General features: G+C 66.4%; 61 protein-coding genes and 1 pseudogene (1 of these 62 cut by a window edge). 27 read left to right on the forward strand and 35 right to left on the reverse strand.

Annotation, left to right across the window (positions count from 1 at the left end; translation table 11 throughout):
* Window positions 1–107: 107 nt before the first annotated feature.
* From QOL79_RS17405 to QOL79_RS17435, 7 genes are all read right to left on the reverse strand, one after another.
* The gene (locus QOL79_RS17405) at window positions 108–716 is read right to left on the reverse strand and encodes a hypothetical protein (protein ID WP_283420271.1); all 609 of its coding nucleotides are present in this window, start codon (window positions 714–716) and stop codon (window positions 108–110) included.
* Window positions 717–765: 49 nt separating this feature from the next.
* A complete protein-coding gene (locus QOL79_RS17410; RefSeq protein WP_283420272.1) occupies window positions 766–1542 on the reverse strand; it encodes an arginine deiminase family protein in 777 nt (258 codons plus the stop codon).
* A 76-nt stretch (window positions 1543–1618) separates the two neighbouring features.
* Entirely contained in the window at window positions 1619–2644 is a 1026-nt protein-coding gene (locus QOL79_RS17415; RefSeq protein WP_283420273.1) for an aspartate-semialdehyde dehydrogenase, read from the reverse strand.
* A gap of 46 nt (window positions 2645–2690) precedes the next feature.
* Window positions 2691–3284, reverse strand: a complete 594-nt coding sequence (locus tag QOL79_RS17420; RefSeq protein ID WP_283420274.1) for a DUF1287 domain-containing protein — start codon at window positions 3282–3284, stop codon at window positions 2691–2693.
* Window positions 3285–3397: 113 nt separating this feature from the next.
* Window positions 3398–3775 (reverse strand): 50S ribosomal protein L19, encoded by a 378-nt coding sequence (gene rplS, locus QOL79_RS17425; protein WP_058455038.1) that lies wholly within the window; start codon window positions 3773–3775, stop codon window positions 3398–3400.
* 5 nt (window positions 3776–3780) lie between these two features.
* On the reverse strand, window positions 3781–4518 hold the full coding sequence (gene trmD / locus QOL79_RS17430) for a tRNA (guanosine(37)-N1)-methyltransferase TrmD (protein ID WP_283420275.1): 738 nt from the start codon (window positions 4516–4518) through the stop codon (window positions 3781–3783).
* Entirely contained in the window at window positions 4515–5432 is a 918-nt protein-coding gene (locus tag QOL79_RS17435) for a LysR substrate-binding domain-containing protein (RefSeq protein WP_283420276.1), read from the reverse strand. Before QOL79_RS17435 ends, trmD begins: the two co-directional genes overlap by 4 nt.
* A 100-nt stretch (window positions 5433–5532) precedes the next feature.
* On the opposite strand from QOL79_RS17435, the gene QOL79_RS17440 reads away from it, so the two are divergent.
* A complete protein-coding gene (locus QOL79_RS17440) occupies window positions 5533–5754 on the forward strand; it encodes a hypothetical protein (protein ID WP_283420277.1) in 222 nt (73 codons plus the stop codon).
* Window positions 5755–5809: 55 nt separating this feature from the next.
* On the opposite strand, the gene QOL79_RS17445 is transcribed toward QOL79_RS17440, so the two are convergent.
* The 4 genes and pseudogenes from QOL79_RS17445 to ffh form a co-directional block, all read right to left on the reverse strand.
* Window positions 5810–7324 (reverse strand): serine hydrolase domain-containing protein, encoded by a 1515-nt coding sequence (locus QOL79_RS17445; protein ID WP_283420278.1) that lies wholly within the window; start codon window positions 7322–7324, stop codon window positions 5810–5812.
* A gap of 160 nt (window positions 7325–7484) precedes the next feature.
* Window positions 7485–7994, reverse strand: a complete 510-nt coding sequence (gene rimM / locus QOL79_RS17450) for a ribosome maturation factor RimM (protein WP_058455034.1) — start codon at window positions 7992–7994, stop codon at window positions 7485–7487.
* Between the two features lie 222 nt (window positions 7995–8216).
* A pseudogene (gene rpsP / locus QOL79_RS17455) lies at window positions 8217–8687 on the reverse strand (30S ribosomal protein S16); the annotation flags it as partial.
* Between the two features lie 40 nt (window positions 8688–8727).
* Window positions 8728–10188, reverse strand: coding sequence for a signal recognition particle protein (gene ffh / locus QOL79_RS17460; protein WP_058455032.1), 1461 nt, complete (start codon window positions 10186–10188; stop codon window positions 8728–8730).
* Window positions 10189–10434: 246 nt separating this feature from the next.
* On the opposite strand from ffh, the gene QOL79_RS17465 reads away from it, so the two are divergent.
* From QOL79_RS17465 to QOL79_RS17490, 6 genes are all read left to right on the forward strand, one after another.
* The gene (locus tag QOL79_RS17465; protein WP_058455031.1) at window positions 10435–12066 is read left to right on the forward strand and encodes a putative bifunctional diguanylate cyclase/phosphodiesterase; all 1632 of its coding nucleotides are present in this window, start codon (window positions 10435–10437) and stop codon (window positions 12064–12066) included.
* 50 nt (window positions 12067–12116) lie between these two features.
* Entirely contained in the window at window positions 12117–12923 is an 807-nt protein-coding gene (gene dapF, locus QOL79_RS17470) for a diaminopimelate epimerase (protein ID WP_283420279.1), read from the forward strand.
* Window positions 12920–14200 carry a MiaB/RimO family radical SAM methylthiotransferase gene (locus QOL79_RS17475; RefSeq protein ID WP_283420280.1) on the forward strand — a complete coding sequence of 427 codons (1281 nt, stop codon included), beginning with the start codon at window positions 12920–12922 and terminating at the stop codon, window positions 14198–14200. Before dapF ends, QOL79_RS17475 begins: the two co-directional genes overlap by 4 nt.
* On the forward strand, window positions 14197–15123 hold the full coding sequence (gene ftsY, locus QOL79_RS17480) for a signal recognition particle-docking protein FtsY (RefSeq protein ID WP_283420281.1): 927 nt from the start codon (window positions 14197–14199) through the stop codon (window positions 15121–15123). The genes QOL79_RS17475 and ftsY overlap by 4 nt, the downstream gene beginning before the upstream one ends.
* Complete coding sequence (locus QOL79_RS17485) at window positions 15120–15788, forward strand: inner membrane-spanning protein YciB (RefSeq protein WP_283420282.1); 669 nt, start codon at window positions 15120–15122, stop codon at window positions 15786–15788. The genes ftsY and QOL79_RS17485 overlap by 4 nt, the downstream gene beginning before the upstream one ends.
* 78 nt (window positions 15789–15866) lie before the next feature.
* Window positions 15867–16445 (forward strand): urate hydroxylase PuuD, encoded by a 579-nt coding sequence (locus QOL79_RS17490; RefSeq protein WP_283420283.1) that lies wholly within the window; start codon window positions 15867–15869, stop codon window positions 16443–16445.
* A 197-nt stretch (window positions 16446–16642) separates the two neighbouring features.
* On the opposite strand, the gene QOL79_RS17495 is transcribed toward QOL79_RS17490, so the two are convergent.
* From QOL79_RS17495 to QOL79_RS17515, 5 genes are all read right to left on the reverse strand, one after another.
* Window positions 16643–17197 carry a gamma carbonic anhydrase family protein gene (locus QOL79_RS17495; protein WP_283420284.1) on the reverse strand — a complete coding sequence of 185 codons (555 nt, stop codon included), beginning with the start codon at window positions 17195–17197 and terminating at the stop codon, window positions 16643–16645.
* On the reverse strand, window positions 17194–19467 hold the full coding sequence (locus tag QOL79_RS17500; RefSeq protein ID WP_283420285.1) for a spermidine synthase: 2274 nt from the start codon (window positions 19465–19467) through the stop codon (window positions 17194–17196). The genes QOL79_RS17495 and QOL79_RS17500 overlap by 4 nt, the downstream gene beginning before the upstream one ends.
* Window positions 19464–20006, reverse strand: a complete 543-nt coding sequence (locus QOL79_RS17505) for a GNAT family N-acetyltransferase (RefSeq protein ID WP_058455023.1) — start codon at window positions 20004–20006, stop codon at window positions 19464–19466. The genes QOL79_RS17500 and QOL79_RS17505 overlap by 4 nt, the downstream gene beginning before the upstream one ends.
* The gene (gene hemB, locus QOL79_RS17510; RefSeq protein ID WP_283420286.1) at window positions 20003–21001 is read right to left on the reverse strand and encodes a porphobilinogen synthase; all 999 of its coding nucleotides are present in this window, start codon (window positions 20999–21001) and stop codon (window positions 20003–20005) included. Before hemB ends, QOL79_RS17505 begins: the two co-directional genes overlap by 4 nt.
* A gap of 61 nt (window positions 21002–21062) precedes the next feature.
* The gene (locus QOL79_RS17515; protein ID WP_283420287.1) at window positions 21063–22574 is read right to left on the reverse strand and encodes a peptidoglycan DD-metalloendopeptidase family protein; all 1512 of its coding nucleotides are present in this window, start codon (window positions 22572–22574) and stop codon (window positions 21063–21065) included.
* A 322-nt stretch (window positions 22575–22896) separates the two neighbouring features.
* Here QOL79_RS17515 and QOL79_RS17520 point away from each other — a divergent pair, with 322 nt between their 5' ends.
* The 6 genes from QOL79_RS17520 to QOL79_RS17545 all read left to right on the forward strand — a co-directional run bounded on the left by QOL79_RS17520 (window position 22897) and on the right by QOL79_RS17545 (window position 31915).
* Window positions 22897–25692 (forward strand): helicase-related protein, encoded by a 2796-nt coding sequence (locus tag QOL79_RS17520; protein WP_283420334.1) that lies wholly within the window; start codon window positions 22897–22899, stop codon window positions 25690–25692.
* Window positions 25693–25702: 10 nt separating this feature from the next.
* Window positions 25703–26002 carry an RNA-binding S4 domain-containing protein gene (locus QOL79_RS17525; RefSeq protein WP_283420288.1) on the forward strand — a complete coding sequence of 100 codons (300 nt, stop codon included), beginning with the start codon at window positions 25703–25705 and terminating at the stop codon, window positions 26000–26002.
* A gap of 173 nt (window positions 26003–26175) precedes the next feature.
* Complete coding sequence (gene fdxA, locus QOL79_RS17530; protein ID WP_058455019.1) at window positions 26176–26514, forward strand: ferredoxin FdxA; 339 nt, start codon at window positions 26176–26178, stop codon at window positions 26512–26514.
* 308 nt (window positions 26515–26822) lie between these two features.
* Window positions 26823–27473, forward strand: a complete 651-nt coding sequence (gene clpP / locus QOL79_RS17535) for an ATP-dependent Clp endopeptidase proteolytic subunit ClpP (RefSeq protein WP_283420289.1) — start codon at window positions 26823–26825, stop codon at window positions 27471–27473.
* A 189-nt stretch (window positions 27474–27662) separates the two neighbouring features.
* On the forward strand, window positions 27663–28931 hold the full coding sequence (gene clpX / locus QOL79_RS17540) for an ATP-dependent Clp protease ATP-binding subunit ClpX (RefSeq protein WP_058455017.1): 1269 nt from the start codon (window positions 27663–27665) through the stop codon (window positions 28929–28931).
* A 296-nt stretch (window positions 28932–29227) separates the two neighbouring features.
* Window positions 29228–31915 carry a TonB-dependent receptor gene (locus QOL79_RS17545; protein ID WP_283420290.1) on the forward strand — a complete coding sequence of 896 codons (2688 nt, stop codon included), beginning with the start codon at window positions 29228–29230 and terminating at the stop codon, window positions 31913–31915.
* Between the two features lie 265 nt (window positions 31916–32180).
* Here QOL79_RS17545 and QOL79_RS17550 read toward each other — a convergent pair whose 3' ends face one another.
* From QOL79_RS17550 to QOL79_RS17595, 10 genes are all read right to left on the reverse strand, one after another.
* Window positions 32181–32591 carry a SufE family protein gene (locus QOL79_RS17550; protein WP_204991858.1) on the reverse strand — a complete coding sequence of 137 codons (411 nt, stop codon included), beginning with the start codon at window positions 32589–32591 and terminating at the stop codon, window positions 32181–32183.
* 192 nt (window positions 32592–32783) lie between these two features.
* The gene (locus QOL79_RS17555) at window positions 32784–33041 is read right to left on the reverse strand and encodes a hypothetical protein (protein WP_204991859.1); all 258 of its coding nucleotides are present in this window, start codon (window positions 33039–33041) and stop codon (window positions 32784–32786) included.
* A gap of 26 nt (window positions 33042–33067) precedes the next feature.
* The gene (locus tag QOL79_RS17560; RefSeq protein ID WP_058455014.1) at window positions 33068–33340 is read right to left on the reverse strand and encodes a hypothetical protein; all 273 of its coding nucleotides are present in this window, start codon (window positions 33338–33340) and stop codon (window positions 33068–33070) included.
* Window positions 33341–33386: 46 nt separating this feature from the next.
* Window positions 33387–33635 (reverse strand): hypothetical protein, encoded by a 249-nt coding sequence (locus tag QOL79_RS17565; protein ID WP_283420291.1) that lies wholly within the window; start codon window positions 33633–33635, stop codon window positions 33387–33389.
* Window positions 33636–33645: 10 nt separating this feature from the next.
* Entirely contained in the window at window positions 33646–33963 is a 318-nt protein-coding gene (locus QOL79_RS17570; RefSeq protein ID WP_204991861.1) for a hypothetical protein, read from the reverse strand.
* A 14-nt stretch (window positions 33964–33977) separates the two neighbouring features.
* Window positions 33978–34277 carry a hypothetical protein gene (locus QOL79_RS17575; protein WP_204991862.1) on the reverse strand — a complete coding sequence of 100 codons (300 nt, stop codon included), beginning with the start codon at window positions 34275–34277 and terminating at the stop codon, window positions 33978–33980.
* A gap of 41 nt (window positions 34278–34318) precedes the next feature.
* A complete protein-coding gene (gene pspC / locus QOL79_RS17580; RefSeq protein WP_054731198.1) occupies window positions 34319–34699 on the reverse strand; it encodes an envelope stress response membrane protein PspC in 381 nt (126 codons plus the stop codon).
* Between the two features lie 2 nt (window positions 34700–34701).
* Window positions 34702–34983, reverse strand: a complete 282-nt coding sequence (gene pspB, locus QOL79_RS17585; protein WP_058455010.1) for an envelope stress response membrane protein PspB — start codon at window positions 34981–34983, stop codon at window positions 34702–34704.
* Window positions 34984–34995: 12 nt separating this feature from the next.
* Window positions 34996–35658, reverse strand: coding sequence for a phage shock protein PspA (gene pspA / locus QOL79_RS17590; protein ID WP_204991863.1), 663 nt, complete (start codon window positions 35656–35658; stop codon window positions 34996–34998).
* A gap of 87 nt (window positions 35659–35745) precedes the next feature.
* Window positions 35746–35886: a hypothetical protein gene (locus QOL79_RS17595; protein ID WP_156416522.1), complete on the reverse strand. Its 141-nt coding sequence runs from the start codon at window positions 35884–35886 to the stop codon at window positions 35746–35748.
* A 176-nt stretch (window positions 35887–36062) separates the two neighbouring features.
* Here QOL79_RS17595 and pspF point away from each other — a divergent pair, with 176 nt between their 5' ends.
* Window positions 36063–37088, forward strand: a complete 1026-nt coding sequence (gene pspF, locus QOL79_RS17600; RefSeq protein ID WP_283420292.1) for a phage shock protein operon transcriptional activator — start codon at window positions 36063–36065, stop codon at window positions 37086–37088.
* Window positions 37089–37188: 100 nt separating this feature from the next.
* Here pspF and QOL79_RS17605 read toward each other — a convergent pair whose 3' ends face one another.
* Entirely contained in the window at window positions 37189–37680 is a 492-nt protein-coding gene (locus QOL79_RS17605) for a hypothetical protein (protein WP_283420293.1), read from the reverse strand.
* 257 nt (window positions 37681–37937) lie between these two features.
* Between QOL79_RS17605 and rplU the strand changes: the two genes are divergently transcribed.
* The 3 genes from rplU (at window position 37938) to QOL79_RS17620 (ending at window position 39558) form a co-directional block, all read left to right on the forward strand.
* Window positions 37938–38402, forward strand: a complete 465-nt coding sequence (gene rplU / locus QOL79_RS17610; RefSeq protein ID WP_058455006.1) for a 50S ribosomal protein L21 — start codon at window positions 37938–37940, stop codon at window positions 38400–38402.
* 48 nt (window positions 38403–38450) lie between these two features.
* Window positions 38451–38720, forward strand: a complete 270-nt coding sequence (gene rpmA, locus QOL79_RS17615) for a 50S ribosomal protein L27 (RefSeq protein ID WP_058455005.1) — start codon at window positions 38451–38453, stop codon at window positions 38718–38720.
* A 241-nt stretch (window positions 38721–38961) separates the two neighbouring features.
* Window positions 38962–39558, forward strand: coding sequence for a GNAT family N-acetyltransferase (locus QOL79_RS17620; protein ID WP_283420294.1), 597 nt, complete (start codon window positions 38962–38964; stop codon window positions 39556–39558).
* Window positions 39559–39756: 198 nt separating this feature from the next.
* On the opposite strand, the gene QOL79_RS17625 is transcribed toward QOL79_RS17620, so the two are convergent.
* Entirely contained in the window at window positions 39757–40380 is a 624-nt protein-coding gene (locus QOL79_RS17625; protein ID WP_283420295.1) for a DUF937 domain-containing protein, read from the reverse strand.
* 179 nt (window positions 40381–40559) lie between these two features.
* On the opposite strand from QOL79_RS17625, the gene QOL79_RS17630 reads away from it, so the two are divergent.
* Window positions 40560–40976, forward strand: a complete 417-nt coding sequence (locus QOL79_RS17630) for a DUF3597 domain-containing protein (RefSeq protein ID WP_283420296.1) — start codon at window positions 40560–40562, stop codon at window positions 40974–40976.
* Between the two features lie 127 nt (window positions 40977–41103).
* Window positions 41104–42960: a DUF885 domain-containing protein gene (locus QOL79_RS17635; protein ID WP_283420297.1), complete on the forward strand. Its 1857-nt coding sequence runs from the start codon at window positions 41104–41106 to the stop codon at window positions 42958–42960.
* On the opposite strand, the gene QOL79_RS17640 is transcribed toward QOL79_RS17635, so the two are convergent.
* Entirely contained in the window at window positions 42957–43409 is a 453-nt protein-coding gene (locus QOL79_RS17640) for a hypothetical protein (RefSeq protein WP_058455000.1), read from the reverse strand. The genes QOL79_RS17635 and QOL79_RS17640 overlap by 4 nt on opposite strands.
* A gap of 47 nt (window positions 43410–43456) precedes the next feature.
* A complete protein-coding gene (locus QOL79_RS17645) occupies window positions 43457–45058 on the reverse strand; it encodes a phosphoenolpyruvate carboxykinase (RefSeq protein ID WP_058454999.1) in 1602 nt (533 codons plus the stop codon).
* Between the two features lie 247 nt (window positions 45059–45305).
* On the opposite strand from QOL79_RS17645, the gene QOL79_RS17650 reads away from it, so the two are divergent.
* The 8 genes from QOL79_RS17650 (at window position 45306) to QOL79_RS17685 (ending at window position 51457) form a co-directional block, all read left to right on the forward strand.
* Window positions 45306–46016, forward strand: a complete 711-nt coding sequence (locus tag QOL79_RS17650) for a response regulator transcription factor (RefSeq protein WP_058454998.1) — start codon at window positions 45306–45308, stop codon at window positions 46014–46016.
* Window positions 46006–47610, forward strand: a complete 1605-nt coding sequence (locus QOL79_RS17655) for a sensor histidine kinase (RefSeq protein WP_283420298.1) — start codon at window positions 46006–46008, stop codon at window positions 47608–47610. Before QOL79_RS17650 ends, QOL79_RS17655 begins: the two co-directional genes overlap by 11 nt.
* Before the next feature lie 55 nt (window positions 47611–47665).
* Window positions 47666–48112, forward strand: a complete 447-nt coding sequence (locus QOL79_RS17660; RefSeq protein WP_058454996.1) for an HPr kinase/phosphorylase — start codon at window positions 47666–47668, stop codon at window positions 48110–48112.
* Window positions 48109–49050: an RNase adapter RapZ gene (gene rapZ, locus QOL79_RS17665; RefSeq protein WP_283420299.1), complete on the forward strand. Its 942-nt coding sequence runs from the start codon at window positions 48109–48111 to the stop codon at window positions 49048–49050. Before QOL79_RS17660 ends, rapZ begins: the two co-directional genes overlap by 4 nt.
* Before the next feature lie 14 nt (window positions 49051–49064).
* Window positions 49065–49493, forward strand: coding sequence for a PTS sugar transporter subunit IIA (locus tag QOL79_RS17670; protein WP_058454994.1), 429 nt, complete (start codon window positions 49065–49067; stop codon window positions 49491–49493).
* Window positions 49490–49768 carry an HPr family phosphocarrier protein gene (locus QOL79_RS17675; RefSeq protein WP_058454993.1) on the forward strand — a complete coding sequence of 93 codons (279 nt, stop codon included), beginning with the start codon at window positions 49490–49492 and terminating at the stop codon, window positions 49766–49768. The genes QOL79_RS17670 and QOL79_RS17675 overlap by 4 nt, the downstream gene beginning before the upstream one ends.
* 4 nt (window positions 49769–49772) lie before the next feature.
* A complete protein-coding gene (locus QOL79_RS17680) occupies window positions 49773–50591 on the forward strand; it encodes a TrmH family RNA methyltransferase (protein ID WP_283420300.1) in 819 nt (272 codons plus the stop codon).
* A gap of 71 nt (window positions 50592–50662) precedes the next feature.
* Complete coding sequence (locus QOL79_RS17685; protein WP_283420301.1) at window positions 50663–51457, forward strand: META domain-containing protein; 795 nt, start codon at window positions 50663–50665, stop codon at window positions 51455–51457.
* A 32-nt stretch (window positions 51458–51489) separates the two neighbouring features.
* On the opposite strand, the gene QOL79_RS17690 is transcribed toward QOL79_RS17685, so the two are convergent.
* The 5 genes in view from QOL79_RS17690 to QOL79_RS17710 are tightly spaced (at most 50 nt apart) and all read right to left on the reverse strand, a layout consistent with a single transcriptional unit that may run on beyond the window.
* The gene (locus QOL79_RS17690) at window positions 51490–52845 is read right to left on the reverse strand and encodes a DNA recombination protein RmuC (protein WP_283420302.1); all 1356 of its coding nucleotides are present in this window, start codon (window positions 52843–52845) and stop codon (window positions 51490–51492) included.
* A gap of 50 nt (window positions 52846–52895) precedes the next feature.
* On the reverse strand, window positions 52896–53339 hold the full coding sequence (locus QOL79_RS17695) for a PH domain-containing protein (protein WP_283420303.1): 444 nt from the start codon (window positions 53337–53339) through the stop codon (window positions 52896–52898).
* 27 nt (window positions 53340–53366) lie between these two features.
* Entirely contained in the window at window positions 53367–53942 is a 576-nt protein-coding gene (locus QOL79_RS17700; RefSeq protein ID WP_282948845.1) for a hypothetical protein, read from the reverse strand.
* Window positions 53939–54436 (reverse strand): hypothetical protein, encoded by a 498-nt coding sequence (locus QOL79_RS17705; protein ID WP_058454988.1) that lies wholly within the window; start codon window positions 54434–54436, stop codon window positions 53939–53941. The genes QOL79_RS17700 and QOL79_RS17705 overlap by 4 nt, the downstream gene beginning before the upstream one ends.
* Before the next feature lie 6 nt (window positions 54437–54442).
* Window positions 54443–54559, reverse strand: partial view of a copper chaperone PCu(A)C gene (locus QOL79_RS17710; RefSeq protein ID WP_283420304.1) — the 3' portion only. The gene runs 441 nt beyond the window's last position; only the last 117 of its 558 coding nucleotides appear in the window; the start codon falls outside the window, past its right edge; its stop codon occupies window positions 54443–54445.

Genomic DNA, 54559 nt, shown 5'->3' on the forward strand with positions numbered 1-54559 from the left:
CGGTGGAGGGGCCGCAACGGCGGCGGTATTGCCCCTCCGTCAGCGCTTCGCGCTGCCACCTCCCCATGGCTGCGCCACAGGGAGGAGCGAAGGGCACATAACGGTCGTCAGCGGAAGAAGCAGTTCACGCCCGCGAACAGCGCGTCGACCTTGGCCGCGTCGCCGGGTTCGGCGAACATGCCGCCGACGACCGTGTCACCGGTGCCGATGCTGAACTCCTCGCCGAGCGTGCTGTCCTCGATATCGGTGATCGTGACCGATTGCTTCGCCTTGGCGCGCGTCGTCCCGATGCCGATCCCGCTCGCCGTCGAATAATCCTTCGCGCCCTTTTCGTTGCCGAGGAACCAGCCGACGAACTTACCGTCCTGGAAATTGAGCGTCATCGCGTCGAAGCGCGTGAACGCCATCGGCCCGGCGCCGCATTCATTGTTGTCGCTGCGATCGTCGGCCTTGCCCGCGACGTTCGCGAGCGAATTCTCTGCCTGCTCGCGCGGAACGCCGAAAGCCAGGAGGCTCGCCTTGCCGCTGGCCTTGTCGATGAAGCGCAGCCCCTCGGCGTCGAGCGCGACTGCGGTCGTGGCGGCAGCGGGACCGTCGGCCTTCGCCTCGGGCACCCGCGGCGCCGAGGGCACGGCCGTCTCGTCGGTAGGGGGCTTGTCGGCAGGCTTGCACGCCGCGAGCAATCCCAGCATCACCAAGCCCGTCCATGCCCGCATCACCGCCTCCTGTTTCGCGTCCCGATCCTTATGCCACCGCCGCCCGCGATTACCAGCGCAGCGACATGCAGCTCAGCCCCGCATCGAGGCGCGCGACATGGTCGGTCGCCATGGTGCGATACGGCACCCCCCGCGCGGCGAGCATCGCCTGCGTCGCCGTCCAGCGCTCGCCGATCAGCACCGTGTCGCGAACGCGCAGGATGTTCGCGGCGCCCTCTTCGCCAGGCGGGGTGGCCACGACCTCCAACCCGGCGAATTCGGGGCAGTCGCGCATCGCGGGGACCGTAAGCACGGTCCGCTCGTCGATCAGGCTGCAGCCGGTCTTGAAATGCAGGACGCTTTGGGGGGTTTCTGCAACCTCGGCGCGGTAGCCGAGCTCAGCGAGCAGCCCCGCCAGTTCCTCGGCGCCGGCGCGGTCGGTCCGGTCGGAGAGGCCGATGATCACCCGATCGGCGAGCCGCAGCACGTCGCCGCCCTCGACATGCCCGACGGTCATTTCGAGCAGGACCGGATGCCGCACCGCCATCGCTTCGCGGATATGCGCCACCTCGCCCGCGCGGGCTTCCGCTCCGGGGCGGAGCAGGATCGCGCCTTCGGGGAAGGTCAGCGCGACATCCTCGGTGAACAGCGCGTCGGGAAAGTCGTCGAGCGGCGGGAGGACGTCGACCATCAGGCCGAGATCACGGAGCGCCGCGACATAGGCGCCATGCTCGGCGACGAGCATGGCGAAATCGGGGTCGGGACCACCACCGGCGCGGATGCCGTTCACGGCAGACGGCGCCGGGGCGCGGCAGAGCGCGTGGGTGAAGGCGAAGGGGCTGGTCATGCGAGGGGCATAGCCCGAACGCCGTGCCACCGCCACGACCATCCTCCCTGTGGCGCAGCCATGGGGAGGATCGGCCTCAGCCCTTTTTCAGGTGCCGGCGGCCTAGCAGTTCGGCGATCTGGACCGCGTTCAGCGCCGCACCCTTGCGGAGATTGTCGCTGACGCACCAGAGATTGAGGCCATTGTCGACGGTGCTGTCGTCGCGCACGCGGCTGACGAAGGTCGCATAGTCGCCGACGCACTCGACGGGGGTGATGTATCCGCCATCCTCGCGCTTATCGACGAGCATCACGCCCGGCGCTTCGCGGAGGATGCGCTGCGCGTCCTCGGCCGACAGTTCATTCTCCATCTCGATGTTGATCGCCTCGGAGTGGCCGACGAAGACGGGAACGCGGACGCAGGTCGCGGTGACCTTGATCTTCGGGTCGAGGATCTTCTTGGTTTCGGCGACCATCTTCCACTCTTCCTTGGTCGACCCGTCGTCGAGGAACTTGTCGATATGCGGGATGACGTTGAAGGCGATCTGCTTGGTGAATTTCTGCACGTCCTTTTCGTCGCCGACGAAGATCTGGCGCGTCTGGTTCCAAAGCTCGTCCATGCCCGACTTGCCCGCGCCCGACACCGACTGATAGGTCGCAACGACGACGCGCTTGATCTTCGCGGCATCGTGCAGCGGCTTCAGCGCGACGACCATCTGCGCGGTCGAGCAATTGGGGTTCGCGATGATGTTGCGCTTCACATAGCCGTCGATCGCGTCGGGGTTCACCTCGGGCACGATCAGCGGCACGTCGGGGTCCATGCGATAGAGCGACGAGTTGTCGATCACGACGCAGCCCGCCGCGGCGGCCTTGGGCGCGTGGATCGCGGTCGCGTCGCTGCCGATCGCGAAGATCGCCATGTCCCAGCCGGTCCACTCGAAATTCTCGATATTCTGGCATTTGACGGTCTTGCCGGTATCGCCGATCTCGATCTCGTCGCCCTGGCTGCGCGACGATGCGACCGCGGCCAGTTCGGCAATCGGGAATTCACGCTCGGCCAGGATGGCGAGCACTTCGCGCCCGACATTGCCCGTCGCGCCGGCGACAACGATACGATAACCCATTTACTCACTCCTCAGCGTAGAACTCGGTTGAAAACATTGGGTAGGCTTAAACTTTCCAGCGGAAGTGGCCGGTCAGCGGATGCGCGAACAGCGCATCCTCCTCGCGGGCACCGCCACCGATATTGTGGATCACCAGCGGCGTGCCGGTGGTATTCTTCCTGTCCGACACGATCCCGGTATGCGGCAGGCGCCCGCCGACCATTTGCGTGAAGATGTCGCCCGGACGCCAATCGGCCGCAGCATCGGTGACCGGCACCGCCGCCTTCTGCCGCCGCCAGAAGGTTACAAGGTTGGGAACGCGGCGATGATCGATATTGCGGTCGGGGCGTCCGAGACCCCAATTCTTCGGATAGGCCCCGAAATTGGCGCGCATGTCGGCGTTTACAAGGGCCTGCAGGTCTAGGGCGAGCGCATCGCGAAAGGCGCGGATCACCACATCGGTGCAAACACCCTTCACCCGCTCGACATCGCCGTTCGGGAAGGCGAGCACCGTATAGGCGGGATCATAGCGCAGGGTGACACCGATCTGCCTGCGCGCCGCCGCGACGAGCCGCTGCGCATCGGTTGCAGCCGTCACATTTCCCGAAAAGCCGAGCGCGAGCGCCGCGCCGAGGAAGGCGCGCCGTGTCGGTTGGAACAAGGGGGACGGCTGCAGCAAATTCGTTTCGCCCAAATGAAAACGACCGGCTCTGCCTGTTGGCGGAACCGGTCGTTTTTGAAAGCTGTTTCGGCTTTGGGTGAGAGAAGCTCTCCTTAGCCTTCGCCGGCTTCCGACCGGTAATCGCGGCGTTCCGCAATACGCGCCGATTTACCAGTGCGACCACGCAGATAGTAAAGCTTCGCGCGGCGCACGGCGCCCTTGCGGACGACGGTAATGCTGTCGATGTTCGGCGAATAGAGCGGGAAGACGCGCTCGACACCTTCGCCGAACGACATTTTGCGCACGGTGAAGTTGGAGCCCATGCCCTTGTTCGAGCGTGCAATGCACACGCCTTCGAAATTCTGGACGCGGGTGCGTTCGCCTTCGACCACCTTCACGCCGACTTTCAGCGTGTCGCCGGGGCGGAATTCGGGGATCGTCTTGCCGGCCTTGGCAATTTCTTCGGCTTCGATCGTCTGGATGAGGTTCATGTCCTCTAGTCCTTATTCTTTCGCCGCGCGCCAGAGGCAGGTCGGTCCCGAGCGTCGACATGACGCTCCCAAAGGTCCGGCCTGCGTAACCGAGTATCCGTCTCCGCCTGACGTTTCCGCCAGGCATCGATCTTCGCATGATCCCCCGATCGCAGCACTTCGGGGATCGTGCGCCCTTCCCATATGGCAGGTCGGGTATAGTGGGGATATTCGAGCAAACCGTTTTCAAACGATTCGTCATCACCACTTGAAGCCGCGCCCATTACGCCGGGAAGCAGCCGAATGCAAGCGTCGAGCAGCAACAGCGCCCCCATCTCGCCGCCCGACAGGATGATGTCGCCCATCGACAATTGTTCGATCGGCCTGGCATCGAAGAGGCGCTCGTCGAATCCCTCGAAGCGGCCGCAGAGGATGATCGCCCCCGGGCCCGCCGCGAGCTGGCGCACGCGCGCCTGCGTGATCGGGGTTCCGCGCGGCGTCATGGCGAGGATCGGGAGGTCCGGATGCGCCGCGCTCGCGTGATCAACCGCCGCCGCCAGCACATCGGCCTTGAGCACCATCCCCGCGCCGCCTCCCGCGGGCGTGTCGTCGACGGTGCGATGCTTGTCGGTGGCGAAGTCGCGGATCTGCACGGGCGCGCACGACCAGATGCCGCTTTCGAGCGCGCGTCCGGCCATGCTGTGCCCCAGCGGGCCGGGGAACATGTCGGGATAAAGCGTCAGGGGAACGGCGGCGAAACTCATGGCAGCGGCTCCCATAGCGGCTCGGGGATCATCTGGCGATCCATCTCCAGCTCCTCGTGCAGCCATTCGCGGAAGCGTTCGATCTTGCGCACCCCCACCCGATTGTCGCGGTGGACGAGATAATTGCCGGTGCCGGGCTCGTAAATGGTCTCGAACGGCCGCACGAGCCGCCCCGTCTCGAGCTCGGTCCGCCAGTAGAGCGGGGTCATCAGCGCGATACCGAAGCCGCCCTGCACCGCGATCGATTCCTGAAGCTGGCTGTCCAGTTCGATCCCCTGCCGCGGCGGCGGCGGGGTGCCGATGCCCGCGGCCGCGAACCAGCCCGCCCACCAGGGATCGTTGGGCGCCAAACGTTCGGCGCGCAGCAGGTCGGCGGGCGTCGCGATATGGTTCGCACCAAGAAACACAGGCGAACAGATCGGGGTCACATGGCTGCGGAACAGAAAGTCGGTGCGCAGCCCCGGCCAGTGACCGTTGCCGGTGCGCAGCGCGACGTCGACACTGGTCGCGTCAAAATCGACGAGGTCGTTCGACATCAGCAACCGGACGGCAAGGTCGGGGTAGCGAAGCTGGAAGCGGCCGATCCGCGCGCTAAGCCAGGTGCCGCCGAGCGTGATCGCGGCGCTGATCGTCAGCACCTCCGCATCGTCGCTGCTGATCGCGGCGAAGGCGTCACCCATCGCGGCGAAAGCTCCGCTTATTGTCGGCAGCAGCCGCTGCCCGGTTTCGGAAAGGCGCACCCGTCCCTTCTCCCGCACGAACAGCGCACGGCCGAGCCGCTGCTCCAATTGGCGGATCTGATAGCTTATCGCGGCCTGCGTCATCCCGAGTTCCTCACCGGCGCGCGAGAAATTCTGCAGGCGTGCGGCCGCCTCGAAGGCACGAACGGCGGCAAGGGGCGGAAGTTTCGACATCGGCGATATATAAGCTCCACTTATGATATCCAGCAAAGCTTTTGTTGGCTTTGCCGTCTCGTCAGGCGCATTTGAAGGGGGCCAAGACAGGAGACAGGCCATGATGGAAGAGCATTTCATGCGCGGCTGGGTACACGGCCACGAACGGATGAGCGCCGATCTCGATCGCGCGATCAAATGGCTCGGCGCCAGGTTCCGCGCATTCGTGGACCTTGTCACCCCGATCCATGCGCCGGGCGAAGATTCCTATTTCGACTGCGCCGTCCCGGCGCGCCGCCTCGCGAAGCGGGCGGTGCCGGCGCGCGTCACGAAACGCCGCTGAGCGGCGCAGGCCTGCCGCCCCACCCCCCTTGCAACGGGGCGGCAGGCCGCAAATATCAGGGCGCGTCCCTGACGACACGAAAGCGCAGCGCCTGGACCGTCGCCGGCCGGGTCGGCGCCAGCAGCAACTGTCCGTCGAGCTTGCCCTTCGTGCACTTGAGGCGAAACGCCGTCGACATTGCGCCCGTCGGCGCCAACGGCTCGTCCGCAGGGCATTCGCCGACCTCCGCCTTCAATCGCGCGAATTCGGCCGTCCAATTCTCCGCCGAGCGGTCCATCAGGAAATTCATCGCCAACCTGCCCCGAAGAGGGCCCAGGTTCCCCGCCGCATAAGCCGCCTTCGACAAAGCATAGAGGTCCGCAACCGCCGGCGACACCGCCACGGCGCGAACCTCGAGCAACCCCGCCTTGTGCATCGCGACGGCCGTGTCCCACGCGGGCGCCGACGGCCCAGCATAGGTGCGGTTCGAGAGCGCGAAGACGCCGACGCCATGGTCGGGCATCAGCATCACATGGCTGCCATATCCCGGATAGCCCCCGCCATGCGCGAGGGTGAGGCCGAGGTCGCAGTCCTGCGCGACGCGCCAGCCCATGCCGTAAGCCGCGGCCTGCTTGCACGCGGCCGCGCCGGTCGACCCGATGCGGTTTGTGACCGCGACGAAATTGAGCCCCTGTGCAATCTCGCGCACCGTCGACCGCTTGACCGGCCCGCGATCGGGATCGTCGCGCGCGGGCCATGCCGAGAGCAGGAAGGCGACCCATTTCGCATAATCCCGCGCGCTGACCTGCAGCCCGCCCATGGCGTTGAACGCACCGTCGGCCATCTCGGGCTCGGCGGTCCAGCGCTCATTCTCCCAGCGATAGCCGAGCACATAGCGCGCTTTCGGGGCCTGCGGCGCGTCATAACCGCTGCTCGTCATGCCGAGCGGGGTCAGGATCGTCTGCCGGACATAGTCGGTGTACGCCATGCCCGACGCCTTCGACACGATCCGGCCGAGCAAGGCGTAGCCGAAGTTCGAATATTCATGTTGGCTCTGCGGTACGCGGCTGAACGGCACACCCGCCGCGATCATCTTGGTGAATTCGTCCTGGGGCAGCACCTGCTGGCGGTCGCCCCACGGGTCGTCGGTGACGAAACCGCCGACATGCTGGAGCAGATCGCGGATGCGGATGCGCGGACTGTCCTTGGTCGGATAGGTCCAGCCCTTCATCTCGGGGATATAGTCCTCGGCGAGATCGTCGAGCCGCAGCTTGCCGTCGTCGCGCAGCTTCAGGATCGACAGCGCGGTGAAGGCCTTGGTCATCGAGGCGATACGGAACAGGCTGTCGGGGGTGACGGGCCGCTTGTCGTCGATATTCTGGACGCCGACGCCCTTCACATAGGCGAGCTTGCCGTCCTTCACGACGCCATAGACGAGGCCGGGGACGTGCTGGTCAGCCTGGAATTTCGCGAAGAGCGCATCGATTTCGGGAGCGAGCTGGTCGAGGGTCTTGGGCCCGCCTTCCTGCCCCGTGGCGGGAACCGCGCCCGCAAATATGAGAGCAAAAGCGAAGCCTGTTTCCCAGCGCATAGTCCCTCCCTGGCAAATCCCGGTCAGGCTAACAGCGGGTGAGACCGTCGACAATCATACTCCTTCGTCGCCCCGGACTTGATCCGGGGTCCATTGCCGCCAGCGCCGGAAAATGGATCCCGGAACAGGTCCGGGGTGACGAGCAATAAGGGAGCGCCCGTTACTCGACGAACGCCGCGTCGACGGTCACGCCGTCGTCGGTCCATGCCGGAACCGCCTGCGCGTTCATCGGCACCATGAACCGGACGGGCTTCTTGCCGGGCTCGGCCGGTTTCTCGATTTCGAGGATGTCGCCGGCACCGAAATTCTCGACCGCAGCGACATGGCCGATGGCGCTGCCATCGGTCGAGACGCACGGTAGGCCGACCAGATCGTGATGATAATATTCGCCCGGCCCGAGCGGCGGCAGCGCCGAGCGCGGCACGGTCAGCACCGTGCCGCGCAAGGCTTCGGCCGCGCTGCGGTCGCGCACTTCGGCAAAGATCGCGACCGCACCCTGGTTCGCGGGACGCACCGACTTGAGCGTCAGTTTCCGCCCGCCCGCGTCGAAAACGGAAAAGGCGCGGAGAGCCTCTGCGCCTTCGCCAAATAGCTTGAGTCGCACCTCGCCCCGCACCCCATGCGCGCCGGCGATGGCGGCGAGGGTGACGGGGCGGTTTGCGTCGGCCAAGGCTTAGCCTTCGGCCTTTTCTTCGCCGGCTTCTTCAGCGGGCGCTTCTTCGGCAGCCGGAGCTTCTTCGGCCGCAGCTTCTTCGGCCACCGGGCCGCCTTCGGCGACTTCCTCGGCAATCGCGGTCGCGTCGTCGGCGGTAGCGTCGGCCGGGACTTCTTCGGCGACGGCGTCGGCCACCGCTTCGGCGGTTTCTTCGCTCTTCACCGAACCGGTCGCATCCGATTCAGCGGCTTCGGGAGCAGCGGCTTCTTCGGCAACAACTTCGTCGGCAGCGACTTCTTCAGCGGCCGGCGCTTCGACTTCGGGTTCCGGCGCCGGAGCGGCGGCGGCAGCGGCTGCAGCTTCTTCGGCCTCAGCGATCTTCGCGGCCTTCTCTTCGGCGCGTTCCTTGGCCTTTTCGCCGGGTTCGGCCTTCTTCGGGTTGTTACGAGCGGCGCGTTCCTTGACGCCGGCGGCGTCGAGGAAGCGGGCAACGCGGTCGGTCGGCTGCGCACCGACGCTCAGCCAATGCGCGGCGCGCTCGGCGTCGAGCTTCACGCGCTCCGGATTGTCCTTGGCGAGCAGCGGGTTGTAGCTGCCGAGACGCTCGATGAAGCGGCCGTCGCGCGGGCTGCGCGAATCGGCGACGACGATCTTGTAATAGGGGCGCTTTTTCGAACCGCCGCGCGAAAGGCGAATGGAGGTAGCCATGATATTTTCCTTTACGTTCAAATAGTAGAGTTGGTCGAAATCATTTCTTCTTGTTGATCAGATTGGCGAGGTCGGGCGGGATCGCCCCGCCGCCGAGCCCGGGCAGCCCGCCGAGGCCACCGCCGCCGCCCATGCCGCCGCCACCCATGCCGGGGATGCCGCCGCCCTTGCCGAACAGCGCGCCGAGCCCTTTCAGGCCGCCCATCTTGCGGATCTTCTTCATTGCGGTGGACATTTCCTGATGCATCTTCAGCACCCGGTTCACCTGCTGCACCGTCGTCCCCGACCCGTTCGCGATGCGGATCTTGCGCTTCGCGGTGATGATCTCCGGCTTCGCACGTTCCTTGGGGGTCATCGAGCTCATGATCGCATCGAAGTGAATCAGCATCTTGTCGTTGGCGCCGCTCTCCGCCATCGCCGCCTGCGCCTTCTTGAGGCCGGGGATCATGCCGGCGAGCGCGCCGAGGCCGCCCATGCGGCGCATCTGGTTCAATTGTGTGCGAAGATCGTCGAGGTCGAACTGACCCTTCGCCATCTTCTTCGCCATCGCCTCGGCCTCTTCGGCCTGGATCGTCTCGGCGGCGCGTTCGACAAGGCTGACGACGTCGCCCATGCCGAGGATGCGGCCCGCGATACGCGAGGGCTGGAAGAGTTCGAGCCCGTCGAGCTTTTCGCCCGTGCCCGCGAACTTGATCGGCTTGCCGGTGACCGCGCGCATCGACAGCGCGGCACCGCCGCGCGCATCGCCGTCCATACGGGTGAGCACGACGCCGGTCAGCGGCACCTGATCGGTGAAGCGCTGCGCGACCTGTACCGCGTCCTGACCGGTCAGGCTGTCGACGACGAGTAGCGTCTCGGTCGGGTTCGCCGTGCGCGACACCGCCTGCATCTCGTCCATCAACTGCTGGTCGACGTGGAGGCGGCCCGCGGTGTCGAGCATCAGGACATCATAGCCCTGCAGCTTCGCCGCCTGCAGCGCGCGCCGGGCGATCTCGACCGGCTGCTGGCCGGCGACGATCGGGAGCGTCGCGACGTCGATCTGGCTGCCGAGGACGGCGAGCTGTTCCTGCGCGGCGGGGCGGTTGACGTCGAGCGACGCCATCAACACCTTCTTGCGCTCCTTGTCCTTCAACCGCTTGGCGATCTTCGCGGTCGTCGTCGTCTTGCCCGAGCCCTGAAGGCCGACCATCATGATGACGGCGGGCGGGGTGACGGCGATTTCGAGCTCGGCGGTTTCGGAGCCGAGCATTTCGGTCAGCGCGTCGCTGACGATCTTGACCACCTGCTGCCCCGGGGTCACCGAGCGGAGGACATTCTGGCCGATCGCGAGGTCTGTGACCTGATCGACGAAGCTGCGCACGACGGGCAGCGCGACGTCGGCTTCGAGCAGGGCGATTCGCACTTCGCGCATCGCCGCGCGCACGTCGGCCTCGGTCAGCGCGCCGCGACCGCGGAGCTTTCCGAAAACATCGCCAAGCCGATTGCTCAGACTGTCGAACATGCGCCTAAAAAACCCTTTCTGACGACCGCAACGCAAAACACGCCGGTGAGCGAAACCTCGCCAACCAGCGGTATCCGTGGACAGTGTTTTCCGTCGCGGATGTCATATCTGCCCGTCCGCAAGATGCGTCCGAACGGGGCGCCATTACGCAAAACGGCGGCAAAAGGCAAGCACGGCGTCGGTTCGCACTTAACGCAAATTTCACCGCTCGCCGCCACTATGGCTGCGATGGGTGGGAATAGTTACATGACAGCAGAACCGAAAGCGCGCGACCGCAGCGAGGACGCGCGGCGCGACATGTTCGCCGGGGGGATCGTCGTGGCCGCGATCCTGCTGTTCGTCGGCACCGGCGGCAGCGTGATGCAGTCGATCGTGCAGACGATCATCGGCCTCGGTGGGGGGCCCGACAAGGTGCTTGCCGCCGCGATGATCCTGAATATCGCGCTGATCCTCTTCGGCTGGCGCCGCTACGAGGACCTGAACCGCGAGATCCGCGAACGCACCGAGGCGGAACAGCGCGCGCGCTACCTCGCCGACACCGATCCGCTCACCGGCTTCCTCAACCGCCGTGCCCTGCTCGCGCAGGGGCAGCGGATGATCGCGGAAGCGACTGGCGAGCGTCGCTACGTCGCGCTGTTCCTGCTCGACCTCGACCATTTCAAGACCGTCAACGACATCCACGGCCACGCCGCCGGCGACCGCGTGCTGCAGGTTGCCGCAGAGCGCATCAACGAAATCCTGCCCCCGACCGCTACCAAGGCGCGGCTCGGCGGCGACGAGTTCGTCGCGATGCTCCCCTTCGAGCCCGTCGCGCGCGCCGAGATCGACGCACTGGCCGCGGCGCTGGTCACCGCGCTGGAAGATTCGGTCGCGCACGATTCGCAGCAGATCCGGATCGGCGCGTCGCTTGGCATCGCGCTCGCGACCGACGCCAGCATCACGATGGAAACGATGGTCCGCCAGGCCGACATCGCCATGTATCACTGCAAGGACGAGGGGCGGAACCGCCACTGCTGGTTCCAGGCGGGCATGGAAATGGCGGTGCAGATCCGCAACCAGATCGAAACCGGCATTCGCGACGGCATGCCGCGCGGCGAATTCATCCCCTATTTCGAACCGCAGGTCGACATCGCCAGCGGCCGCCTGCTCGGCTTCGAGATGCTGATGCGCTGGGAATCGCCCGAATATGGCCTGATCCCGCCCGAACGCTTCATCCCGGTCGCCGAGGAAAGCGGATTGATCGGCGAATTGTCGCTGCGCGTCGTCCGCGACGCGATGGAGATCGCCAAGAGCTGGGATCCGTCGATCGTGCTTGCGGTCAACATTTCACCGCAGCAGCTGAAAGACCCCTGGTTCAGCCAGAAGCTTACCAAGCTGCTCGTCGAGACGGGCTTCCCAGCGAACCAGCTCGAGGTCGAGATCACCGAAAGCTCGCTGTTCGAAAACCTCCCGCTCGTCCGCTCGATCGTCACCAGCCTCAAGAATCAGGGCGTCTCGCTCAGCCTCGACGATTTCGGCACCGGCTACAGCTCGCTCTCGCATCTCCGTGCATTGCCGTTCGACCGGATCAAGATCGACCGCAGCTTCATCGCGGCGATGCGCGGCAGCCCCGACGCGCAGGCGATCGTCGTCGCGATCGTCCGCCTCGGCGAAAGCCTCGCGATGCCGATCACCGCCGAGGGTGTCGAAGACGAAGCGACCGCGATCGAACTCACCCGGCTCGGCTGTTCGAAGGGCCAGGGCTGGTACTATGGCCGCGCGGCATCCGCCGCGGACACGGCGCGCCTGCTCGCCGACCGCGGCCTGCTGCGCGAGAGCGCCCGGCCGCTGCCTCCCCCGCCTGCCGGCGACGAGGAACCGCTCCGCAAGACGGCGTGACGCACCCAGGTCGCTAGACTTCCCGCCCCCGCGCCCTTACATGCGCGGCTATGGCTGACCGCTTCACCAAGATGCATGGGCTGGGCAACGACTTCGTGGTCATCGACGCGCGCGAGCGTCCCATCGAGATGACCCCGGCGCGCGCCCATGCGATCGCCGACCGCAGCTTCGGCATCGGGTGCGACCAGCTTATCCTGCTCGAACCCTCGACAAGCGCCGATGTGAAGATGCGCATCTTCAATGCCGACGGCAGCGAGGTCGAGGCGTGCGGCAATGCGACGCGCTGTGTCGCCACGCTGCTCGGCGAACCATCGGTGATCGAGACGCTGGGCGGGATGCTGCGCGTCACCCCAGCCGACGGCGGTGCCGAGGTGGTGCTGGGCGAACCGGTGTTCGACTGGGAGCATATCCCGCTCGCGATGCCGATGGACACGCGCGACATGCCCGTCGCCTGGGACGAGCTCGAACATGGCGCCGCGGTCAATGTCGGCAATCCGCACATCATTTTCTTCGTGCCCGAGGCCGATGCGATCGCGCTCGACGAACTCGGCCCGCGGATCGAGACCGATCCGCTGTTCCCCGAGCGCGTCAACGTCAATGTCGCGAGCCTCGACGGCGAGAACCAGCTCCAGCTCCGCGTCTGGGAGCGCGGCGTGGGCCTGACGCAGGCGTGCGGCACCGGGGCGTGCGCGACCGCAGTTGCGGCGATCCGCGCCGGGCTCGTCAAATCGCCCGTCACCGTGTCGCTGCCCGGCGGCGACCTGATCATCCGCTGGGCGCCCGGCGAGCCGATCGTGATGAGCGGCGCCGCGACGCGCGTCTATGACGGCGAGACCGACTGGACGCGCTTCGGATGACGATTGCGCTCGCCGACCGCGTCGAGGTCGTCAATTTCGGTTGCCGGCTCAACATCGCCGAGGGCGAGGCGGTACGCGCCGCGGCCAAGGCGGCGGGCGCGCGCGACACGATCGTCTTCAACAGCTGCGCCGTCACCGACGAAGCGGTGCGGCAGGCGCGGCAGGCGGTGCGGCGCGCGCTGCGCGACCGGCCGGGGGCCGAGGTCGTGGTGACGGGATGCGCGGCGGAGCTGGAGCGCGATGCGTTTGCCGCGATGGGCGCGCGGGTGGTGAGCAACGATGCGAAGGGGCTGACCGAGAGTTATCAATCCACCGTGTCCCCGCGAAGGCGGGCATCCATCTCCGGTGGGCTCCAATTCGAACCGGCAGGTGATGGGCCCCTGCCTTCGCAGGGGCACGGTGCACCCTACACCCCCGCCCTCTCAGGGTCCGATCACGCGCGCGCCTTCCTTGGCGTGCAGACGGGGTGCTCGCACAGTTGCACCTTCTGCGCGACCGTGCTCGCGCGCGGCACCGCCCGCTCGGCAACAACCGAAGCGGTGCTCGACGCCGCCCGCACGGCGATCGATCGCGGCCAGCGCGAGATCATCCTCACCGGGGTCGATCTTGCAAGCTATGGCGACGACAGCGGCACCAGCCTCGCGGCGCTGGTCGAAGCGTTGCTGATGCTGCCCGTCGAACGCCTGCGCCTCTCGTCGCTCGACCCGAACCGCATCGACGATGCGCTGTTCGCGCTACTGACCGGGGAGGTGCGCGTGATGCCGCACGTCCATCTGTCGCTGCAGGCGGGCGACGACATGGTGCTGACCCGCATGAAGCGCCGCCACCGCCGCGCCGACGCGGTGCGCCTGACCGAACGGCTGAGGGCCGCCCGCCCCGACATCGCGATCGGCGCCGACCTGATCGCCGGATTCCCCACTGAGGATGACACCATGTTCGCCCATTCGATGGCCCTGATCGACGATTGCGACATCGTCTTCGGCCACATCTTTCCGTACAGCCCGCGCGCCGGCACCCCCGCCGCGCGGATGCCGCAGGTCGGCCGCAGCATCGCCCGCGAGCGTGCGGCCAAGCTCCGCGAAGCCAACGCGCGCCGCCGCGCCGCCTGGCTCGACGCACAGGTCGGACGCACCGCGTCGATGCTCGTCGAGCGCGACGGGCTGACCGGCCATGCCGAAAATTTCGCAGCGCTGACGCTGGCGACGCCCGCCGAACCCGGCAGCATCCTGCCGGTTCGCCTGACCGCGCGCGAGGGCGACAGGATGCTCGCGGCATGAGCGGCCTCAGCTGGAGCGAACGCCTTCTCGGCGGCCTCAAGCGCACGTCGGAGCGGCTCGGCGAGAATCTGTCGGGGCTCACCGGCAAGTCGCGACTCGACGACGACGATCTCGACCGGATCGAGGATGCGCTGATCACCGCAGACCTCGGCCCGAACATGGCCGCGCGCATCCGTGACCGCCTGTCCGAACGCCGCGACGTCGCCGCGAACGGCACCGACGAGTTGCGCAAGGTGGTAGCGGAAGAGATCGCCGCCGTGCTGCGCCCCGTCGCCGAACCGCTCGAAATCGACGCCTTCCCGCGCCCGCAGGTCATATTGGTGATCGGTGTCAACGGATCGGGCAAGACCACCACCATCGCCAAGCTCGCGCACCTGTTCCAGGAACAGGATTATGGCGTCATGCTCGTCGCTGGCGACACCTTCCGCGCCGCCGCGATCGGCCAGCTCAAAGTCTGGGCCGAACGGCTCGGCGTGCCGATCATGGCCGGGCCCGAAGGCGGCGACAGCGCGGGGATCGTGTTCGACGCGGTGAAGCAGGCGACCGCGACCGGCATCGACGTGCTGATCGTCGACACCGCCGGGCGGCTCCAGAACAAGCGCGAACTGATGGACGAGCTGGCCAAGATCAAGCGCGTCCTCGGCCGTCTGAACCCCGCCGCGCCGCACGACGTCGTGCTCGTCCTCGACGCGACGACCGGGCAGAATGCGTTGTCGCAGATCGACGTGTTCCGCGAGGTCGCGGGGGTCACCGGGCTCGTGATGACCAAGCTCGACGGCACCGCGCGCGGCGGCGTTCTTGTCGCTGCGGCAGAACGCCACGGCCTCCCCATCCACGCGATCGGCATCGGCGAGACGATCGACGATCTTCGCCCCTTCGACGCCGACGAGATCGCGGGCATCATTGCCGGAAACATCAGATGAGCGACCAACTCCCGACTGGCCCCGAGCCGATCCCCGCGCCGCCGCCCGCCAAGCATGGCTGGCTCAACTTCGCGATCGATTTCGGGCCGCTGCTCGTCTTCTTCCTGACCTATAAATTCTCCTCCGGCGGCACCGGCGCGTTCGCCGCGACCACCGGCGCGATCAAGGGCACCGTCGCCTTCATGGCGGCGATCATCGTCGCGATGATCGTCTCGAAGTGGAAGCTCGGGCGCATTTCCCCGATGCTGTGGATGTCGAGCATCCTCGTCCTAGGCTTCGGCGCGCTGACCATCTGGTTCCACGACGAGCGCTTCATCGTGATGAAGCCGACGATCATCTACGCCGCCTTCGCGGTGCTGCTGCTCGGCGGCTGGCTCCTCAAGAAGCCGATGCTCAAATATCTGCTGCAATCGGCGCTCGAGGGGGTGACCGAACGGGGCTGGCTGCTGCTGTCGCGCAACTGGGGCCTGTTCTTCGCCGCGCTCGGCGTCGCCAACCATGTGATGTACGAACTCATCCAGGCGAAGCAGATGAGCTTCGACCTCTGGCTGACGATCAAGGTCTGGGGCGTCACCGCCCTCTCCTTTCTCTTCACGCTGACGCAGGTGCCGGTGATGCTGAAGCACGGCCTTGCGGTTACCGAGGGCGCCGACAAGCAAGCTTGAGCCCGCCGCCACTCGCTGGCATATCCCCCTTCACGCTTCCGGGTCGCGCGGAGGCGAAACAGATGGAGGGGGACTATCATGGACAAATTTTTCGGTAATCTGCACGCCGTACTCGGCGCAGGCCTCGTACTTGCGATCATCCTGATGCTCGGTCTCAACGGCCAGAATTTCGAGGACGGGATCGCCGCGGGCAACGCGATCCTGCGCTGGCTGCACACCTTCTTCGGCATATTGTGGATCGGGCTGCTCTATTATTTCAACTTCGTGCAGATCCCGACGATGCCCAAGATCCCGGCCGAACTGAAACCCGCGGTGGGCAAGCATATCGCCCCGGCGGCGCTTTTCTGGTTCCGTTGGGCAGCACTGATCACGGTGCTGTTGGGACTCGCCATCGCTTTCCACGCCAAATATGCAATCCCGGCGCTGAGCTTCCAGGATCCGTACAAGCTGATCGGCGTGGGCATGTGGCTGGGCCTGATCATGGCGTTCAACGTCTGGTTCGTGATCTGGCCGAACCAGAAGAAGGCGCTCGGCATCGTCGAGGCGGACGATGCGACCAAGGCGGCCTCGGCCAAGACCGCGATGATCTTTTCGCGGACCAACACTTTGCTGTCGATCCCGATGCTCTATGCGATGGTGAACGCCAACTTGGGCTGATTTGAAAATCCTCCCTGTCGCGCAGCGATGGGGAGGTGGCAGCCCCCTTCGACTGCCTGCCTGCGGCAGTCGCTCAGGATAAACTGCGCCTTCGGCGCAGGGCTGACGGAGGGGCGATGGCGTACCGTCGCGGCCCCTCCACCATCCGCTTCGCGGACGGTCCCCCTCCCCATAGCTTCGCCACGGGGAGGATTTACTTACCCTTCCACCGCCACCTTGTGCATGCGGCCGTTGTGCACATAGTGCGCGACGCCCATCTGCATCCCTGCGGCCTGTGCATCGTCGATATCGCGCACACGCCGCGCGGGCGATCCGGCCCAGAGCTCGCGGCCGGGAATCTCCTTGTGCTCGGTGAGCAACGCGCCCGCCGCAAGCATCGCGTCGCTGCCGATCACGCAGCCGTTCATCACCGTCGCCTTGAGCCCGACGAAGGCGCGATCCGCCAATGTGCAGCCATGCACCATCGCCAGATGGCCGATCAGCACATCCTCGCCGATGATCGTGGGGTACCCATCGGGGCGGTGCGGCATCGGGCCGTCGCAGTGGACGACGCTGCCGTCCTGGATATTCGAGCGCGCACCGACGACAATCCGGCTGACATCGGCGCGCAGCACGCAATTGTACCAGATGCTGACGTCGGGGCCGATCGTCACGTCGCCGATGATCCGGCATCCCGGCGCGATGAAGGCGCTGGGGTCGATCTGCGGCGCCTTGCCGTTCACGGCGATGATGCTGACGTCTTTATAGGTCATTCGCGCCTTCCGATAAGATGGCCCCACAGCAGGACCGGCAGGGTCGAGGCATAATCGTCGGTCCAGCGCTGGAAGCCTGCCCGCCGTTCGAGCGGCACCCACACGCCGTCGGCCTCGGCCTTTTCGCGCGGCTTCAGCCCGCCCGTCAACTGCTGCAACCGCGCAGATGTTGCGGTCAGCGCGACCCAGTTCGATCCGGTCAAGGCGCCGATGTCATCGCGACCACTGAGTTCGTCGGGCCGCGTGTCCATACGGATCGCCGCGGACCAGCCGCGCGCCCGCGCCTCGGTCGACAGCACCGGCTCGAGCTCAAAGAAGCGGTTCGAGATGTGGATCAGCAGCACCCCGCCCGGCTTCAGCGCGCGCGCATAGATGCCGATCGCCTCGGCGGTCAGCAGGTGCAGCGGGATCGCATCGGAAGAAAAGGCGTCGATCACCAATATGTCGAACTGCGCCGGCGGCAGCTTCGCGATCTGGAGCCGCGCGTCGCCGATCACGATCGGCACGTCGGGGGCGCATTCGCTGATGAAGGTGAATTTGGACGGGTCGCGCGCGATCTTCGCCATCGCCGGGTCGATCTCGAAGATCGTCCAGCGCTGGCCGGGCTTGCGATAGCAGGACAGCGTCCCGGCACCGAGGCCGACGAGGCCGACCGATGCCGTCGGGCCCGCCAGTTCCTCCGCCCGGTCGAGCGTCAGGCCGACCCCCGACTGGTGGCCGTAATAGGTCGTCGGTTCGAGCTGGTGGGGGGCGTCGGTACGCTGCAGCCCGTGGAGCGTCGTGCCGTGCGCCAACCGGCGCTGATGTTCGGCGGGATAATCGGTGACGGTGTAGACGCCGAAATAGCTGCGCACGCGATTGCCGGTAAAGCTTTCCTGCAGCGTGCCCCAGCCGCCGACCCCCAGCATCAGCATCGCGAGCGACAGGACGAAGGCCCATCGCCAGCCGATCACGAGCAGCCCGATGACGAAGAGCAGGATCCCCCACATCGCAACCTCGCCCTCGATCCGGCCGAGCCACAAATGTACCATCTTCCAGCAGGCGAAGGCGGCGACCCCCATAAGCGCGGCGACGATCGTCCGCGCGGTCGCGGGAGACAGCTTCGCCCATTTGTCCCAAGGGAACAAGGCCGGCAGCGGCAGCAGCATGGCGGCGGCGAGGACGAGCAACGGATGCTCATAGACCCAGTCGAACAGCAGCGGCGCGAACAGCGCCGCGAACAAGCCGCCAAGCACGCCGCCCGCCGACATGACGAGATAGAAGAGCGTCAGGTGCTGCGTTGCGGGGCGCAGATGATAGAGATAGCCGTGCAGCGCGACCGCGACGATGAACTGCATCGCGAGCGCCGCGAGCGCGACGAGCATCGTACCCCCGCTGGTGCTGAGCAACGCCAACCCGCCGACCGACAGCAGGACCGCGGGCGCGATCGTCGTGAAAACCTGCGTCAGGCGCTCAGCGGTCGAGAAGGCGATGACGAAGCTCAACAGGTAGAGACCGAGCGGCAGCACCCAGAGCAGCGGCATCGCGACGATGTCGGTGGTGAGATGCGTCGTCGTCGACAGCATCAGCCCCGACGGCACCGCCGCGAGCAGCAGCCAGTGGATCTGGCGGCGCAGCGTCGGGCGCGATTCGCCAGCAGCGACGCTTTCGGTCTCGTGGACCGCCTCGCCGCGCCAGCGCGCCGCGCCGCTTGCCGCGACGAGCAGCACCAGCACGCCATAGCCCGCAGTCCACAGCCAGCTCTGCGTCGCCAGCGGCATAGAGGGCTCGACCAGCGCCGGATAGCTGATCAGCCCCGCAAAGCTGCCGAGGTTCGACGCCGCATAGAGATAATAGGGATCGCCCGCGCGCGCGTCGGCGGCGAACCAGCGCTGCATCAGCGGCGCCTGCGCCGACACCGCGAAGAAGACGGGACCGATCGAGGCGAGCAGGAGCAGCGGAACCCAAAGCGCCTCCTGCCCCGGCGCGGGCGGCGCAAGGCTCGCAATGCCGATCGGCAGCCACAGCGCCGCGACGAGGAGCAGCGCGACATGGATCGTCGCCTGCCGCCGGACCGCAAAACGGCCGAGCCAGTGCGCATAGGCATAGCCGCCGAGCAGCAGCGCCTGATAGACGAGCATCGCGCTGTTCCACACTGCGGGCGCGCCGCCGAGCTTGGGCAGCACCATGCGCGCGACCATCGGCTGGACCTGAAAGAGCAGGAAACTGCCGACGAGGATCGTCAGCACGAACAGCCAGCGGCGCGGGCTCGATGCTTCGCGGTTCGTCATGCTGCGGCCTTGGTCCTCGCTATCGAATAGGTGACATGCCGGCGCAGCGGATCGCCCTCCGCCAGCTTTGGATGATCGAAATCCAGCCCCGCCCGATAGGCCATGCCGAGCCGCTCCATCACCGCGCGGCTACGCCCATTGCCTTCCCAGGTGATCGCCCAGAGGTCGTCGTCGTCGGGAAGATGCGCCAGCGCCCAGTCCGCCGCGCCGCGCGCCGCCTCGCTCGCATAGCCCGCACCCCAGGCGTCGCGCGCGAGCCGCCAGCCGAGTTCGGCCTTGCCCGCGACCGGGCCTGCGCTGCCCCGTATCACCCCGCACCAGCCGATCAGCCGCGCGTCCTCCTTGCGTTCGAGCGCCCAAAAGGTGTGACCATGCTCCGCCTCGATCGCGCGGACCCGCCCGATCAGCGCCGCCGTCTCGTCCATGTCGAGCGGCGGGCCGAGCGTCGCCATCACATCGGGATCGCTGCAAATCTGCTGGAACGGCGCGATGTCCTCGTCGCGCCACGACCGCATGATCAGTCGCGCGGTCTCGATCATGCGCCGAGCAGCCGCGCGGCGTGCAGGGCGTGATAGGTCAGCACCCCCGACGCGCCCGCGCGGCGGAAGGCAAGCAGGGTTTCGAGCACCAGCGCATCGCGATCACCCGCGCCCGCCGCGGCGGCCGCCTCGATCATCGCATATTCGCCCGACACCTGATAGGCATAGACCGGCACGGCGAAATGCTCCTTCACCGCGCGCACTACGTCGAGATACGGCAGGCCGGGCTTCACCATCACGCTGTCGGCACCCTCGGCGAGATCCTGCTCGACCTCTCGCAGCGCCTCCTCAACGTTCGCCGGGTCCATCTGGTAGGTCTTCTTGTCGCCCTTGAGGAGCCCGCGCGAGCCGACCGCATCGCGGAACGGGCCATAGAAGGCCGAGGCATATTTGGCGGCATAGCTCATGATCTGGACATGACCGAAACCGTCGGTCTCCAGCGCTTCGCGGATCGCGCCGACGCGGCCGTCCATCATGTCCGACGGCGCGATGATGTCGGCGCCCGCGCGCGCCTGATTCAGCGCCTGCCCGACCAGCACCTCGACCGTCTCGTCGTTGAGGACATAGCCGGTGTCGCCGATCAGCCCGTCCTGACCGTGGCTGGTATAGGGGTCGAGCGCGACGTCGGTGAGCACGCCGATGTCGTCGCCCAGCGCCTGCTTGATCGCGGCGGTCGCTCGGCACATCAGATTGTCGGGGTTGAGCGCTTCGGCGCCGTCCTCGCTCCGCAGCGCGGGCTCGGTGTAGGGGAACAGCGCAAGGCACGGGATGCCGGCGGCGGCGGCTTCCTTCGCGCGGTCGACGATCCGGTCGACCGACCAGCGCGACACGCCCGGCAGGCTCGCGATCGGCTCCTCGGCGCCGTCGCCGGGACAGACGAAGAGCGGCCAGATCAGGTTCGACGGCGTCAGGCGATGCTCGCGCACCATCGCCCGGCTCCAGCCGGTGCGGCGCGTGCGGCGGAGACGCAGGTCGGGAAAGGGGGCATGAGTCATGCCGCGTGCATAGCGGCGCCGAGCCCGAGGGCAAATGGATATTGGTGCGCGCGGGGCGCGGTCAGATGCCGCCGCCGACCCGCTTCTCTGCGACGTCGGCGAGCGAACCGAGCTTGGGGCCGTCGGCAGGCTTCGCCACGACCGCCGACATCGCGGCGCCCGGCGCGACCGAGGTGAGCTGGCGGATGCGCGCGCGGAAGTCGGCGAGCGCCTTGCCCTCGAGCTGTGCGCGCGTCACGAACGCGACCGACATCGGATTGACCGGGACGCCGTTGCGATAGACCTCGTAATGGAGGTGCGGACCCGTCGACAGGCCGCTCGACCCGATATAGCCGATCACCTGCCCGCGCGAGACATGCTGGCCCGGACGCACCGCGATACGGCTCATATGGCCATAGCCGGTGCCGAGCCCGCCGCCATGGCTGAGCTTGACATAATTGCCGAAGCCACCCGTGCGGCCGGCGATCGACACGAAGCCGTCGCTGACGGCATAGATGGGGGCGCCATAGCCGCCGCCGAAATCGACACCGCTGTGCATCCGGCGATAGCCGAGGATCGGGTGGCGCCGCATCCCGAAGGTCGAGGTCACGCGCCCGTTGGTCGGGCGGACCATGCCGCCGCGCTGTGCGCCGACGCCCGACGCCTCGAACCATTGCGTGCGGCCGTCGACAGTCCATTCGATCATCGACAGCTTCGCCTTGCCGCCGCGGACGAGACCCGCGTAGAGCAGCTTGCCCGTCTCGCTCTCGCCCGTTTCGGCGCGGCGATGGTCGACGATGATGTCGAACTGGTCGCTCGACCTTATGTCGCTGCCGACCGAAATCTGGCGGCCGATGACGCGGAGGTACGACTGGATCACTTCGGGCGACGCGCCTGCGGCGCGCGCCGAGCGATAGAGGCTGCCGCCGACGGTGCCGCGGATGCGCAGCGGGGTCGCATCGACCGCGATCGGGATGCGGCGCATGACGAGGCGGCCGCCCTCCCGCTCGATCTCGATCCGGAGGTCGAAGCGGGCGCGCATCGCGAGCGCATCGACCGGGCGCGGCATGGTGCGCGCGGCGCGGCGACCGAGGATCAGGTCGACGCGCGTGCCCGGCGCGATGTCGGCAAGCGGAACCGCGCCCGATACCTGCGCGGCGATCGCCTGCGCGTCGCCGCTGCCGACACCCGAGCGTTCGAGCACGCGGGCGAAGCTGTCGCCCGCACCCAGGGTTGCGGTCAATTCGATCTGCGGGCGTTCGGGGGTCTGGGCGAGCGGGCGAACGGCGTCGGTCGCCGCCATGTGGCGGCCGGTGTCGCCGCCGAATGCCAGCGGCACGATCATCTGCGCGCGGGCTTCGTTAAAATCGGCGGCGTCGAGCGCAGGCGCGCGCACCGACAGCGGCTTGACGCCGGGGAAGGTCGAAATGGCCGCGCCGCACAGCAGGGTCAGCGTCGCGAGGCCGCGCCACCAATCCTGCGAACCGATATCGGCGCCGAGATCGGGAACAAGGTCGAGATGCGCCAGCCGGTCGCGCCACGACAGCGGTTCGGGATCGGCGCGCACGGGGCGAAACGGAATCGCCTGTGCCATCGACAGCACGGCCGTATTGCCGGATATACCCGCAATGGGCTCGTGACCCGATATGGGTTCGTGGCGCTGGAACAAAAAATGCAACCCCCGCTCGACGGGCCTCCCTTTGACCCGGCCGCCGAATGATCTTTTCGGCCCGCTTTCTGTAAAGAAAGGTCGTTAAAGTCAATTTAATGGCTGGGTATCGCGGGAGTCCTGCGGTGGGCCGTGGCGGCGGCGCGATGCGGTGTGTCATGCACGGAAAAATGCGCGCTCGCCTGCACCGTCCGACGATCGGCTGTTGCGCGGCGGGCGCGAGCGTGTCAGCGTGGTGCCAACGACAATGACGTCCTTCTCTTCCACTCCGGTCAAGGCTGTCCTTGGCCCCACCAACACCGGCAAAACCCATTTGGCGGTCGAGCGCCTGACCGCCCATGCGAGCGGCATGATCGGCTTCCCGCTGCGCTTGCTGGCGCGCGAGGTTTACGACCGCGTCGTCGCGATCAAGGGCGCGGCCGAGGTTGCGCTGGTGACGGGCGAGGAGCGCATCATGCCGCCGGGCGCGCGCTACCTGCTCGGGACGATGGAGGCGTTGCCGGTCGACCGCGACGTCGCCTTCGTCGGCATCGACGAGGTCCAGCTCGGCGCGGATCCCGAGCGCGGCCATGTCTTCACCGACCGCCTTCTGCGGGCACGCGGGCGCGAGGAGACGATGATCCTCGGCTCGGCGACGACCAGGGGTCTGGTCCGCAGCCTCGTTCCCGAGGCCGAAATCGTCACCCGCCCCCGCTTCTCGACCCTGAGCTACGCCGGACCATCGAAGCTGTCGCGGCTGCCGAAGCGCTCGGCGATCGTCGCCTTCTCGGCCGAGGAGGTTTACGCGATCGCCGAAATGCTCCGCCGCTTCTCGGGCGGTGCGGCGGTCGTGATGGGCGCGCTCAGCCCCAAGACGCGCAACGCGCAGGTCGCGATGTTCGAGGCGGGCGAGGTCGACTATCTTGTCGCGACCGACGCGATCGGCATGGGGCTCAACCTCGACGTCCAGCATGTCGCGTTCGCGAGCCTGCAGAAATTCGACGGACGCCGCCTCCGCCGCCTGACGATTTCCGAAATGGCGCAGATCGCGGGGCGCGCGGGTCGCCACCAGCAGGACGGCAGCTTCGGCACCGTCGGCCTGCCGCAGGGCGGCTTCACGCCCGAGGAAATCATGGCGATCGAGGGACATCATTTCCCGCCGCTCGCCAGCCTGTTCTGGCGCAACCCGACCCCGCGCTACGACACGCTCGACGTGCTGCTCGCCGATCTGGCACAGCCGCCGGGGCAGCCGACATTGCGCCCCGCGCCCGAGGCGGTCGACATCGCGGTCCTGAAACATCTCGCCGGCGACATGGAAGTGCGGATGCGCGGGAACGAGCCCGAAGCGGTCGCGCGCCTGTGGGACGTCTGCGGCCTCCCCGATTTCGAGCAATTGGGTGCCGAACATCACAGCCGTACCGTGCTGAGGCTATGGCAATGGCGGACGAGCGGCGATGGGATGATCGATCCCGACTGGTTCGCCAAACGCCTCGCGCGGCTCGACGACACCGACGGCGACATCGACCAGCTCGCGAGCCGCATCGCCGCGGTCCGCACGCTCTGTTTCATCGCGCAGCGCGGCGACTGGATCGCGGGCGGCGCCGGATGGACCGAGCGGACGCAGGACCTCGAATCGCGCCTCTCCGACGCGCTCCACGCCGCGCTCGCGCAGCGTTTCGTCGACCGCCGCCTCGCGCTGCTGATCCGCGACGCGGGGCAGCGTCACGCCTCGCTTCCCGTCGCGGTCGCCGTCGACGGCACCGTCGCGGTCGATGGCGAGCCGATCGGCACGCTCAAGGGCTTTTCGTTCAAGGTCGATGCGCGGGCGCGGGCAAGCGACCACCGCCTGCTCCTTGCTGCGGCGGAAAAGCATCTGCGCAGCGAACTCGCGCGCCGCGCCGCGACCTTGGCCGCAGGCGAGGATAATGCGCTGTCGCTCGTCAGCGAAGCCGGCACCGCGCCGCGCCTCGCCTGGCACGGACACATCGTCGCGACGCTCGCGCGCGGGCCGACGCTCGTCCAGCCCGCGATCCAGATCGACGCATCGCTGCGCCGCCTCGAGCCGCAGCAGGTTCAGGCGATCTCGGAGCGGTTGCAGATTTTCGTCGCGCAGCAGCTTGCGCGCCACGCAGGGCCGCTCGCCACGATGGGAGAAGCGGCGGGCGACCTCTTCACCCCGCCGCGCGTCCGCGCGCTGCTCGCCGCGCTCGTCGATGGCGGCGGCACCGTCCCGCGCGCCTCGGTCGAAGCGCAGCTCGAGGCGATGAGCGCCGAAGAGCGGCCGCAGCTCCGCAAGCTCGGCCTGACCATCGGCTCGCTCGACATCTTCCACCACCAGCTTCTGAAGCCCGAGGCGGTGCGCTGGCGCGCCGCGCTGCTCGCCGCGCAGCAGGGCGAGAGCGTGCCCGCGCTGCCGCCGCAGGGCGCGGTGCTGCAAAAGACCGGCAGCCACACCGGGCTGCGCATCGCCGGCTTCCGCCGCTGCGCCGCGGGCTGGCTGCGCATCGACATGGCCGAGCGGCTCGCGCGTCAGGCGCACGCCGCGCGCATCCAGGCGGCGGCGATCCCCGGCAAGGCGCGTGCGGGCGACGACGACCGTCATGACGCGCATCACGCCGACGACGGCCATGACGCCACCGCCGCCTCGCCGCCGGGGTTCGCGATCGACCCCGCGCTCGCCACCTCGCTAGGCCTCGACGAGGAGACGCGCCGCGCCCTGCTGCAAAGCTTCGGCTTCCGCACCGTCGGCGACCCGGCGCTGCAACGCTGGCGCTGGGCGGGGCTCAAGCATCCCGACAAGCGCCAGCGCCGCAAGCATGGCAAGGGGCAGCCGCACGAAAACACCCCCGCCGCCAAGGGCAAGGCAGAGCGCTCGCACGCCAAGCAGGCCAGCGGCCGGCGACCGAAGCATGGCCAGAAGCCCGGCCAGAAGCATGGAATCCCGGCCCCCGCCAACGCCGCGCCGCGCTCGCCGCGCCCCGACCGCCCGCAACGGCGCGGCCCGTCGCCCCACAGCCCGTTCGCGGGCCTCGCCGCGCTGCTCGCCGACGTGCGCAAGGATTGACGGCGCGCCGATGGCCAGTCCCGGCGCCGCAGGAAGCATCCGGCTCGACAAGCTGCTCTGGTACCTGCGTTTTGCGCGCTCGCGCAGCATCGCGCAGGCGATGGTGGCCGCGGGACATATCCGCCTCGACGGCCGCCGTATCACCCGCCCCTCGGCCGCGGCCCATGCCGGTGCAACGCTGGTGCTGCCCGTCGGCGAGCGCATCGAGGTGATCCGCCTCCTCACCCTCCCCGGGCGCCGCGGCCCCGCGCCCGAAGCGCAGGCCTGCTATATCCGGCTCGATGCCGGAGCACCCGTCGCCTCCATCTGAGCTATCGGCGGCGAAGGAAAAGCTGTCGTCCGAAACCGTCGCCGCTGGCCTACAGAATGAGAGTGATTCGCAACTGACGCTTTGCGTTGACGCGCCGCGTTCGCGCGGCATAGAGGCGGGTCGAACGATCATCCGGACGGCAAGGGTGCCGCCGGCCAAGGGAGCAAAAGCCCATGACCTATGTTGTGACGGACGCCTGCATCCGGTGCAAATATATGGACTGCGTCGAGGTCTGCCCCGTCGACTGTTTCTATGAGGGCGAGAATATGCTCGTCATCAATCCGAACGAGTGCATCGACTGCGGCGTGTGCGAACCCGAATGCCCCGCCGAGGCGATCCTGCCCGACACCGAAAGCGGTCTCGAAAAGTGGCTCGAAGTGAACAGCAAGTTCAGCGCCGAATGGCCGAACATCACGGTCAAGAAGGACAGCCCCGCCGACGCCGACGAATGGAAGGGCGTCGAGGGCAAGTACGAGAACCATTTCTCCGCCGAGCCCGGCGAAGGCGACTGATCGTCGCACCGGCGGCAAGGCAAAGGGGCGGGTCATTCCCGCCTCTTTTCTTTTCGGGGTCGCGATGCGTTCGGCCTCGCGGTGACCCGACCTGCATCGTCATCCCGGACTTGATCCGAGGACCATTCGCGCAGCGACCGGAGAAGTCGATCCCGGATCAAGTCAGGGATCACAAAGGAACGCCCCGATCCGCCGCACGACAATTTGCCCCCTTGAAACGCTCCGTCTTGCCGCCGATGTAGGGCGACGGAGGGGCAGCCCGCCGGTCCTCGGCGCGGCAACCCGATAAATGTAAGGACTTAATCCCGATGATCGATCCGCTGGCCGCCCTTGTTCCCGTCGTCGTCGAACAGACGAGTCGCGGCGAACGCAGCTTCGACATTTTCTCGCGCCTGCTGCGCGAACGGATCGTTTTCGTCACCGGCGAGGTCGAGGACAATATGGCCTCGCTGATCGTCGCGCAGCTCTTGTTCCTCGAATCGGAAAATCCGAAGAAGGACATCTATATGTACATCAACTCGCCGGGCGGCGTCGTCACGGCGGGCATGGCGATCCACGACACGATGCAATATATCCGTCCGCGCGTCGGCACCGTCTGCATCGGCCAGGCCGCCTCGATGGGCAGCTTCCTGCTCGCGGCGGGCGAGCCCGGGATGCGCGTCGCGCTGACCAATGCGCGCGTGATGATCCACCAGCCTTCGGGCGGCGCGCGCGGCATGGCATCGGACATCGAGATCCAGGCCAGGGAAATCCTGCGCATCCGCAAGCGGATGAACGACCTCTATGTCAAATATACCGGCAAGTCGCTGAAAGAGATCGAGAAGGCGATGGACCGCGACACCTTCCTCGAGGCCGACGAAGCCAAGGCCTTCGGCCTTGTCGACCATGTGTACGACCGCCGTCCGGGCCTGCCCGGCGACGAGGCGCCCAAGGAAATCAGCGAAGGACCGACGCCCTGAGCAACGCGCGGCGCGCCCGGATCAAGCAACGCAGCACCGTCAGTAACCGCGTTTCTTGACGGCTCTTTCGCCGACCTGTGCCAGACCGGACATTGTACCCATGTCACCCAATTGCCATATTGTAATTGGGTGGCCGGGGATTAGGATAAAGGAATCGGCGCCCCATTTGGGTCCGCCAGAGGATATTATATGACCAAATTGAGCGGCTCGGACAGCAAGAGCACTCTTTACTGCTCCTTCTGCGGCAAGTCGCAGCACGAAGTCCGCAAGCTGATTGCCGGACCGACCGTGTTCATCTGCGACGAATGCGTCGAGCTTTGCAACGACATCATCCGCGAAGAGATCAAGGGCGGGGTCGCCGCGCGCAAGGACGGCGCGGTGCCGACGCCGCTGGAAATCTGCCAGCATCTCGACGCCTATGTGATCGGCCAGAACAAGGCCAAGCGCGTGCTGTCGGTCGCGGTCCACAACCATTACAAGCGCCTCGCCAACTCGGGTCGCGGCGAAGACGTCGAACTCGCGAAGTCGAACATCCTGCTCGTCGGCCCGACCGGCAGCGGCAAGACCTTGCTCGCGCAGACGCTCGCGCGCTTCCTCGACGTGCCCTTCACGATGGCCGACGCGACGACGCTCACCGAAGCGGGCTATGTCGGCGAGGATGTCGAGAATATCATCCTGAAGCTGCTCCAGGCCAGCGACTATAATGTCGAAAAAGCGCAGCGCGGCATCGTCTATATCGACGAGATCGACAAGATCAGCCGCAAGGCCGAAAACCCGTCGATCACCCGCGACGTGTCGGGCGAAGGCGTGCAGCAGGCGCTGCTCAAGCTGATGGAAGGCACGACCGCCAGCGTTCCGCCGCAGGGCGGCCGCAAGCATCCGCAGCAGGAATTCCTGCAGGTCGACACGACGAACATCCTGTTCATCGCGGGCGGCGCCTTTGCGGGCCTCGAAAAGATCATCGGCGACCGCCTGCAAGGCAAGTCGATCGGTTTCGGTGCGCATGTCGCCGGGCCCGACGAACGCCGCGCGGGCGAGGTGCTGAAGAATATCGAGCCCGAGGATCTGCTGAAGTTCGGCCTGATCCCCGAATTCGTCGGCCGTCTGCCGGTCATCGCGACGCTCGAGGATCTCGACATCGACGCGCTGGTCAAGATTCTGGGCGAGCCCAAGAACGCGCTGGTCAAGCAGTATAAGAAGCTGTTCGACCTCGAGGAAGTGTCGCTGACCTTCACCGACGATGCGCTCATCGCCGTCGCGAAGAAGGCGATCGAACGCAAGACCGGCGCGCGCGGCCTCCGCTCGATCGTCGAGGCGATCCTGCTCGACACGATGTTCGACCTGCCCGACCTGACCGACGTCGTCGAGATCGTCGTCGACAAGGACGTCGTCGAAGGCCGCAAGGATCCGGTGCGTGTCTATGCCGACAAGGCAAAGGAAGCCGGCGACGCCGCCTGAGTCGCGACCGCCTTTTCCGGACATGACGGGGTGCCGCGCGCAATGCGCGGCGCCCCTTTTTGTTGCATTGCAGCAACAGTTCGCCAAAAAAAAGCCGCTCACCCTGTGGATAGTTTGGCTTGGGCCACGGAAATTCGCGCTTTTTTAGCCTTTCACCGACCGCGCTTCCCCTCCCGGCTTGCACTGTCACAATTGCTGTCACAATCGTGCCACATGCGGGCTTCAGGGGCGCTCGCAGGTCAGGGGCGCCCTTTGTCGCGCGCCAGCCGAACGCACCACCAAGGGGACATCCTGAAATGAAATTCCGCCATACGCTCGCCGCCAGCGCCGCGCTGATTCCGGTCGCGCTGCTCTCCACCCCGGCTTTCGCCCAGTCGACCGGTTCGCAGGACTTCGAAAACGAAATCGTGGTCACCGGCACGGCCACCAACCGCGGCGTCGCCGGCGTCCAGACGCCCGACACCACCAAAGCGAAAGCCGTCCTGACGCAGGAGTTCATCGAACGCCAGGCGCCCGGCCAGACGATCAACGACATCATCAACCAGCTTCCGGGCGTCAGCTTCCAGAACAACGACCCCTTCGGCTCGGCGGGCGGCAAGCTGTCGATCCGCGGCTTCGACAACACCCGCATCAACCAGACGTTCGACGGCATTCCGCTGAACGACTCGGGTAACTACGCGCTCTATTCGAACCAGCAACTCGACCCCGAACTGATCGAGCAGGTCAACGTCAACCTCGGCTCGACCGATGTCGACAGCCCGACCGCCGCGGCTTCTGGTTCGACCGTCAACTATCGCACGCGCACGCCGGGCGAAGAGTTCGGCGTCAAGCTGGTCGGCTCGGCCGGCGACTTTGGCTTCTTCCGCATCTTCGGGATGATCGACAGCGGCGTCCTGACCCCCTGGGGCACGCGCCTGTTCATCTCGGCCAGCAACGCAGAGAATGACACGGTGTTCGGCAACGAAGACCAGCCGGCCTACGCCGCGACGCCGACCACGGCAGCGCGCGCTGCGATCGATTCGCGCACCGGCAAGATCCACAAGCAGCAGTATAACGCCAAGCTGTATCAGCCGATCGGCGATAACGGCGACTTCGTTGCGATCTCGGGCCACTATAACCAGAACCGCAACAACTTCTTCGGTTCGGTCGGCCTTCGCGACGTCCATAACATTGCGTCGAACTTCGTCCCGAACATCTTCCCGCAGAGCAAGGACGACCGTGACTATGGCATCGCCAAGTGCACGATCAACTCGGCCGCGCGCCCGGGTCAGGCAGACGTTGCCAACAGCTGCGGCTCGACGTTCGACGAGCGGTACAACCCCTCGAATACCGGCAATATCCGCGTCAACTCGCGCTTCACGCTGGCGCAGGGCCTCGTCCTGACGGTCGACCCCAGCTTCCAATATGTGAAGGCGAACGGCGGCGGCACGGTCGTCGGCCAGGAAGCGCGCCGCGACGTCAACCCGACCGGCGGCGCCGCAAACTGCAACACCACGCCGAACAGCGCGACGGTGAGCTGCCAGATGGGCTATATCGGCGGCACTCCCTATTATGGCCGCGATCTCAACGGCGACGGCGACCTGCTCGACACCGTCCGCGTCCTCGCGCCCAGCCAGACGCAGACCCGTCGCTACGGCGTCATCGCCGGTCTGCGCTATGAGCTGAACGACGAACACACGTTCCGCGTGTTCTACAGCCTCGACCGCGCACGTCACCGCCAGACCGGCGAAACCGGTTTCCTGCAGGCCAATGGCAAGCCCTTCGACGTCTTCCCGGTCAACGACCCGCTGGCCGATGCGTCGGGCAACGTCCTTCAGAAGCGCGACCGCAAGTCGATCGCGACGCTGAACCTCGTCGGCGGCGAATATCGCGGCGAATTCGGCGCCCTGACCGTGCAGGTCGGCGGTTCGTACAAGATGTTCAAGCGCGACCTGAACAACTATTGCGCGACCTCGAGCGCGACCGGCTTCGTCGAATGCTTCGGCACGAACACCGCTGGCCTGCAGGCCTGGCTGGCAGCGAACCCGACCGTCACCATCGCCCCTGGCGTCACCGCGCCGGTGCAGGGTCCGCAGCAGCGCATCCGCAAGTATAACAAGTTCACGCCGAACGTCGGCCTGACCTTCGACGCGACGGGCGACATCAGCATCTTCGCCAACTATTCGAAGGGCGTGCAGGTTCCGGGCACCGACAACCTCTACAACGCCTTCTACTTCCCGACGGACAGCGATCAGGCAAATCCGAAGCCCGAAACCACCGACAACTTCGACGTCGGCATCCGTTACTCGACGAGCAAGGTCCAGGCGCAGATCGGTCCCTGGTACACGATCTTCCACGATCGTCTCGCTTCGTCGTTCGATCCCGAAACCGAGCGTAACGTTTACCGTAACCTCGGCCGCGTCGACAAATATGGCATCGACGCCAGCGTCTCGTACCGCCCGATCCCCGAACTCTCGGTCTATGCCTTCGGTTCGTACCTGAAGTCGGAAATCAAGGACAATGTCCGTCTCGGCACGTGCGCCGCGGCCGACGTCGCGGCGGGCTTCTATGGCTGTACGGCGGTTGGCCAGCAGTCGTTCGCGCTGACCAAGGGCAAGCGCGAATCGGGCTCGCCGACCTATACCTTCGGCGGTCGCGCCCAGGGCCAGCTCGGCCCGGTCGAACTCGGCGTGCAGGTGAAGCGCACCGGCCCGCGTTACGTCAACGACCAGAACACGCCGCTGTACCAGACGGTCAATGGCGTCCCCAACACGGTCGTCTATGGCGCGAAGGCACCGGCCTACACGCTGGTCGATCTCGACGCCCGACTGAACCTCGACTGGGCGGGCTTCGGCGACAAGGTCTATTTCCAGCTCAACGTGTCGAACCTGTTCGACAAGCTCTATGTCGGCGGCTTCGACGGCCAGCTTGCGAACAACTCGGTGCCGTTCGTCCAGATCGGTTCGCCGCGGACCTTCATCGGCTCGATCGTCGTCGGCTTCTAAGCCCCAACGAACGACCAGGAAATCGGGCGCGGGAGGAAACTCCCGCGCCCTTTTTCTTTTGCGGCTATCGACCGGAGGTCGACATCTTCCCATCGTCACCCTGAACTTGTTTCAGGGTCCATGGTCTGCCGTTTCCTTCGGCGCGGCGCCGGACGAACGCTCAGTCCATGGATGCTGAAACAAGTTCAGCAGGACGTGAACTGAAAGGCTGGAATCCACCCCGATGCCGCCAAAAGCAGCTCGACCGGCCGGAGCGGCAGGCGGTTCAGTCCGCGGCGATCCGGCGCGCGGTGTCTTGCACAAGCGCGATCATGTTGGGCACGCCCTGCGTGCGGTTCGACGAGAGCTGGCGCGTGAGATCGAAGGGGGCGAGCGCGGCGGCGACGTCCATCGCCGCGACTTCGGCCGCCGGGCGGTCCTGCACCGCCGCAAGGACGAGCGCGACGATCCCCTTGGTGATCGCGGCATTGCTGTCGGCGAGGAAATGGAGCCGCCCGTCATCCTGCGGTACCGGATAAACCCAGACGCTGGCCGAACAGCCGCGGACCAAGGTCGCGTCGGTCTTGAGCGCGTCGGGCATCGGCTCGAGTTCTCGGCCTAGCTCGATCAGCAGGCGATAGCGATCGTCGCCGTCGAGAAAGTCATATTCTTCGAAGATGTCGGTCAGGCTGCGCATGGCGGCGCCAGTGGCAGATTTGGGGGGCGGAGGAAAGGGCTTTGCCCCTCGCCTCAATGCTCGTCATGCCGGCTGCGGCGATGTTTTCGCTGTGTCAGCATACATGGCCCCCGCTCTCGATATTCGCCGCGCTTGGGGGGCTCCGGCTATGGACCCTGAAACAAGTTCAGGGTGACCATGAGAAATGGGTGGTTACAGATCGACCCCCGCCGCGATGGCTTCGAGCTTGCGCAGCCGTTCCTTGAGGTCGGCGATCTCGATCCGCGATCCGGCGTGCGGGACGGCGGGGTCGTTCGCCGCGGGACCGTGGCCCGCCGCGAGTTCCTCGCGCTTCAGTTGGATCCAGTCGCGCCAGCCGCGGAGCGCAGCAAGGCTGATAATCGACAGCGCCGACAGCGCGACCGCCGCCGTGATCAGGTTGGTGGCGAGGTCAGACGTCATGGTGCCCATGGGTTGGCTCCTTCTTCGTCAAGGTCTCAGGGGAGGGACCGGTCGCGCAGGCTCTCGATTTCCTGGTCGAGCGTGACCGCGCGGTTATTGTCGGTGGCGATGCGTTCGAGCACCTGGATGCGCTCCTTGAGCGCGCGGATCTCTGCCTGCAGCGCCCTGGTCTCGGCTTCGGTCGCGGCGTTGTTCGCGACATAGACTTCATTACCGTGGCGATCGCGGCGCACGCCATATTTCGCGCGGACGATGCTGCCGATGGTCACGATGAGGACGATGCCGATGACCATTTCAAAGGGGTTCATGGGGGATCCTTTCGCTTGTTTCTTGTTGTTGGGTCTTTTGTCGGTGTCAGTTGAGCGGCGCGTCGCGCAGCTTTTCGATTTCGTCGGACAGGTCGACGCCCTTGTCGGTGACGATGCGTTCGAGGACGCGGACGCGGGCTTCGAGCCGTTCGGTCTGCGCCGCATATTGCGCCGCCTTCTCGGCGGTCATTTCCGACTGCTTTTCGATCATCTTCTGCTGGTGCTTGGTCCAGATGAACAGCCCCCCGACGATGAACGGCGCGAGCGGGATCAGCGCGTAGATCATATTTTCCATGATATGTTCCTCAGTTCGCGGGGCGCCGCAGCGCCTCGATCTCATGGCTCAGCCGATGCCCCTCGTCGGTGACGATGCGCTCGATCACTGCAAGGCGGTCCTTGACCGAACCCAGTTCGGCGCGGAGCTGGGCATTTTCCTGGCTGACCAGCTTGACGCGCTCGATCGTCTCGTCGCTCGTCTTGGGATAGATCGCCTTGCCCCAGCTGTTTTCGAGCGGATAGCCGTTCTTGACGCGAAGCCAAGTGGTGAAGACCCAGCCGCCGACCCCGGCCAGGCCGACAACGGCGGCAACGGGGGCGATGGTGTTGAGCAATACGAGATCCATTGTCGTCAATCCTCTCAGCGCAGACGGTCGATCTGGTCGGCGAGCTGCGCGGCCTGGCCGTGATTGTCGGTCGCGATGCGTTCGAGCACCGAAATGCGTTCCTCGAGCCGGCCGATCTGGCCGACGAGTCTGGCATTCTCGTCCGTGAGCAGCGTGATTTTTCGATCAGCGTCGACGTCGGTTCGATGAACCGTGCCGCCCCATTCATTCTCAACGGGATAGCCGTGCTTGGCGCGGATCCAGGTGGTGAACATCCAGCCGCCGATCGACAGGGCGATGATGGCGAGGACGAAAGCAGGACCACCGAAGTTCATTCTTATTCTCCCTGTTGCCCGTCAGTCGATCTGCGCGCCGATTACCGGAGAGCGTCGATCTCGTCGGCGAGACGGCGGTTGTGGCTGGTGTAGTAGAGTTCGATGTCGGCGAGCCGGCGGTCGATGTCGCGAAAGCGCGAGCGGATGTCGCGGGTCGAGGCGCTGGGGTTCGAGCGCACGCCCTGCCAGAACTTCGCCTCCTCGTTCGATCCGTAGAGCGCGAAGGGCTTGGGCGTTCCCATCCAGGCGACCATCCAGTAGGCGATCAGCGTCCAGGGGAACCCGCCCATCAGGGTCAGGAGGACCGCGCCGACGCGAACCCAGAGGACGTCGATCCCGCTATAATCCGCGATCCCGGCGCACACACCGCTCCACTTGGCGTTCTGTTTGTCGAGGTAGAATTTCGTGCGGCTGGCAGACATCTTCAGTTCCTCCGGCTCGTGCTGTTGTTTTCGAGTTGCGCCAGCTCTTCATCGCTCCGCACCGAAGGGCGGAAGTCGGGATGGTCGGCGCTGATGATGCGTTCGACGGTGTGCAGGCGGTTTTCGAGCCGGCGCGCCGTGTCGTAGAGTTCGTCGAGCAGCTGCTCATCCTCTCCGGTCAGCGTCTTGGCCTGCTTCCACTTGGTGATGTAGTGGAGGATCAGCCAGGGCAGACCGAGGAAGAGGGTGCCAATGACGATCGGGACAATGATCACTTCTTCCATCGGTCCGGCTCCTTACTTCTTGCCCTGCGCGGCCTTCAGCGCGGCGAGTTCGTCGGCGACCTTGTCGGCGGCCTGCAGGTCGGCGATTTCCTCGTCGAGCGACTTCTTGTAGCCGAGACCGAGCGCATCGGCGCGGCCTTCGGCTTCGTCAACGCGGCGTTCGAGGATCTCGAAGCGCGAGAAAGCATCCTCGACGCGGTCGCCGTTGGTCATCTCGCGCAGCTTGTAGCGGTTCTCGGCGCTTTCGAGGCGGTTGACGACGCTCGACTGGCGCGCGCGCGCTTCGCTCAACTTCTTCTGCAGCTTGGCGATATCGGTTTCATAACCGGTGAGCGCGTCGTCGAGGACGGCGATCTCGGCCTTCAGCTTTTCGGCCATGTCGCCGGCCTTCTGCTTTTCGACGAGGGCGGCAGTGGCGAGATCTTCGCGGTCCTTCGACAGCGCGAGTTCGGCCTTTTCCTTCCAGCTGTCCTGCAGGCTTTCGAGCTTGGCGATGTGGCGGCGCATTTCCTTCTGGTCCGCGATGGTGCGGGCGGCGGAGGCGCGGACTTCGACGAGCGTTTCGTTCATCTCGAAGATGATCTGGCGGATCATCTTTTCGGGATCTTCCGCGCGGTCGAGCAGGTCGGTGACGTTGGCGGCGATGATGTCGCGGGTCCGTGAGAAAATACCCATTTGGAAACTCCTGTCGAAACTTGGTCCTAAGAAATGCTGGTGCCGGGGCGGGGCAAGGGGGGAGAGTGCCCCGGCACCAGTGTTCGGTCAGGCCAGATGGCTGACCGCCGGGGTTGCCGCAGCGATGTCGTAAAGGACTTTCGGCTGGTCGATCACGCCGACGAAAATAGCCAGCGCTCCGAACGCGCTGAGCGCGAAGGTGGCGGCTTGGGCAAACATCGTCTTCATGGGTTCTACCTTCCCTTTTTCGCTGCACCGGAGCGATGTGCGCCGGCTCGTGAATATCATTGCAGGAGGCGTGCCAATTGCCCGCAATGGCAGAAAAGCGCCAAACTTGACGCAGAAACCTGGCCTCGCCGCGAATTGACTTGCCATTCAGCGGGAAAATTTGCCAATGATTGGGAATGGAACGCGAAACGCAGTTCATCGGCCAGTCGGCGGCCTTTCAGGATGCGGTCGACCGCGCGAGCCAGGCGGCGACGCTCGACCGCCCGGTGCTCGTGATCGGCGAGCGCGGCACCGGCAAGGAACTGATCGCCGAACGCCTCCATCGCCTGTCGGCGCGCTGGGACCGCCCCTATGTGATCATGAACTGCGCCGCGATGCCCGAGACGCTGATCGAGAGCGAGCTGTTCGGGCATGAGGCGGGCGCCTTTACCGGCGCGACCAAAACGCGCGCCGGACGCTTCGAAGAGGCCGACGGCGGCACGCTCTTCCTCGACGAGCTGGCGACGATGTCGATGGGGGCGCAGGAGCGGCTGCTGCGCGCGGTCGAATATGGCGAGGTCACCCGCGTCGGCTCGTCGCGCCCGATCCGCGTCGACGTCCGCATCGTCGCGGCGACCAACGAGCACCTGCCCGCGCTGGTCGAAGACAACCGCTTCCGCGCCGACCTGCTCGACCGGCTCTCGTTCGAGGTCATCACCCTCCCCCCGCTGCGCGCGCGCGAGGGCGATATCGAGGTGCTCGCCACCTACTTCGGCCAGCGCATGGCGGCGGTACTCGGCTGGGAGGAATGGCCCGGCTTCGGCCCGCGCGCGCTGGCGGCGATGGAGGGCCACGACTGGCCGGGCAATGTCCGCGAGCTGCGTAACGTCATCGAGCGCGCCATCTATCGCTGGGCCGATCCCGAGCGGCCGGTCGACGCGCTGAGCTTCGATCCCTTCGCGAGTCCCTGGCAGCCGGTCGTCCGCAAGGCGACCGCCAAACCGGCAGCGGCTGCCGCGGCGAGCGAAGGCGCCCCAACCGCGCACGAACCGCAATCGGGCCCGGTCAGCGACCTGCGCGCCGCGGTCGACGCCTATGAAAAGCAGATCTTGGCCGACACGATGGCGCGCTGCCGTTTCAACCAGAAGGTCGCGGCCGAGGCGCTGGGCCTCAGCTACGACCAGATTCGCCATGCACTAAAAAAGCATGGGCTGAATCAGTAACGCCGCCCTTCCGTTTTTCGTCACCTCGATCCCGGGTCCATTCATCCTGGCGCTGGAACGATGGATCCGGGATCGAGTCCGGGATGGCGACAGGAAGGGGTTACTCCCCAGGCAGCTGTTTGCTCAGCGCCTCGATGATCGCCGCCTGCGCCGACGCCGTATCGGCAAGCCGGTCACGCAGAGCGTAGATGTCGGGAAGGCCGTCGACCGCTTCGTCGATGCTCCGCTCCAGATAAAGCCGGTCGATGTCCGCCAGCGCCTCGGTCAGCGGCGCCCGCGCAGCGACGAGACGCGAGATCGCCTGCTGCGCGACGACCCAGCGTTCGCTCGCGACCGGCGCGCCCGCAGCCGCCGCAACCGCCGAGGCTGCCGCGTCGCGCTCGGAGGCGAAAGCCTGCTGGGCAGCGATCGAATCGGCCTCCCACCGCCCGAGCCTGCCGGCAAGGTCGGTGGGCAACGGCCCGGGGGGCGTGACCGCGACCGACGGCGGGACCACTTCGAACCGCCCTTCAACCGCGCGCTTGGCCAGCGACGGCGCCGGTCCGCCCGCTCCTGGCCCACCGGCGCAGGCGGACAGGGTCAGGGCAGCCATGACAGGCAGGAATAAGGAGGCGCGCTTCATTGCCACCCCTGATATGGGGCGCGTGCGCAGGCGGCAAGTGCCGAATCGGAATCCCCGGAGCCAGCTTGGCTTCGCTGCATTATCCGTTAAAAAGCACGGAAATATGCGGTTGACAGCACGAACGGAGATCGCTAGGTGCGCGGTCTTTCCCGCTTGCTGGAAAATTCGCCTGCTTTGGCGGGTGACCGGCAGCGCGGGTGTTCTAGTTTCTGATTGGATGGAAGACCATGTTCGCAATCGTGCGCACGGGCGGAAAGCAGTATCGCGTTGCCGCCGGAGACAAGATCGCCGTCGAGAAGATCGAGGGTGAAGCCGGTGACACCGTGTCGCTGGGCGATGTCCTGCTGGCCGGTGACGGCGGCGAGGTGAAGGATGCGAAGGGTCTGACCGTTTCGGCCGAGATCATCGCCCAGACCCGCGGCGAAAAGGTCATCGTGTTCAAGAAGCGCCGCCGGCACAACTACCGTCGCCGCAACGGCCACCGCCAGTCGCTGACGCTGCTGCGCATCCTTGCCGTCGGCGAAGCCAAGAAGGCCGCACCGAAGAAGGAAGCCGCGCCGAAGGTCGAAGAAGCCGCCGCTGCTCCCGCCGCCGAAAAGGCTGCCGCGCCGAAGAAGGCCGCTGCCCCCAAGGCCGAGACCGCCGAAAAGAAGCCCGCTGCCAAGAAGGCAGCCCCCAAGAAGGAAGCCTGAGCGCGGTAACGCAGCTCGGCCCCTCAAGCGAAGTAAGGAGTTTAGGTCATGGCACATAAGAAAGCAGGCGGTTCGTCGCGCAACGGTCGCGACTCGCAGGCCAAGCGCCTTGGCGTGAAGAAGTTCGGCGGTCAGGAAGTGATCGGCGGCAACATCATCGTGCGCCAGCGCGGCACCAAGGTGTACGCGGGCGTCAACGTCGGCATGGGCAAGGACCACACGCTGTTCGCCACCGCCGACGGCCGCGTCCGATTCCACGATGGCAAGCTTGGCCGCAAATATGTGTCGGTCGACGCCATGGCAGAAGCCGCCGAATAAGGGCGATCTTGCACGGGTCGCCCATCAAGGGATGACCCGGAGCTGTCCTTTCCGCCCCAAGCGGAAACAAGGTTCGAAAAGAGGGAGACGGGTCACCCCCGGACTCCCTTTTTTCTTGTCCGCCGTCGATTGCCTCGGTTCCGGACGCGAAAACAGGGCCATCCATCTCCCTCGCGCATCGACTGTCGTCAAAGAGTCACCATGTGGCGGCTAGGGCGACAGGCAAATGGGAGTGATAAGAATGTTTGCGCGTACCGAAAGATTGTTGCTGCGGCCCGGCTGGCAGGAAGACGCCCCCGCCCTCGCGCGGGCAATCGGCGAAGAGGCGGTCGTGCGGAACCTTGCCCGCGCGCCCTGGCCCTATGGCGAGGAAGAGGCGCAGAAGTTCCTGAACCAGCCGATCGACCCGACCCAGCCACGCTTCCTGATCTTCGCCCGCACGGTTGGCGCCCCGCGCCTTGTCGGCGGCTGTGGTATTTCACCCGGCCCCGAGGGCGAGCTCGAAATGGGCTACTGGATCGCCCGTCCCTATTGGGGTCTCGGTTTCGCGACCGAAGCCGGGCGCCAGCTGCTGCGGATTGCCCGCGCGATGCACCTGCCGAAGCTGTCGGCTGGGCATTTCGTCGACAATCCGGCATCGGGCGCGGTGCTGCGCAAGCTCGGATTCCGGCCGACCGGCAAGGTCGCGCAGCGCTATAGCGTCGCGCGCGGCGGCAAGGCGGCGTGCGCGCTGTTCGAGGAAGGCGACGGGGACGGCAGCAATGCCGTCACCCCCATGCGCGGCCGGATCGACATCGATGCCGACTTTCGTGAGGAAATCCGCCTGATCGCGGCCTGAAGAGACGCCCGATCCGAATCGTCGAGCGACCGCTTAGGGGTGATTTCCAGACCGTCCCCTATTTCCGTTCGTGTCGAGCGAAGTCGAGACACTATCGAAGCAGCGCCTGGACCGAGGGGCACCTCGACTTCGCTCGATGCGAACGGGATTAGTTAGGGCCTCTACCGGCCGGATCCGGACGACGCGATCAGAAGCTCGTTACCCCCTGAGCCTCCCCGCCATGCCGATGATGTCGTCGAGCGGATTGCCGTCGCCGTCCATGTCGAGCATCTTGCCAAGGCCGCCCAGCCCACCGCCCGACGCGCCACCGCCGCCAAGCACACCGCCCAGCATCCCGCCGAGCCCGCCCGGCGATCCGCCGCCGCCCAAGGCGCCGCCGATCAGATCGCCGAGCCCGCCGGACCCGCCTTGTTGGCCCTGTCCACCCTGCTTCGCCATATAACCCGCGACCATCATCGCGAGGATCGGCAGCATCTGCTTGAGCAGGCCTGCGCTGATCCCCGTCTGTCCCGCCGCATGGTCGGCGACCGAGCGGCTGACGTCCTTCGACCCGAAAATCTGGCCGAGCACCTCATTGCCCGGTTCGACCGGGGTCGGCTGTGAGCCCAGCACCGAGTCGAGCAACCCGCCGCCGCCGAGCTGGCCGAGCAATGCGCCGAGACCCTCGATCCCGCCGCCGCCCTGTGCCTGTTTCTTGAAGCCGCCGAGGATCGCGGGAAGCAGCGCTTCGGCGCCCTGCTGCGCCACGCCGGGCGGAACGCCCAGCTCCTTCGCCATCGATTCGATGCCACCGGCTTGCGCCAATATGTCGGCCAGATTCATGCCAAGTCTCCCACTTCGGCACGCGATCCAGCCATGCCGATAGGCGCCAGCATAGCCCCGTCGGGGAGCCAGGAGGAGTCGTTCATTTCGCTGTCATTTACAAATGCATAGGTCCATCCTGTGGCCCCGCGACTCGCCCCCCGGTCGGGATGGCCGCGCATCTTAGTGGGAGTGAAAAGATGAGCATTTTCGGCAAGATCAAGGACGCGATCTTCGGCAAGAAGGCCGAGGCCGCAGAACCCGCAGCCCCGTCGGCATCGGCGAGCGCGATCGGCGCCGCGGTCGGCGCCGCGACGAGCGCGATGGCCACTGCGGCCGAGACCCCCGCCCCGATCAGCGATGTCGATGTCGAAGCGATCCTGTCGGCCGAAGCCGCAAAGGCAGGCCAGGATCTCAACTGGCGCACGTCGATCGTCGACCTGATGAAGCTGCTCGGCATCGATTCGAGCCTCGCCAACCGCAAGGAACTGGCGACCGAGCTCGGCTATACCGGCGAACTCGACGGCAGCGCGGAAATGAACATCTGGCTGCACAAGGCGGTGATGCGCGAACTCGCCGCGAACGGCGGCAAGGTGCCCGCCGACCTCACCGACTGACGGACGGTCCACAAATTTCGACGGGGGTCGGGAAGGCAGACGCTTTCCCGGCCCCTTTTCATTGACCCATGCGCTTCGCCGCCTAGACAGGTTTCAACAGAAACAAAATCGCCCGAGGGAGCCTTCCGTGTCCGACCTGCTTTCCAACTCCGTCAGCCGTCGCCAGACGCTCGCCGCGCTCGGCGCCAGCGCCGCGGGTATCGCCATCGCGGGGCCGGCGGCCGCCGAAACCGTCGCGACCGCGGGACGAGCAAAGTCGCCTGCCACGGCGCTGCTCGATTCGATCGCCGACAATCTCCTCGCCCTCTCGCCCGAGGGCGCAACCGGGCTCGGCATCGACACCGGCGCGCGCGCAGCAATGCGCGGCCAGCTCGGCGACCGGTCAGCCGCCGGGCAAAAGGCGATCGCCGACACGCTGAAGGCCGACGTCGCACGTATCCGTGCGTTCAAGACCGACGGGCTCGACCATGCGACGCGCACCAGCCTCGCGGTCGTCGACAGCGCCTACAGCGTCGCGATCGACGGCTTCGCGCAGCCCTATGGCGACGTCGCGGTCGGCGGCTGGCGCAACACGCCCTATGTCGTGATCCAGAATGTCGGCGCCTATCTCGACATTCCGAAGTTCCTCGACAGCGACCATCCGGTGAAGAGCGCCGCCGATGCCGAAGCCTATCTCGCCCGCCTCAATGCCTTTCCGGGCGTTCTCGAAGGCGAGACCGAACGCCTCAAAGCCGCGGGGGGCCAGGGCCTCATCGCCCCGGCCTTTCTGATCGACAAGGCGGTCAAGCAGCTCGAGGCGACGCTCGCCGACGCGAAGGCGGGCGGCGGGATGGTCGAGAGCCTCGTCACCCGCACCGCCGCGGCGAAGATCGCGGGCGACTGGTCCACGCGCTCGTCGAAGATCGTGCAGGGGCCGGTCGCGGCGGCGCTCGAACGCCAGCTCGCCGAGTTGAAGGCGCAGCGGCCAAAGGCGACGATGGACGCCGGCATGTGGGCGCGTCCGCATGGCGACGAATTCTATGCCTGGGCGCTCCGCGCCTCGACAACGACGCGCATGACCCCCGATGAGGTCCATGCGATGGGCCGCGAACAGCTCGCCGAACTGCACGGCCGGATGGACCCGATTCTCAAGCAGCTCGGCTACACCAACGGCTCGGTCGGCGACCGGATGAACGAGCTCGCCAAAGATCCGCGCTTCAAATTCCCCGACAATGACGCCGGCCGCGCCGAGATCGTCGCCTATATCCAGACCTGGCTCGGCAAGATTCGGGCGCAATTGCCACGTGCCTTCCGCACGCTGGTGAAGGGCAATGTCGAGGTCAAGCGGCTCCCGCTCGCCGAGGAACCCGGCGCGCCAGCTGCCTATGGCGGCGCAGGGTCGATCGACGGCAGCATCCCGGGGCGCTTCTGGATCAACCTGCGCACCACCGATCTGCACAGCAAATATTCGCTGCCCGATTTGACGATGCACGAGGCGATCCCCGGCCATGCGTGGCAGGGCGAGTATGCGAACCGGATGCCGCTGATCCGCACGATGCTGGCGTTCAACGCCTATTCGGAAGGCTGGGCACTTTATGCCGAACAGCTCGCCGACGAACTCGGCCTCTACGACGATTTCGAGGTCGGGCGGCTCGGCTATCTTCAGTCGCTCGCCTTCCGCGCATGCCGCCTCGTCGTCGACACCGGCATTCATGCGAAACGCTGGACGCGCGAGCAGGGGGTCGAATTCTTCGTCAAGGAAAACGGCTCGAACCCGCTCGAGGTCGCGAGCGAAGTCGACCGCTATTGCAGCTGGGTCGGCCAGGCGTGCGGCTACAAGGTCGGGCACAGCGAGATCGTCCGCCAGCGCGGCCGGGCGCAGGCCGCGCTGGGGGCAAAATACGACCTCCGCGATTTCGACGACACGGTGGTCAAGGGCGGCAACGTCCCGCTCGACGTGCTCGCCAAGAATGTCGACGAATATATCGCAGGGACGAAGGGCTAGACCTGGGGCAGCGGCGCCAGATCGGGCTCGACGAACCCACGCCGCGCCGGGACCGAAAAGAGCAGCTCGCGGCTGTAGAAGCGCAGCGGCCAGTCGCGGCGACCGACGTCGGAGAGCAGCATCGCGTTGACACGCTCGGCAAGGCCCGTTGCGGTGGTCTCCGACAGGAAGAGCCGCACGCCCGCGACATAGGCGCGGGTGATGCTGTCGTGATAGCCCTGCGTGTCGTCGTTCACGCCGCCGACGCTCTCGTTGAAGCGGCGGATGATGTCCGCAATCTCGGCATCGACGTCGATGTCCGGGCGCTCGGAAAGCAGCCAAAGGCAGGCCCCGAGATGCGCTTCGTGTGTCCACGCCTCGCGCGGCAAAGTGCGTGCGAGCAGGCCAGTGCCGATCGCACGGATGTCTTCGTCGCCGGCGAACAGGCGGGCTGAAAATTCGGTGGTCATCTTTCCGGTCCTTCCGGGTGATGGAGCACCCGGAAGATCCGGGCTGATTATGCTGCGACGGCCGCCTGCGGCGCGGCCTGACGGACGCCTTCGTCGACATGCTCGGCAAATTGCTCGAAATTGTCGATGAATTGCCCGACCAGCGTTTGGGCGGTGCGGTCATAGGCGGCCTTGTCGGCCCAGGCTTCGCGCGGGTCGAGCAGCGCGCTGTCGACGCCCGGAACCGCAACCGGCACCATGAAACCGAAGTTCGGGTCCTTGCGGAACTCGGCGTCGTTCAGGCTGCCGTCGAGCGCGGCATTGAGCAGCGCGCGCGTCGCCTTGATCGGCATGCGCTTGATGCCGTCCATCGTCGCCATGCCGCCGGTCCAGCCGGTGTTGACCAGCCAGCACTGCACCCCGCCCTTGGCGATGCGTTCCTTGAGGAGATTGCCATAGACCGACGGGTGGCGCGGCATGAAGGGCGCACCGAAGCAGGTCGAGAAGGTCGCTTCGGGCTCGGTCACGCCGATCTCGGTCCCCGCGACGCGCGCGGTATAGCCCGAAAGGAAGTGGTACATCGCCTGATCGGGGGTCAGCTTCGCGATCGGAGGCAGCACGCCATAGGCGTCGGCGGTCAGCATGATCACCGTCTTCGGTACCGGACCCATGTTCTTTTCCGACGTGTTCGGAATGAAGTCGATGGGGTACGAGCCGCGGCTGTTCTCCGCGAGCGTTGCGTCGTCGAAGTCGAGTTCGCGCGTCTCGGGGTCCATCACGACATTTTCGAGCACCGTGCCGAAGCGCTTGGTCGTCGCGAAAATCTCGGGCTCGGCCTCGGGCGAGAGGCGGATCATCTTGGCGTAGCAGCCGCCCTCGAAATTGAAGACCGCGGTGTCGGACCAGCCATGCTCGTCGTCGCCGATCAGCGTGCGCGACGCGTCGGCCGACAAGGTCGTCTTGCCGGTGCCGCTGAGGCCGAAGAAGACCGCCGTGTCGCCATTGGGACCGATATTCGCCGAGCAGTGCATCGGCATCACGCCCTTTACGGGGAGCAGATAGTTGAGGATGCCGAACACCGACTTCTTCATCTCGCCGGCATACTGCGTGCCGCCGATCAGGATCAGCTTTTCGGTGAAGTTCACCGCGATCACCGTTTCGGTTCGCGTGCCGTGCTTTGCGGGGTCGGCGCGGAAGCTCGGCAGGTCGACGATCGTATATTCGGCCACGAACGCCGCGAGCTCCGCCGCGGTCGGGCGGCAGAGCAGGGTGCGGATGAACTGGCTGTGCCAGGCGAATTCGGTGATGACCTGCACGCCGACGCGATGCTCGGGCTGCGAACCGCCGAACAGCTGCTGACGATAAAGCCGCGGGCGATCGGCAAGGTGCGCAAAGAAGTCAGCCTTCAGCGCCGCAAAATGCTCGGGCGTCATCGGGACGTTGGTCTTGCCCCACCAGATGGTGCCCCGCGTCTCGTCGTCCTGGACGATGAACTTGTCCTTGGCGCTGCGCCCGGTGTGCTTGCCGGTCTGGACGACCAGCGGGCCATCCTTGGCGAGCAGGCCCTCGCCGCCCCGGATTGCTTCCTCGATCAACGCCGAGGTGCCAAGGTTTTCGGCTACGTCGGCCTTCGTGTCGACGGTGTCGGTGCCGATCGCAAGCTTCGTCATTTTTCTCGCCTCTCCTCTGTCCCGACCGCACCTTATGCATAGGTATGCAGGGCATGCCATGCGAAAGCGTTGGGCCCGCATGACCATGGGGTGCCGACGGATACGTCGATTCCGAAATCCCGGCCGCGTTAGCGAGGATGAGGGCCGAGGTCAAAAGATTAAAGGGTAAATAACCGGCCGGTCGGGCCCGGTTGTCGCTCGGCCCCTTATCGGCTAATCGCTCGTTGGTCCGCCCAATGGAAAGAGCATGACGGCAACCATCGCGCTGGTCGACGACGACCGCAATATCCTGCAATCCCTGTCGATCGCGCTGCAGGCCGAAGGCTTTGTCGTGCGCGTCTATTCGGACGGCGAGGCGGCGCTGAAGCCGCTGATCGACAATCCGCCCGATCTTGCCGTGTTCGACGTCAAGATGCCGCGCATGGACGGCCTCGAACTGCTGCGGCGCCTCCGCGAGAAAAGCCAGCTTCCGGTGATCTTCCTGACCAGCAAGGACGACGAGATCGACGAAGCGCTGGGTCTCGCGATGGGCGCCGACGATTATATCGCCAAGCCCTTCTCGCAGCGGCTGGTGATTGCGCGCATCCGGGCGATCCTGCGCCGCGTCGAGCTCAACCGTGCGTCGCCGAGCGAGGATGAGGAACCCGTCGCCGATCCGATCAGCCGCGGCCGGCTGACGATGGACCCGGCGCGCCACAAGGTGAGCTGGGACGGCAAGGACGTCACCCTGACCGTCACCGAATTCCTGATCCTGGAAACGCTGGCGTCGCGCCCCGGCATCGTGCGCAGCCGCAACCAGTTGATGGACGCGGCCTATCAGGACGATGTCTATATCGACGACCGGACGATCGACAGCCACATCAAGCGGCTGCGCCGGAAATTCCGCGAGGTCGACCCCGAATTCGACGCCATCGCGACCCTGTACGGGGCGGGCTACCGCTTTTCCGATGACGGCTGACAGCAAGCGCCCCGAGGGCAGCCTTGCCGAGCAGGAAGAGGCACCGCTCGTCTGGTCGGCGCGCTGGTCGCTGACGACGCGCATCCTTGCGGTCAACATCCTTGCGATCATCCTGTTCGGCGGCGGCTTCTTCTACCTCGACACCTATCGCACCCGCCTTGTCGACACCCGCATGGACGTGATGGCCGACCAGCTCGCGCAGCTCGACGAGGCGCTCGAGGCGGCCCGCCCCGACCAGCGCCAGCGTCTGATCGAAAGCTTCACCCGCGCGACCGAATCGCGGCTGCGCTTCTATGCGCCCGGCGGCGCCAAGCTGTCGGACAGTTTCACGACCGGTGCGCCGACCTACACGCTGCGCGACCCCGATCTGCAGCCATGGAAGCGCGATGCCGCGCGGGCGATGGACCGCGGCATCGACTGGATCGTCGGCGCGCCGACCTATCCCGATTTCGAGGAGCCGCGAATTGATGTGGGCGGGGCCTGGCCCGAGGTCGTCGAAGCCTTCCGCACCGGCAAGGCGAGCAGCCGCTTCCGCTACGCCCCCGAACGCACCCCGCTGCTCAGCGCGGCGCGCGTCGTCGACCTCGAAACACCCGAGGTGATGATGATGACGCTCAACGCACGCGACATCACCCGCACCGTCCGCGCCGAGCGCCTGCGGCTCGCGATCGTCGTCTCGATGGTGCTGATCACCTCGGTCCTTCTTTCGCTGTTCCTCGCGCGCACGATCGTCCGCCCCTTGCGGCGGCTTGCGCGCGCCGCCGTGCGCGTCCGGCTGGGCCGCGCGCGCGAGGTCGTCGTCCCGCGCCTGCCGAGCCGGCGCGACGAGATCGGCACGCTCGCGCGCGCGTTGTCGGACATGACGCAGGCGCTGCGCGAACGCATCGACGCGGGCGAGCATTTCGCGGCCGACGTGACGCACGAGCTCAAGAATCCGATCGCGTCGGTCCGCTCGGCGATCGAGGGACTCGGACGCGTCACGACCGACGCGCAGCGCGAGCAACTGCTCGCCATCGCCGACGAGGATGTCCGCCGCCTCGACCGGCTCGTCACCGACATCAGCGATGCGAGCCGCATCGACGCGCAGCTCTCGCGCACCCTGTTCGAGCCGATCGACATCGGATTGATGATCGAATCGATGCTCGCGGGCCGCGCCGCGCGGGCGCGGAACGCGCCGAACCCCCGCATTGCCTTCGCCCGCCCGCGCAAGGGCACGACGACGGTGATGGGCGACGGCCATCGCCTCGAACGTGCGATCGACAATGTCATCGACAATGCGATCAGCTTCTCTCCCGATGCGGGCCTCGTCTGTATCGCGGCGACGAGGCTCGGCGACGAGGTGCATATTCGCGTCGACGACGACGGCCCGGGGATCGACCCCGACCAGCGCGAGGCCATCTTTCGCCGATTTCACAGCGAAAGGCCGCGCGACGAAGCATTCGGCAAGCATAGCGGACTGGGGCTGGCGATTGCCCGGACGATCATCGAGGGGCACCAGGGAACGATTTCCGCGCGCGACCGCGACGACGGCAAGCGCGGCGCGAGCCTGCTGATCACCCTGCCCGCGCGCGAACGATCGGAAGAGCAGGGTTAACGCTCGCCGCCCCATCTTCCTTGCAGCGGCGTAACATCGCCGTTAAGCCCCGGTGATGTTCCCGAGCCGGACCAAGCCCGAGATCCAGAATATCCACGCCAGCTGCGTCGCGGCGGGCAGTGGTGGGGTGCTGATCCTCGGCAATTCGGGACAGGGCAAGTCCGACCTCGCGCTGCGGCTGATCGACAAGGGAGCGCGGCTGGTCGCCGACGACCGCTGCGATATCTGGTACGACCGCGAGCGGCTGTGGTGCCGCCCGCCCGAAGCGCTTGCCGGCAAGCTCGAGGTACGCGGGATCGGCATCGTCGAAAAGCCGTGGACCGCGCCGGTGCCGCTCGCACTCGCGGTGCGGCTGAGCGACCGCTACGACCGCATGCCCGCGGTGGGTCAGGTCGAGATGGTCGCGGGCCATCCGCTTCCCGCGCTGCTGCTCTCGGCCTTCGAAGCCTCCGCCCCGATCAAGATCCTGCTCGCGCTGGAACGGCTGGCTCCCGAGCGATGACCGCCGCCGCCGCAGAGCCGCGCCTGCTCCTCGTCACGGGACTCTCGGGCGCGGGCAAGTCGACCGCGCTCAAGGTGCTCGAAGATCTGGGCTGGGAGGTCGTCGACAATCTGCCGCTCGCGCTGCTCGATGCGCTGATCGAGGCACCGGTAAAGCGCAGCGAGGCGCATCGGCCGATCGCGGTCGGGATCGACAGCCGCAGCCGCGGCTTTCGGCCCGCGCTGCTCGTCAAACAGATCAAGGAATTGCGCGAGAACGGCGGCCGCGATGTCCAGACCCTGTTCCTCGACTGCGCCGGCGCCGAGCTCGAACGCCGTTTCTCCGAAACGCGTCGCCGCCATCCGATGGCCGAGGATCGCCCCGCCGCCGACGGCATCGCGCGCGAACGCGAGATGATGGAGCCGCTCCGCCGCTGGGCCGAGCATGTCGTCGACACCACCAACTACAGCAGCAACGACCTGCAACAGGAGGTCCGCCAGCGGTTCGGGGACACCGAAGAGGGCGCGCCGGTCCTCAATGTGCTGAGCTTCGGCTTCGCGCGCGGCCTGCCGCGCAACGCCGACCTGGTGTTCGACATGCGCTATCTGCGCAACCCGCACTGGGATCCGACGCTCAAGCCCGGCACCGGGCTCGACGCCGATGTCGCGGCCTATGTGATGGCCGATCCTGCCTATGCCGACAGCGTCGCGCAGATCGAAAGGCTGATCCTGACCCTGCTGCCGCGCTACCGCGCCGAGGGCAAAAGCTATGTCACCATCGCCTTCGGCTGCACCGGCGGACGCCACCGGTCGGTCCATGTCGCATCGCGTGTTGCCCAAACGCTACGCGAGTCCGGTTATGAGCCAGTGCTGACCCACCGCAATCTTGACTCGGCGCCGCAAGATGGGCTTGAGGGCAAGCCCCCGCCCGCAGCTCCCGCGGCCGTCGGCAACAGATAAGGGTCTCGCATTCCATGCCCACCGACAAAGCACTGCCGCTCCTCGGGATGGTCCTCGTGACCCACGGCCGGCTGGCCGAGGAAATGGTGACCGCGATGGAGCATGTCGTCGGCCCGCAGCGCGCGATCGCCACCGTCTGCATCGGCCCCAACGACAATATGGAGATGCGCCGCAAGGAAATCGCCGACGCGATTCGCAACGTCGATGAGGGGCGCGGCGTGATCATGCTGACCGACCTGTTCGGCGGCACGCCGTCGAACCTCGCGATCAGCCTGCTCGAAAGCGGCCGAACCGAGGTGATCGCGGGCGTCAACCTGCCGATGCTGATCCGGCTCGAAAGCGCGCGCAAGACGATGGACCTGCGCGCCGCGGTGACCGCAGCGAGAGAAGCGGGCCAGAAATATATCTCCGTCGCATCGGAGATGCTGGGAGTGGGGCCATGAGCGAAGCCAGCGAAACGGTCGAGATCACCAACCAGCGGGGACTCCACGCGCGCGCGAGCGCGAAGTTCGTGACCTTCGTCAGCCGCCTGCCCGACACCGTGTCGGTCGAGGTCGAGAAGGGCGGATCGCGCGTCAACGGCACCTCGATCATGGGGCTGATGATGCTTGGCGCCGCGAAGGGCGACAGCATCACGATCCACACCCGCGGCGACGGCGCCGATGCCGCGCTGCTGAAGCTCGTCGGGCTGGTCAAGGACAGCTTCGGCGAGGATTGATCCCATGGCGACCGGTCGCCGCAGCCGCATCGAAAGCCTTTCCAACCCGCTGGTCAAGCGGATGCGCCTGCTGCGCGAGAAGCGGCACCGCCGCGCCGAGGGGCTGTTCCTGGCCGAGGGGCTGCGCATCGCGACCGAGGCACGCGAGGCAGGCGTGCTGCCGCAATGGCTGTTCCTCGCCGAGGAAGGCGCCGCGCATCCGCTCGCACGGGCGCTGGTCGCGGCGACGCTCGCGAACAGCGGCGAGGTGATCGACACGACGCCCGCCATCCTCTCCAAACTGTCGGGCAAGGACAATGCGCAGACGATCGTCGGCATCTATGCCGAACCGGAAGCCGCGCTGACCGACCTCGACCGCACCGCTGCGCCGATCTGGCTCGTCGCCGAGCGGCTGCGCGATCCGGGCAATCTCGGCACGATGCTGCGCACCGGCGATGCGGTCGGCGCGGGCGGGCTGATCCTGCTCGACGAATCGACCGATCCGTGGGCGGTCGAGGCGGTCCGCGCGAGCATGGGGGCGATTTTCACCCAGCGCCTTGTGCAGGCACGCTGGGAGGAATTCCTGCCCTGGCTGCGCAGCGGTCCTGGCCAGCTGGTGGCGACCTGGCTCGGCGACGATACGCAGGATTATCAGGCGGTGCGCTATGCGGCCCCGACCTTCATCCTCATCGGCAATGAATCGCAGGGAATGCCGGAGGACTATGCCGCGGCCGCCGACGTGCGCGTGAAGATGCCGATGATGGGCAAGGCCGACAGCCTGAACGCCGCGGTCGCGGCCGCGGTCATGGCCTATGAGGTGCTGAACCAGCGGCGGACGCATTAGCGCCGGTTCATCGTCGAGACACGCGCGCCGATTTAGGGCATATTCGTCATGCCGAACGTGTTTCAGCATCCATGACCCGCGCCCCCGTTCAGCGTCACGCCAAGGAAATGGTCGCGCCATGGACCCTGAACCAGGTTCAGGGTGACGAGAATGGAAAGGCCGCCCCCACGATGCGTATGTTGCCGCTGCTCGCTCTGTCCGCCCTCACTGCCTGCGCACCCGTCGCCGAGCCGCCGCAGGGTCCGAAGCCCGCCGCCTATTTCGCGCTCGGCACCGAGCCCGGCTGGACGCTCGAGATCACCCCCGAACGGCTTGGTTACAACGGCGACTATGGCGAGACGAAGATCGCCGTCGCCAACCCCGGTGCGCGCCCGAGTTTCAATGGCGAGCGCTATGTCACCGACCGACTGACGGTCGACGTCACGCACGCGACATGCAGCGACGGGATGAGCGACCGCCGCTATCGCGACACGGTGACGGTCACCGCCGACGGCAAGACGGTGAAGGGTTGCGGCGGCGGCATCCTGCCGCCCGGCGAACTGGCGGGGACGCGCTGGACCTTCGTGTCGATCGGCGGCGCGCCGGTAGCGGACGACCGCCCGACCTCGCTGCAATTCGACGGCGAGCGGCTCAGCGGCAGCGCGGGGTGCAACCGCTTTTCCGGCAGCTACAAGGTCGAAGGCCGCACACTGACCGCAGGGCCGCTGATGGCGACGAAAATGGCGTGCCCCGGTGCGGGCATGATGCAGGAAAGCGCCTTCTTCGCCCTGATGCGCGGCCCGGTTACCCTGAGCTTCCCGAGCGACGGCACGCTGGAAATCACCGAAGCCGATGGGCAGACGGCAGTATTGAAGCGCGCGATCTGAGCATCGCCCGCGCACAGGCGGGGGCGACGGTGCTACTGGCTCGCGTCGTTCACTGCGGCTGGAGCGCTGGCTAGCTTCGCCAGCGGGCGCGCGGTCTGTTCGGCGACGGGAAGCGGGGCGATTTCCCTGTCGCCGGTCTCGACATCGAGCGCCTCGAAACGCTTCGCCTGCGTCAGCACCTGAGATTCAAAGCTGCCGACGAAGGCGTTATACGCGCCGGTCGCCTGATCGAGGTTCTTGCCGACGCGCGCGATGTGCGATCCCATCACCGACATGCGCGCATAGAGTTCCTTGCCCAGCGCCGCGATCTCGCGCGCCTGTCCCGCGAGCTTTTCCTGCCGCCACACCGCCGCGACGGTGCGCGCGATCGCGATCAGGTTGGTCGGGGTCGCGAGCAGCACCTTGCGCTCGAACGCATAGTCCCAGAGCTCGTGATCCTGATCGAGCGCGGCGGCAAGAAAATGCTCGCCGGGGACGAACATCACGACGAAGTCGGGGGTGTCGTCGAACTGGTTCCAGTAGGATTTGGCGCCGAGCGTGTTGACATGCGCCTTCATCGCCGCGGCGTGCGCGGCGAGATGCACCGCCTTCTCACTCTCGTCGACCGCGCCGAACGCATCCTGATAGGCGTTGAGCGACACCTTGGCGTCGATGACGAGGCTCTGCCCGCCGGGCACCTTCACGACGACGTCGGGGCGCAGCCGCCCGCCGTCGCCGTCGGCAACGCTGACCTCGGTCTGGAAATCGGCATGTTCTGAAAGCCCACAGCTTTCGAGGACGTTGCGCAGTTGCTGCTCGCCCCAGCGCCCGCGCGCCTTGGGGGCGTTGCGAAGCGCGTTGACGAGCTTCGCCGCCTCGCTCGACACGCGCTCGGTGCCCTCGCGCATCGCGGCGATCTGACCGTGGAGCAGCCCGAAGGCGTCGCGGCGCTCGGCCTCGACCTTGCCCACCGCTTCCTCATATTTCTGCAGCCGCTCGTGGACCGGCGACAGCAAAGCCTTGAGGTTCTGCCCCGCCGTCTCCTCGCTCTGCTTGAAGCGCTGCTCGGCGCGCTCGAGGAACGCCTTTTGCGCTTCGCCGAGCATCGCCTGCCCGACTTCGCGGAACTGCGCGGTGAGCGCCGTCTGCGCGTCGCGAAGCTGGGCGATCTGCGCCTCGTGCGCCTCCTCGCGGGCGCGCTGTTCGGCAAGCAGCGACGCGAGTTTGAGGTCCGCCGCCTTGCGCGCCTCGGCCTCGGCCGCCAGATCGGTCACCGCCGCCTTGAATCGCTCGGACAATCCATCACGCTCGGCCTTGAGCGCCCCCGCCTGCCGCCCGGCGAGCAGCCAGCCGATCAGGCCGCCGAGACAGAGAGCGGCAAGGGCGATGACGAGCGCGGTGATATCCATGCGCGGAACATAGATCGAACACCGCCCTTCTGGCTAGCGCTAAAATCCCCTCAGAGGAGATCGCTCGCGACGTCGAGTTCGCGCACGCGGCGCTTCTGCCGCGCCGCATCGACGAGCCGGCGCAGTTCCTCGCGCCGTTCGGCCGCGCGGTCGATATACGGCATCACAAGTGCGCCCTCGCGTGTCGTCTCGTCGGACGAATCGATGCTGATCGTCCCGATTCCCGCCCATTGATTGATCAGCGTGAAATCCATGCGCACGTCCTTCACCCGATAGAGTTCGATCTCGTCGACGCTTTTGACGAAAATCCCCTTGCGCAGGATCAGCCGGTCCTCGGTCAGCTCATAGGTCATGTCGAGATTGCGGATCCACTGGACGAGGATGATCAGGAAGCCGACCCCGACGAGGCAGAGCAGCAGGGTCAGCCAGCCGACGAGCGTGCCGCGCAGCCAGCCCCAGGTCGAGGAACGGAAGCGATCGAGAACTTCGGGCATATGCACCTCCCCCATGATCAGATTGGCCTAAACGATCAGATTGGCAACAATATAGCGCGCGATCAGCAGCGACAGGATCGCGATACTCGCGCGCCGCCCTTTCACCCCCATCGCCGCCACGACGAGCGCGACGAAGAGCAGCGTCATCCCGAGCGGAAACGGCCGAAACAGCAGCCGCGACAGGTCGGGATGATTGAGGAAATAGGCGAGTTGCGCGCCCAGCAGCACAAGCAGCAGGCCGAACACCAGTCGGCGCACGCGGAAATAATGGGTATCCAGATTGGCAAACCCCTCGGGATGCGAGGGAAAAACGAGTCGCGCCGCGAGAAAATAGAGGCCGGCGAAAGCCACCACCGCCATCAGCGCGGTCGACGATACGACGACATCCGCCTTCACGCGCCATGCCGAGGCCCAGAAGGACAGCAGGTCGAGCATCACGAACACCGCGAGGAGCGGCGTCAGCCACCCGATCGCGAACCGCTCCTTCTCGGCCTCCGCCGTGAACCGCGCCTCGAGCGCGCGCCCGAGCCCGCCGAGCAGCTCGACCATCGAGAGGCCGAGAAGCAGGCTGTAGAGCGCGAAGACGAACTCGAAATCGCTCACGCTCCCGCTCCCCACTCGGCCGGCAGGATCGCGCGATAGGATTGGGCGTCGGGCGCGCCACCGACAAGCCGGCCCTGCGTCAGAAGCCAGTAGTGCCGGACGATCTCGGCCTGCTGCTCCAGCCCGTAACGTTCGAGCGGCCAGCCGGGTTTGAGGCTGTAATCATAGGTCGCGAACGGATGCCGCATCAGCACCAGATACCAGCGCCCGCGCCGCTGCGCCTGCCAGACATGCGTCATTTCGTGAAGAAATAGCCCTTTGGCCTGCAATTCCGCGTCGCGCCCGCCCGCCGGGCAGGAGAAATCGTCGCAATATACGCCGCCCTTGGGGTGGAAATGCAAATCGCCCATCGGCGCCATCACGATGCGGCGCGGCTGGAAGAATATCCATTTGTAGCGGCGCACGCGCACGCGCGCGTAATCGATCGCATCGCCGAAAACCGTCCGGGCGAGCGCGATTTCACCAGTCGTAAGGGGTCGCGACGGCCGCGCCACCCGCGCTTATTTCTTCGCCGCGTCCGCAGCCGGCTCTTCAGCCCCCATCGTGCCATGGCCCATCTTGCTATGGTCCATCGCCATCCCCTCATCGCCCCCGGCCGCCGACGCCTGCTTGATCGG

Origin of the sequence: Sphingopyxis sp. Geo48, assembly GCF_949769155.1 — a bacterium.
GTDB lineage: Bacteria > Pseudomonadota > Alphaproteobacteria > Sphingomonadales > Sphingomonadaceae > Sphingopyxis.

Excerpts from the sequence above, each read along its gene's own strand:
- QOL79_RS17405 (WP_283420271.1), bottom strand. The coding sequence starts at position 716 with ATGCGGGCATGGACGGGCTTGGTGATGCTGGGATTGCTCGCGGCGTGC.
- QOL79_RS17410 (WP_283420272.1), bottom strand. The coding sequence starts at position 1,542 with ATGACCAGCCCCTTCGCCTTCACCCACGCGCTCTGCCGCGCCCCGGCG.
- QOL79_RS17415 (WP_283420273.1), bottom strand. The coding sequence starts at position 2,644 with ATGGGTTATCGTATCGTTGTCGCCGGCGCGACGGGCAATGTCGGGCGC.
- rplS (WP_058455038.1), bottom strand. The coding sequence starts at position 3,775 with ATGAACCTCATCCAGACGATCGAAGCCGAAGAAATTGCCAAGGCCGGC.
- trmD (WP_283420275.1), bottom strand. The coding sequence starts at position 4,518 with ATGAGTTTCGCCGCCGTTCCCCTGACGCTTTATCCCGACATGTTCCCC.
- QOL79_RS17435 (WP_283420276.1), bottom strand. The coding sequence starts at position 5,432 with ATGTCGAAACTTCCGCCCCTTGCCGCCGTTCGTGCCTTCGAGGCGGCC.
- QOL79_RS17440 (WP_283420277.1), top strand. The coding sequence starts at position 5,533 with ATGATGGAAGAGCATTTCATGCGCGGCTGGGTACACGGCCACGAACGG.
- QOL79_RS17445 (WP_283420278.1), bottom strand. The coding sequence starts at position 7,324 with ATGCGCTGGGAAACAGGCTTCGCTTTTGCTCTCATATTTGCGGGCGCG.
- ffh (WP_058455032.1), bottom strand. The coding sequence starts at position 10,188 with ATGTTCGACAGTCTGAGCAATCGGCTTGGCGATGTTTTCGGAAAGCTC.
- QOL79_RS17465 (WP_058455031.1), top strand. The coding sequence starts at position 10,435 with ATGACAGCAGAACCGAAAGCGCGCGACCGCAGCGAGGACGCGCGGCGC.
- dapF (WP_283420279.1), top strand. The coding sequence starts at position 12,117 with ATGGCTGACCGCTTCACCAAGATGCATGGGCTGGGCAACGACTTCGTG.
- QOL79_RS17475 (WP_283420280.1), top strand. The coding sequence starts at position 12,920 with ATGACGATTGCGCTCGCCGACCGCGTCGAGGTCGTCAATTTCGGTTGC.
- ftsY (WP_283420281.1), top strand. The coding sequence starts at position 14,197 with ATGAGCGGCCTCAGCTGGAGCGAACGCCTTCTCGGCGGCCTCAAGCGC.
- QOL79_RS17485 (WP_283420282.1), top strand. The coding sequence starts at position 15,120 with ATGAGCGACCAACTCCCGACTGGCCCCGAGCCGATCCCCGCGCCGCCG.
- QOL79_RS17490 (WP_283420283.1), top strand. The coding sequence starts at position 15,867 with ATGGACAAATTTTTCGGTAATCTGCACGCCGTACTCGGCGCAGGCCTC.
- QOL79_RS17495 (WP_283420284.1), bottom strand. The coding sequence starts at position 17,197 with ATGACCTATAAAGACGTCAGCATCATCGCCGTGAACGGCAAGGCGCCG.
- QOL79_RS17500 (WP_283420285.1), bottom strand. The coding sequence starts at position 19,467 with ATGACGAACCGCGAAGCATCGAGCCCGCGCCGCTGGCTGTTCGTGCTG.
- QOL79_RS17505 (WP_058455023.1), bottom strand. The coding sequence starts at position 20,006 with ATGATCGAGACCGCGCGACTGATCATGCGGTCGTGGCGCGACGAGGAC.
- hemB (WP_283420286.1), bottom strand. The coding sequence starts at position 21,001 with ATGACTCATGCCCCCTTTCCCGACCTGCGTCTCCGCCGCACGCGCCGC.
- QOL79_RS17515 (WP_283420287.1), bottom strand. The coding sequence starts at position 22,574 with ATGGCACAGGCGATTCCGTTTCGCCCCGTGCGCGCCGATCCCGAACCG.
- QOL79_RS17520 (WP_283420334.1), top strand. The coding sequence starts at position 22,897 with ATGACGTCCTTCTCTTCCACTCCGGTCAAGGCTGTCCTTGGCCCCACC.
- QOL79_RS17525 (WP_283420288.1), top strand. The coding sequence starts at position 25,703 with ATGGCCAGTCCCGGCGCCGCAGGAAGCATCCGGCTCGACAAGCTGCTC.
- fdxA (WP_058455019.1), top strand. The coding sequence starts at position 26,176 with ATGACCTATGTTGTGACGGACGCCTGCATCCGGTGCAAATATATGGAC.
- clpP (WP_283420289.1), top strand. The coding sequence starts at position 26,823 with ATGATCGATCCGCTGGCCGCCCTTGTTCCCGTCGTCGTCGAACAGACG.
- clpX (WP_058455017.1), top strand. The coding sequence starts at position 27,663 with ATGACCAAATTGAGCGGCTCGGACAGCAAGAGCACTCTTTACTGCTCC.
- QOL79_RS17545 (WP_283420290.1), top strand. The coding sequence starts at position 29,228 with ATGAAATTCCGCCATACGCTCGCCGCCAGCGCCGCGCTGATTCCGGTC.
- QOL79_RS17550 (WP_204991858.1), bottom strand. The coding sequence starts at position 32,591 with ATGCGCAGCCTGACCGACATCTTCGAAGAATATGACTTTCTCGACGGC.
- QOL79_RS17555 (WP_204991859.1), bottom strand. The coding sequence starts at position 33,041 with ATGGGCACCATGACGTCTGACCTCGCCACCAACCTGATCACGGCGGCG.
- QOL79_RS17560 (WP_058455014.1), bottom strand. The coding sequence starts at position 33,340 with ATGAACCCCTTTGAAATGGTCATCGGCATCGTCCTCATCGTGACCATC.
- QOL79_RS17565 (WP_283420291.1), bottom strand. The coding sequence starts at position 33,635 with ATGGAAAATATGATCTACGCGCTGATCCCGCTCGCGCCGTTCATCGTC.
- QOL79_RS17570 (WP_204991861.1), bottom strand. The coding sequence starts at position 33,963 with ATGGATCTCGTATTGCTCAACACCATCGCCCCCGTTGCCGCCGTTGTC.
- QOL79_RS17575 (WP_204991862.1), bottom strand. The coding sequence starts at position 34,277 with ATGAACTTCGGTGGTCCTGCTTTCGTCCTCGCCATCATCGCCCTGTCG.
- pspC (WP_054731198.1), bottom strand. The coding sequence starts at position 34,699 with ATGTCTGCCAGCCGCACGAAATTCTACCTCGACAAACAGAACGCCAAG.
- pspB (WP_058455010.1), bottom strand. The coding sequence starts at position 34,983 with ATGGAAGAAGTGATCATTGTCCCGATCGTCATTGGCACCCTCTTCCTC.
- pspA (WP_204991863.1), bottom strand. The coding sequence starts at position 35,658 with ATGGGTATTTTCTCACGGACCCGCGACATCATCGCCGCCAACGTCACC.
- QOL79_RS17595 (WP_156416522.1), bottom strand. The coding sequence starts at position 35,886 with ATGAAGACGATGTTTGCCCAAGCCGCCACCTTCGCGCTCAGCGCGTTC.
- pspF (WP_283420292.1), top strand. The coding sequence starts at position 36,063 with ATGGAACGCGAAACGCAGTTCATCGGCCAGTCGGCGGCCTTTCAGGAT.
- QOL79_RS17605 (WP_283420293.1), bottom strand. The coding sequence starts at position 37,680 with ATGGCTGCCCTGACCCTGTCCGCCTGCGCCGGTGGGCCAGGAGCGGGC.
- rplU (WP_058455006.1), top strand. The coding sequence starts at position 37,938 with ATGTTCGCAATCGTGCGCACGGGCGGAAAGCAGTATCGCGTTGCCGCC.
- rpmA (WP_058455005.1), top strand. The coding sequence starts at position 38,451 with ATGGCACATAAGAAAGCAGGCGGTTCGTCGCGCAACGGTCGCGACTCG.
- QOL79_RS17620 (WP_283420294.1), top strand. The coding sequence starts at position 38,962 with ATGTTTGCGCGTACCGAAAGATTGTTGCTGCGGCCCGGCTGGCAGGAA.
- QOL79_RS17625 (WP_283420295.1), bottom strand. The coding sequence starts at position 40,380 with ATGAATCTGGCCGACATATTGGCGCAAGCCGGTGGCATCGAATCGATG.
- QOL79_RS17630 (WP_283420296.1), top strand. The coding sequence starts at position 40,560 with ATGAGCATTTTCGGCAAGATCAAGGACGCGATCTTCGGCAAGAAGGCC.
- QOL79_RS17640 (WP_058455000.1), bottom strand. The coding sequence starts at position 43,409 with ATGACCACCGAATTTTCAGCCCGCCTGTTCGCCGGCGACGAAGACATC.
- QOL79_RS17645 (WP_058454999.1), bottom strand. The coding sequence starts at position 45,058 with ATGACGAAGCTTGCGATCGGCACCGACACCGTCGACACGAAGGCCGAC.
- QOL79_RS17650 (WP_058454998.1), top strand. The coding sequence starts at position 45,306 with ATGACGGCAACCATCGCGCTGGTCGACGACGACCGCAATATCCTGCAA.
- QOL79_RS17655 (WP_283420298.1), top strand. The coding sequence starts at position 46,006 with ATGACGGCTGACAGCAAGCGCCCCGAGGGCAGCCTTGCCGAGCAGGAA.
- QOL79_RS17660 (WP_058454996.1), top strand. The coding sequence starts at position 47,666 with ATGTTCCCGAGCCGGACCAAGCCCGAGATCCAGAATATCCACGCCAGC.
- rapZ (WP_283420299.1), top strand. The coding sequence starts at position 48,109 with ATGACCGCCGCCGCCGCAGAGCCGCGCCTGCTCCTCGTCACGGGACTC.
- QOL79_RS17670 (WP_058454994.1), top strand. The coding sequence starts at position 49,065 with ATGCCCACCGACAAAGCACTGCCGCTCCTCGGGATGGTCCTCGTGACC.
- QOL79_RS17675 (WP_058454993.1), top strand. The coding sequence starts at position 49,490 with ATGAGCGAAGCCAGCGAAACGGTCGAGATCACCAACCAGCGGGGACTC.
- QOL79_RS17680 (WP_283420300.1), top strand. The coding sequence starts at position 49,773 with ATGGCGACCGGTCGCCGCAGCCGCATCGAAAGCCTTTCCAACCCGCTG.
- QOL79_RS17685 (WP_283420301.1), top strand. The coding sequence starts at position 50,663 with ATGACCCGCGCCCCCGTTCAGCGTCACGCCAAGGAAATGGTCGCGCCA.
- QOL79_RS17690 (WP_283420302.1), bottom strand. The coding sequence starts at position 52,845 with ATGGATATCACCGCGCTCGTCATCGCCCTTGCCGCTCTCTGTCTCGGC.
- QOL79_RS17695 (WP_283420303.1), bottom strand. The coding sequence starts at position 53,339 with ATGCCCGAAGTTCTCGATCGCTTCCGTTCCTCGACCTGGGGCTGGCTG.